This window comes from Kitasatospora purpeofusca (assembly GCF_036010405.1).
GTDB classification, from domain to species: domain Bacteria; phylum Actinomycetota; class Actinomycetes; order Streptomycetales; family Streptomycetaceae; genus Kitasatospora; species Kitasatospora purpeofusca.
In genome coordinates this window covers 8,514,956-8,572,310 of the sequence record NZ_CP108561.1, presented here as the reverse complement: position 1 = coordinate 8,572,310, position 57,355 = coordinate 8,514,956, and the positions used below count along the sequence as shown (strand labels likewise).

General features: G+C 74.7%; 48 protein-coding genes and 1 pseudogene (2 of these 49 cut by a window edge). 29 read left to right on the top strand and 20 right to left on the bottom strand.

Translation table 11 applies throughout. The features are described from left to right. Positions 1-258 carry the 3' portion of a (2Fe-2S)-binding protein gene (locus OG715_RS37290; RefSeq protein WP_266272838.1) on the top strand. Its footprint begins 213 nt before the window's first position, so only the last 258 of its 471 coding nucleotides appear in the window; its start codon lies beyond the left edge, outside the window; the stop codon is at positions 256-258. Between the two features lies 1 nt (position 259). Here the strand turns inward: OG715_RS37290 and OG715_RS37285 are convergent, their stop codons facing one another. Then, complete coding sequence (locus OG715_RS37285; protein WP_266272839.1) at positions 260-580, bottom strand: hypothetical protein; 321 nt, start codon at positions 578-580, stop codon at positions 260-262. Positions 581-721: 141 nt separating this feature from the next. Between OG715_RS37285 and OG715_RS37280 the strand changes: the two genes are divergently transcribed. Then, on the top strand, positions 722-2,245 hold the full coding sequence (locus OG715_RS37280; RefSeq protein WP_266272840.1) for an FAD-dependent oxidoreductase: 1,524 nt from the start codon (positions 722-724) through the stop codon (positions 2,243-2,245). A gap of 50 nt (positions 2,246-2,295) precedes the next feature. Here the strand turns inward: OG715_RS37280 and OG715_RS37275 are convergent, their stop codons facing one another. Then, positions 2,296-3,357: a polyprenyl synthetase family protein gene (locus OG715_RS37275; protein WP_266272841.1), complete on the bottom strand. Its 1,062-nt coding sequence runs from the start codon at positions 3,355-3,357 to the stop codon at positions 2,296-2,298. Between the two features lie 175 nt (positions 3,358-3,532). Here OG715_RS37275 and OG715_RS37270 point away from each other — a divergent pair, with 175 nt between their 5' ends. Beyond that, positions 3,533-4,726, top strand: a complete 1,194-nt coding sequence (locus tag OG715_RS37270) for an alpha/beta hydrolase (RefSeq protein WP_266272842.1) — start codon at positions 3,533-3,535, stop codon at positions 4,724-4,726. Between the two features lie 50 nt (positions 4,727-4,776). Here OG715_RS37270 and OG715_RS37265 read toward each other — a convergent pair whose 3' ends face one another. The 6 genes from OG715_RS37265 to OG715_RS37240 all read right to left on the bottom strand — a co-directional run bounded on the left by OG715_RS37265 (position 4,777) and on the right by OG715_RS37240 (position 13,158). Continuing rightward, positions 4,777-5,376 carry a TIGR03086 family metal-binding protein gene (locus tag OG715_RS37265; protein ID WP_266272843.1) on the bottom strand — a complete coding sequence of 200 codons (600 nt, stop codon included), beginning with the start codon at positions 5,374-5,376 and terminating at the stop codon, positions 4,777-4,779. Between the two features lie 260 nt (positions 5,377-5,636). Then, positions 5,637-6,395, bottom strand: coding sequence for an SDR family NAD(P)-dependent oxidoreductase (locus tag OG715_RS37260; RefSeq protein ID WP_266272844.1), 759 nt, complete (start codon positions 6,393-6,395; stop codon positions 5,637-5,639). Positions 6,396-6,641: 246 nt separating this feature from the next. Further along, positions 6,642-7,403: a transglycosylase family protein gene (locus OG715_RS37255; protein ID WP_323182203.1), complete on the bottom strand. Its 762-nt coding sequence runs from the start codon at positions 7,401-7,403 to the stop codon at positions 6,642-6,644. Between the two features lie 663 nt (positions 7,404-8,066). Next, entirely contained in the window at positions 8,067-8,735 is a 669-nt protein-coding gene (locus OG715_RS37250) for a response regulator (RefSeq protein WP_266272845.1), read from the bottom strand. 85 nt (positions 8,736-8,820) lie between these two features. Beyond that, the gene (locus tag OG715_RS37245; protein WP_266272846.1) at positions 8,821-10,566 is read right to left on the bottom strand and encodes a sensor histidine kinase; all 1,746 of its coding nucleotides are present in this window, start codon (positions 10,564-10,566) and stop codon (positions 8,821-8,823) included. Positions 10,567-10,698: 132 nt separating this feature from the next. Next, positions 10,699-13,158 (bottom strand): SpoIIE family protein phosphatase, encoded by a 2,460-nt coding sequence (locus OG715_RS37240; RefSeq protein ID WP_266272847.1) that lies wholly within the window; start codon positions 13,156-13,158, stop codon positions 10,699-10,701. 183 nt (positions 13,159-13,341) lie between these two features. Between OG715_RS37240 and OG715_RS37235 the strand changes: the two genes are divergently transcribed. The 3 genes from OG715_RS37235 to OG715_RS37225 all read left to right on the top strand — a co-directional run bounded on the left by OG715_RS37235 (position 13,342) and on the right by OG715_RS37225 (position 15,818). Beyond that, positions 13,342-13,725 (top strand): DUF4326 domain-containing protein, encoded by a 384-nt coding sequence (locus OG715_RS37235; RefSeq protein ID WP_266272848.1) that lies wholly within the window; start codon positions 13,342-13,344, stop codon positions 13,723-13,725. Positions 13,726-13,816: 91 nt separating this feature from the next. Then, positions 13,817-15,112 carry an outer membrane protein assembly factor BamB family protein gene (locus tag OG715_RS37230; RefSeq protein WP_266272849.1) on the top strand — a complete coding sequence of 432 codons (1,296 nt, stop codon included), beginning with the start codon at positions 13,817-13,819 and terminating at the stop codon, positions 15,110-15,112. A 43-nt stretch (positions 15,113-15,155) separates the two neighbouring features. After that, on the top strand, positions 15,156-15,818 hold the full coding sequence (locus OG715_RS37225; RefSeq protein ID WP_407661062.1) for a nucleoside/nucleotide kinase family protein: 663 nt from the start codon (positions 15,156-15,158) through the stop codon (positions 15,816-15,818). A 16-nt stretch (positions 15,819-15,834) separates the two neighbouring features. On the opposite strand, the gene OG715_RS37220 is transcribed toward OG715_RS37225, so the two are convergent. The 5 genes from OG715_RS37220 to OG715_RS37200 form a co-directional block, all read right to left on the bottom strand. Next, positions 15,835-16,686 carry a DNA-formamidopyrimidine glycosylase family protein gene (locus OG715_RS37220; RefSeq protein ID WP_266272851.1) on the bottom strand — a complete coding sequence of 284 codons (852 nt, stop codon included), beginning with the start codon at positions 16,684-16,686 and terminating at the stop codon, positions 15,835-15,837. Positions 16,687-16,734: 48 nt separating this feature from the next. Next, on the bottom strand, positions 16,735-17,205 hold the full coding sequence (locus OG715_RS37215; protein WP_266272852.1) for a universal stress protein: 471 nt from the start codon (positions 17,203-17,205) through the stop codon (positions 16,735-16,737). Positions 17,206-17,416: 211 nt separating this feature from the next. Next, on the bottom strand, positions 17,417-18,445 hold the full coding sequence (locus OG715_RS37210) for a zinc metalloprotease (RefSeq protein WP_266272853.1): 1,029 nt from the start codon (positions 18,443-18,445) through the stop codon (positions 17,417-17,419). A 309-nt stretch (positions 18,446-18,754) separates the two neighbouring features. After that, on the bottom strand, positions 18,755-19,468 hold the full coding sequence (locus tag OG715_RS37205; protein ID WP_266272854.1) for an AAA family ATPase: 714 nt from the start codon (positions 19,466-19,468) through the stop codon (positions 18,755-18,757). A gap of 227 nt (positions 19,469-19,695) precedes the next feature. Then, complete coding sequence (locus tag OG715_RS37200) at positions 19,696-20,622, bottom strand: LLM class F420-dependent oxidoreductase (RefSeq protein WP_266272855.1); 927 nt, start codon at positions 20,620-20,622, stop codon at positions 19,696-19,698. A 178-nt stretch (positions 20,623-20,800) separates the two neighbouring features. Between OG715_RS37200 and OG715_RS37195 the strand changes: the two genes are divergently transcribed. From OG715_RS37195 to OG715_RS37165, 7 genes are all read left to right on the top strand, one after another. Continuing rightward, positions 20,801-21,175 (top strand): DUF6401 family natural product biosynthesis protein, encoded by a 375-nt coding sequence (locus OG715_RS37195; protein WP_266272856.1) that lies wholly within the window; start codon positions 20,801-20,803, stop codon positions 21,173-21,175. A gap of 155 nt (positions 21,176-21,330) precedes the next feature. Next, entirely contained in the window at positions 21,331-22,176 is an 846-nt protein-coding gene (locus OG715_RS37190; RefSeq protein ID WP_323182204.1) for an alpha/beta hydrolase, read from the top strand. Between the two features lie 119 nt (positions 22,177-22,295). Beyond that, entirely contained in the window at positions 22,296-22,784 is a 489-nt protein-coding gene (locus OG715_RS37185; protein ID WP_266272857.1) for a CU044_2847 family protein, read from the top strand. Further along, a complete protein-coding gene (locus tag OG715_RS37180; protein ID WP_266272858.1) occupies positions 22,781-23,746 on the top strand; it encodes an effector-associated domain 2-containing protein in 966 nt (321 codons plus the stop codon). The genes OG715_RS37185 and OG715_RS37180 overlap by 4 nt, the downstream gene beginning before the upstream one ends. A gap of 4 nt (positions 23,747-23,750) precedes the next feature. After that, positions 23,751-25,253: a VMAP-C domain-containing protein gene (locus OG715_RS37175; RefSeq protein WP_266272859.1), complete on the top strand. Its 1,503-nt coding sequence runs from the start codon at positions 23,751-23,753 to the stop codon at positions 25,251-25,253. Between the two features lie 70 nt (positions 25,254-25,323). Then, complete coding sequence (locus tag OG715_RS37170; RefSeq protein ID WP_266272860.1) at positions 25,324-26,460, top strand: AAA family ATPase; 1,137 nt, start codon at positions 25,324-25,326, stop codon at positions 26,458-26,460. A gap of 6 nt (positions 26,461-26,466) precedes the next feature. Further along, a complete protein-coding gene (locus OG715_RS37165; RefSeq protein WP_266272861.1) occupies positions 26,467-31,206 on the top strand; it encodes an SAV_2336 N-terminal domain-related protein in 4,740 nt (1,579 codons plus the stop codon). Between the two features lie 55 nt (positions 31,207-31,261). On the opposite strand, the gene OG715_RS37160 is transcribed toward OG715_RS37165, so the two are convergent. Further along, entirely contained in the window at positions 31,262-31,978 is a 717-nt protein-coding gene (locus OG715_RS37160; protein WP_266272862.1) for a TNT domain-containing protein, read from the bottom strand. 368 nt (positions 31,979-32,346) lie between these two features. Between OG715_RS37160 and OG715_RS37155 the strand changes: the two genes are divergently transcribed. Then, on the top strand, positions 32,347-33,090 hold the full coding sequence (locus OG715_RS37155) for a DsbA family oxidoreductase (protein ID WP_266272863.1): 744 nt from the start codon (positions 32,347-32,349) through the stop codon (positions 33,088-33,090). Positions 33,091-33,136: 46 nt separating this feature from the next. After that, a complete protein-coding gene (locus OG715_RS37150; RefSeq protein WP_266272864.1) occupies positions 33,137-34,594 on the top strand; it encodes a phytoene desaturase family protein in 1,458 nt (485 codons plus the stop codon). Between the two features lie 77 nt (positions 34,595-34,671). On the opposite strand, the gene OG715_RS37145 is transcribed toward OG715_RS37150, so the two are convergent. Then, the gene (locus OG715_RS37145) at positions 34,672-35,631 is read right to left on the bottom strand and encodes a GlxA family transcriptional regulator (protein WP_266272865.1); all 960 of its coding nucleotides are present in this window, start codon (positions 35,629-35,631) and stop codon (positions 34,672-34,674) included. A gap of 104 nt (positions 35,632-35,735) precedes the next feature. Here OG715_RS37145 and OG715_RS37140 point away from each other — a divergent pair, with 104 nt between their 5' ends. The 10 genes and pseudogenes from OG715_RS37140 to OG715_RS37095 all read left to right on the top strand — a co-directional run bounded on the left by OG715_RS37140 (position 35,736) and on the right by OG715_RS37095 (position 47,593). Next, positions 35,736-36,419: an MBL fold metallo-hydrolase gene (locus tag OG715_RS37140; protein ID WP_266272867.1), complete on the top strand. Its 684-nt coding sequence runs from the start codon at positions 35,736-35,738 to the stop codon at positions 36,417-36,419. A gap of 162 nt (positions 36,420-36,581) precedes the next feature. Beyond that, positions 36,582-38,192, top strand: a pseudogene (locus OG715_RS37135) (AMP-binding protein); the annotation flags it as partial. 51 nt (positions 38,193-38,243) lie between these two features. Continuing rightward, positions 38,244-38,645, top strand: a complete 402-nt coding sequence (locus OG715_RS37130) for an acyl-CoA thioesterase (RefSeq protein ID WP_266274567.1) — start codon at positions 38,244-38,246, stop codon at positions 38,643-38,645. Between the two features lie 20 nt (positions 38,646-38,665). Beyond that, positions 38,666-41,140 (top strand): oxidoreductase, encoded by a 2,475-nt coding sequence (locus OG715_RS37125; protein ID WP_266272868.1) that lies wholly within the window; start codon positions 38,666-38,668, stop codon positions 41,138-41,140. Beyond that, on the top strand, positions 41,137-42,141 hold the full coding sequence (locus OG715_RS37120) for a carbon-nitrogen hydrolase family protein (protein ID WP_266272869.1): 1,005 nt from the start codon (positions 41,137-41,139) through the stop codon (positions 42,139-42,141). The genes OG715_RS37125 and OG715_RS37120 overlap by 4 nt, the downstream gene beginning before the upstream one ends. Next, positions 42,138-43,253: a cupin domain-containing protein gene (locus OG715_RS37115; RefSeq protein ID WP_266272871.1), complete on the top strand. Its 1,116-nt coding sequence runs from the start codon at positions 42,138-42,140 to the stop codon at positions 43,251-43,253. Before OG715_RS37120 ends, OG715_RS37115 begins: the two co-directional genes overlap by 4 nt. Positions 43,254-43,269: 16 nt before the next feature. Further along, entirely contained in the window at positions 43,270-44,175 is a 906-nt protein-coding gene (locus OG715_RS37110) for a fumarylacetoacetate hydrolase family protein (RefSeq protein ID WP_266272873.1), read from the top strand. A gap of 34 nt (positions 44,176-44,209) precedes the next feature. Then, a complete protein-coding gene (locus OG715_RS37105) occupies positions 44,210-44,971 on the top strand; it encodes a maleate cis-trans isomerase family protein (protein ID WP_323182205.1) in 762 nt (253 codons plus the stop codon). A gap of 115 nt (positions 44,972-45,086) precedes the next feature. Beyond that, positions 45,087-45,953, top strand: a complete 867-nt coding sequence (locus tag OG715_RS37100; protein ID WP_266272875.1) for a PaaX family transcriptional regulator — start codon at positions 45,087-45,089, stop codon at positions 45,951-45,953. Next, a complete protein-coding gene (locus OG715_RS37095; RefSeq protein ID WP_266272876.1) occupies positions 45,950-47,593 on the top strand; it encodes an amidohydrolase in 1,644 nt (547 codons plus the stop codon). The genes OG715_RS37100 and OG715_RS37095 overlap by 4 nt, the downstream gene beginning before the upstream one ends. 7 nt (positions 47,594-47,600) lie before the next feature. Here the strand turns inward: OG715_RS37095 and OG715_RS37090 are convergent, their stop codons facing one another. Then, positions 47,601-48,203, bottom strand: coding sequence for a hypothetical protein (locus OG715_RS37090; RefSeq protein WP_407661061.1), 603 nt, complete (start codon positions 48,201-48,203; stop codon positions 47,601-47,603). An 80-nt stretch (positions 48,204-48,283) separates the two neighbouring features. Then, positions 48,284-49,705, bottom strand: a complete 1,422-nt coding sequence (locus tag OG715_RS37085) for a short-chain fatty acyl-CoA regulator family protein (RefSeq protein ID WP_266272877.1) — start codon at positions 49,703-49,705, stop codon at positions 48,284-48,286. Between the two features lie 427 nt (positions 49,706-50,132). On the opposite strand from OG715_RS37085, the gene aceA reads away from it, so the two are divergent. The 3 genes from aceA to OG715_RS37070 all read left to right on the top strand — a co-directional run bounded on the left by aceA (position 50,133) and on the right by OG715_RS37070 (position 54,070). Then, positions 50,133-51,428, top strand: coding sequence for an isocitrate lyase (gene aceA / locus OG715_RS37080; protein WP_266272878.1), 1,296 nt, complete (start codon positions 50,133-50,135; stop codon positions 51,426-51,428). Between the two features lie 138 nt (positions 51,429-51,566). After that, positions 51,567-53,180: a malate synthase A gene (aceB, locus tag OG715_RS37075; protein ID WP_266272879.1), complete on the top strand. Its 1,614-nt coding sequence runs from the start codon at positions 51,567-51,569 to the stop codon at positions 53,178-53,180. A 23-nt stretch (positions 53,181-53,203) separates the two neighbouring features. Beyond that, positions 53,204-54,070 (top strand): 3-hydroxybutyryl-CoA dehydrogenase, encoded by an 867-nt coding sequence (locus OG715_RS37070; RefSeq protein WP_266272880.1) that lies wholly within the window; start codon positions 53,204-53,206, stop codon positions 54,068-54,070. Between the two features lie 42 nt (positions 54,071-54,112). On the opposite strand, the gene OG715_RS37065 is transcribed toward OG715_RS37070, so the two are convergent. The 3 genes from OG715_RS37065 to OG715_RS37055 all read right to left on the bottom strand — a co-directional run bounded on the left by OG715_RS37065 (position 54,113) and on the right by OG715_RS37055 (position 56,672). Next, positions 54,113-54,289, bottom strand: a complete 177-nt coding sequence (locus OG715_RS37065) for a hypothetical protein (protein ID WP_266272881.1) — start codon at positions 54,287-54,289, stop codon at positions 54,113-54,115. A 217-nt stretch (positions 54,290-54,506) separates the two neighbouring features. Beyond that, positions 54,507-55,067, bottom strand: a complete 561-nt coding sequence (locus tag OG715_RS37060; protein ID WP_266272882.1) for an NUDIX hydrolase — start codon at positions 55,065-55,067, stop codon at positions 54,507-54,509. A gap of 156 nt (positions 55,068-55,223) precedes the next feature. After that, positions 55,224-56,672, bottom strand: a complete 1,449-nt coding sequence (locus tag OG715_RS37055; protein ID WP_266272883.1) for a short-chain fatty acyl-CoA regulator family protein — start codon at positions 56,670-56,672, stop codon at positions 55,224-55,226. A 258-nt stretch (positions 56,673-56,930) separates the two neighbouring features. On the opposite strand from OG715_RS37055, the gene OG715_RS37050 reads away from it, so the two are divergent. Beyond that, on the top strand, positions 56,931-57,355 hold the 5' portion of the coding sequence (locus OG715_RS37050) for an MmgE/PrpD family protein (protein ID WP_266272884.1). Its footprint extends 1,087 nt past the window's final position; 425 of the gene's 1,512 nt are visible here — the first part of the coding sequence; the start codon lies at positions 56,931-56,933; its stop codon lies beyond the right edge, outside the window.

Sequence of the window (57,355 nt, the reverse complement as noted above, 5' to 3'; positions counted from 1 at the left end):
GTCACCACCATCGAGGGCCTCGCCGACGGCGACACCCTGCACCCCGTCCAGGAAGCCTGGCTGGACTGCGACGTCGCCCAGTGCGGGTTCTGCCAGCCCGGCCAGATCATGACGGCGGTCGCGCTGCTTCGCCGCAACCCCGCGCCGACGGACGCCGACATCGACCTGATCCAGAACATCTGCCGCTGCGGCAGCTACCCCCGGATCCGCGAGGCCATCAAGCGCGCCGCCGCCGCGACCGCGCCCGGCGGCAGCTGAGTCAGGACTGGTCCCAGGCCTCGACGGTCAGCAGCGCCTCCGCCGGACAGCCGGCGATCAGGTCCGGGTACAGCTCGCGCGGCCGGATCCCGGCTCCGAACACCCCGAACACGGAACCGTCCGCGAGCAGCGGCAGCACCTCGCCCGCCCGGGCCGTGTACCGGTGCGGGTAGCCGTTGAACCCCGACTGCTCCGCCCGCCCGGCCGCGACCAGCCCGGCGATCCAGTCCAGCCCGCCGATCCCGGTCTCCCACTTGGCCAGCACGACGTCCTCGCCGTCCCCCGCCGCCGGTACCGTCACCACGAACCACCAACCGAGCATCCGAGACCCCTCCCCCGCCGCGCCACCGTGATCCCCCGAGCGTACGCGCCGCCTCGCGCCTGCGGTGGTCGTTCGCCGCGCCCGCCCGGGGCATCATCGAATCGTCCGTCGGGACCGGTCGGTGAGCAGGGGGAGACGGACATGGTGAGCAGCGGCGAGCGGGTGGCCGTCCTCGGCGGCGGGGTGGCCGGGCTCACGGCGGCGACGGAACTCGCCGAGCGCGGCTACCGGGTGACGGTGGTGGAACCGACCGGCTGGGGCGGCAAGGCCCGCAGCTCCGGCGTCCCCGGCACCGGGACCGGCGGACGCCTCGACCTGCCGAGCGAGCACGGCTTCCGGTTCTTCCCCGGCTTCTACCGGAGCCTGCCGGACACCCTCCGCCGGATCCCGCTCGCCGGGCGGCCGGACGGCGTCGTCGGCAACCTCCGCGAGGCCACGCACATGCTGACGGCCCGTTCCGGCCGGGTCGGCGAACTCCTCACCGACGTCTCGCTCGCGGCCGGGGCACGCAGCCCGCTGGAGTTCCTCCGCGCCACCGGCCTGCGCCCCGGCAACGGGACCGCCCTCGGTCCCGGGCTGACCGACGAGGAACTGCTGTACTACGCGAACCGGCTGCTGGTCTACATGACCAGCAGCGACGAACGACGGCTCGGGCAGTGGGAGTCCACCTCCTGGTGGGACTTCACCCGCGCCGACGGCGCCTCGGAGGAGTACCGCCGGACGTGCGTGATCGGGAACACCCGGACGGTGGTGGCGGCCCGGGCCGAGGTGTGCAGCACCCACACCGTCGGCGGCTTCCTGGAGGCGTTCGGCTACGGCTTCCTCGGCCTCGGCGAGGTGCAGGCCGCCGACCACTACGTCTGCGCGCTGCCGGTCGACCGGATCGGCGCCCTGCTGGAACGCGGGCTGGCCGCCGCCGACCCGGAGCTGAAGAGCGTCACGGAGCTGCGGACGGACTGGATGGTGGGCATCCAGTTCTACCTGACCGAACCGGTGCCGGTGGTCCGCGGCCATGTGCTGTACCTGGATTCGCCCTGGGCGCTGACCTCGATCAGCCAGGCCCAGTTCTGGGACTGCGACTTCCGCTCGACGTACGGCGACGGCACGGTGGCCGACTGCCTGTCGGTCGACATCTCGGACTGGGACACCCCGGGCATCCGCTACGGCAAACCGGCCCGCGAGTGCACCCGGGCCGAGGTCGCCGCCGAGGTCTGGGCCCAGCTCTGCGACGGACTCAACGGCCCCGGCCGGCCGACCCTGCACCGGGGGCTGCTGCACTCCTGGCACCTGGACCCGGCGGTGCGCGGCCTGGACGGACCGGGCCCGGCCGTCAACGACGAGCCCCTGCTGATCAACACCACCGGCTCCTGGGCGGCCCGCCCGGCCGCCGCGACCGCCGCGCCCAACCTCTTCATGGCCGGCGACCACGCCCGGTGCCCGGTCAACCTGGCCACCATGGAGGGCGCCAACCAGTCGGCGCGGCTGGCGGTCAACGCGCTGCTCGCGGCCGCCGGGGACGACGCCGCGCCGGCCGAGGTGCACGAGCTCCACCGGCCCGCCGAACTGCGACGGCTGAAGGAGGTGGACGCCGAGCTCTACCGCCAGGGGCGGGCGCACATCCTGGACGGTCCGGCTCCGTGGGAGGAGGCCGGACGGGGCGTGTGACCGGGTGGCCGTGCACGAGTACGCGTGACCGGGTGTCCGGGTGTCCGGCGTCAGCGCTCCCGGTCGGTGATCTGTCCGGCCAGTGCCGCCAACTCGGCCGCGGCGGCGGGGTCCCCGGTGAGCGCGCCCAGCCGGTCGCGGGCCGAGGCCGCGTGCCGGGCGGCCCGTTCCTCGGTCCACCGGCGCCCGCCGGCCCGCTCCACCAGCAGCGCCAGCCCGGCCGGGTCCACCGGTCCACCGACGGCGGCCCGCCGGTACGCCTCGGCGAGCCGGTCGCCGTCCGCCGTGCCGGATTCGAGGGCCGCCACCACCGGCACCGAGAGCTTGCGCCGCCGCAGGTCGTTGAAGACCGGTTTGCCGGTCACCGCCGGGTCGCCCCAGATCCCCAGCAGGTCGTCCACCAGTTGGAAGGCCATCCCGAGGTCATGGCCGAACGCCGCCCACCCGGCCACCGCCTCCGGCCCGGCCCCGCCGTACAGCGCGCCCAGGCGGCAGGCGCAGGAGAACAGCGAGGCGGTCTTGGCCGCCACCATCTCCAGGCACTCGTCCGGGCCTACCCTGTCCTTCCCCTCGAAGAGGAGGTCGAGGCTCTCCCCCACGGCCAGGTCGACCAGCGTCGCCAGCAGCGCGGCCGAGGCCTCCCGGCCCACGCCGTCCTCGTCGCCGTTCTCCCCACCGTTCTGGTCACCGTCGTGGTCACCGTTCTGCTCGCCGACCACCAGCACGTCGAGGACGGTGAGCAGCAGCCCGTCCGCCGAACGCGCGGCCGCGGAGGGCCCGAACACCCGCCAGGCGGCCTCCCGGTGCCGCCGCACGGTGTCACCGTCCAGCACGTCGTCGTAGAGCAGGGAGAGGTTGTGCACCACCTCCACCGCGGCGGCGGCCGGTACCGCCCGCCGCCGGTCCCCGCCGACCGCCCCGGCGCACGCCAGCGTGAGTGCCGCGCGGACGAACTTCCCGCCCTGCCCGGGGCCGTCCCCGGACCAGCCGAACTGGTACGCCGCCACCTGCCCGGCACTCCCGCCCAACCGGTCCACCCACGACCGAAGTCGGGGCCCGCACACCTCCCCGGCCGCCCGCAGCAGCCGCTCGGCCGACACCTCTCCCGCCACAACCCCGCCCCTTCGTCCGTTCCCCGCGCCTCCACCCGCGCACTGCGACGATCTTCCCCCGCCCCCGTACGAGCGGGAGCACCGAGGCCCCGGCCGGGGTCCGATCTGGTGGCGGGGAGGCGGTCCGCCTAGGGTGAGGCGGCACCAATGTCGCCTATCCAAAGGGTGGTTGAGGATGATCCGGCGCCGATCGCTGCTGACCTTCGCGGGCGTGGGAGGTGCGGCGCTGACCCTGCCGGGTGCCGCCGCCGCGCATGCCGTCCCCTCTTTTGCTCAGGCTGCCGCCACCAGGCCGGGGCCCGGGCCGATCGACCTGCCGGGGCCGACCGTGCGACGGCCGGTGGGCACGGTGTCACTGCGGCTGGTCGACCAGGACCGGCAGGACCCGTTCGCCCCGGCGCCGGGACCGCGCGAGCTGATGGTGCAGCTCTGGTACCCCGCGACCGGGACCGCCGGACGGGCGCGCGCGGCGTACACCACGGCGCGGGTCGCGGCCGTACTGGAGCGGAGCGCGCTCCTCGACCCGGGCACGTTCGGCCGACTGCGCCCGACCGCGCGGGTGGCCGCGCCACCGGTTCCGGGGGCGCTCCCGCTGCTGCTGCTCGGGCACGGCCGCAAGGGCGGGCGCAGCAACTGCACCGCACTGGCCGAGGAGTTGGCCGCGCACGGCTACCTGGTCGCGGCGCTCGACCACACCTATGACGCGGCCGCCGTCGAGTTCCCGGACGGCCGGGTGGTGCTCAGCGCGCTGGAGGAGGAGCCCGCCGACTGGGACGCCGCCGAGCGCAAGGAGATCGGCGTCCGGGCCGCCGACCTGCGCTTTGTGGCAACGGAGTTGACCACCGGCCGGACGGTCCGGCGGCACCCCGGCCTGCCGTGCGGCGACCCGGGGCGGATCGGTGTGCTCGGCCACTCGATGGGCGGCGCGGCGGCGGCCGAGGCGGTCCGGCAGGACCGGCGGTTCGCTGCCGGACTGGACCTGGACGGCGGACTCTTCGGCTCGCCGGTGCCGGACGAGGGCCTGGACCGGCCGTTCCTGCTGCTCTCCGCCCTGGACGACCACGACACCTGGCGGCGCTGGCGCGAGCACCAGCGCGGCTGGGGGCGGCACCTGCGGCAGCGCGACTCCGGCCATCTGAGCTTCACGGACCTGCCGCACGCGGCCGGCCCGGGGCACCTGGCCGAGCACGCGCCGCCGGAGCTCTACGCCCAACTGTTCGGCACCATCGCGCCGGAGCGCGCGACCGAGCTGGCCCGGACGTATGTGCGCGTGTATTTCGACCGGTTCCTGCGCGGGCGCCCCTCACCGCTGCTGAACGCCCCCTCGCCGCGACACCCGGAGATCTCGTTCGTCTGGAGCCGCGGCTGAGGAGGGGGTTCGCCCCCGAGCGTCGCCCGGCGGGATCCGAGGGACGCGCCCTACCCGGCGGCCTCGGGGTCGCGGCCGAAGAACGCGGCGAGCCGGTCGTACACCGGCGCGTCCTCGGCGACCGCGACCTCCGGACCGAAGGCGTGCTGCTCCTCCTCGCTCCCCCGGTACTCGGGCCGCAGCGCGCCGCGCCCCCAGACCAGTGCCGCCTGCCCGACCTCGTGGTCCAGCCCGGCGGTGGACTGGCCGGTGGCCCGGGCGAGGTCCCAGCCGTGCATGGCGAACTCGGCGATCTGCTGGTCCACCGGGAAGCGGGCCGGCAGTTCCCCGAATCCGGGGATCTCGATGACGCCGCCGAGGTCGCCCGCGTCGCGCCAGGCGGCCACCAGGCGTTCCGCGCCGCTCTCGAAGCGGTGCAGCCAGTCGTCCTCGACCCGGTCGAAGGGCTCCGACCAGTCGGGCGTGCCGCCCTCCGCCCGGACGGTGAACTGCCGCAGGTCGTTCAGCAGGTGACTGATCAGCTGTCCGACGTCCCAGGACCGGCAGGGGGTCGGGTGGCCGGCGAGTTCGGTGCCGACGCCGTCGATCAGCCCGGCGGTCTGCGCGAGCGCGCGGGCGAGCAGCTCGATCGGGTCTTCCGCTCCGGTCATGACGCACCTCTCCGTCGGCGGGGCCGCTCCGGCCCCTCACGCGGGACCCGTGCGCCGGCGCGCGGCCGTTCGGACGCGCGCCCGCACACGTGGTCGGACCGGCCGATCGTAAACGCGGGCACCGACAACCGGCCCGGAGCAACACCCCCGGGCCGGTCGTCGGCGTGTCCGGCCGGTCGTCGACGGTTCGCACCGGACCGCCGACGTGTCCGGCCGGTCGTCGACGGTTCGCACCGTACCGTCGACGGGTCCGGCCCGGGTCAGCCGGCGAAGCCGCCGTCCACCGCGATCTCGGCACCTGTGATGTACCGGCCCTCCGCACCGGCCAGGTGCGCGATCATGGCGGCGATCTCGGAGGGCCGGCCGAAGCCGCCGACCGAGGTGAAGCCGGACTGGAAGTCGGCGCCCGGGCCGTCCGCCGGGTTCAGCTCGGTGTCGATCGGGCCGGGGTGGATCACGTTGACGGTGATCCCGCGCGGGCCCAGCTCACGGGCCAGCGACTTGGTGAGCCCGATCATCGCGGCCTTGCTGGTGGCGTAGAGGCTGCCGCCCCCGAAGGCGGCCCGCTTGGCCATGCAGCTGCCGATGGTGACGATCCGCCCGCCCTCGGTCAGGTGGGCCGAGGCCGCCTGGGCGAACAGGTACGGCGCCCGGACGTTGACGTCCAGCACCCGGTCGACGTCGGCCAGGGCGGTCTCCTCGATCGGGCCCATGTGGCCCACCCCGGCGTTGTTGACCAGGATGTCGAGGCGGCCGAAGCGCTCGGCCACCGCCGCCACCGCGGCGCGGACCTCCTCCGGGTCGCCGCTGTCGGCCCGGACCGCCCAACCGCGCCGGCCCATCGCGGTGATCTTGGCCGCGACGGCCTCGGCCCGCTCGGCGCTGCCCAGGTAGGTCACCACCACGTCGGCGCCGTCCTCGGCGAGCCGCAGGGCCACCGCCTCCCCGATCCCCCGGCTGCCGCCGGTCACCAGAGCCACCTTGCCGTCGAGCGCCGCGATACCGGTCGTGATCGTCATCTCGTCAGAACTCCTTGTGTCGTTCGTGGACATGACTCGATCCTCGGCCGTGGCGGCCCGGGAGTCCGGCGCTATTCGGACGTCGCGTTCAACATTCAACTACCACCGACGCACCCCGATCCGCGCGCCTCCGCACGCGCGCCGGGTCCACCCCCCGCCCCGCCCTGCCCCCGACACGCCGAACGGCCGCCCCGGGGGCAGGGCGGCCGTTCGGTCCACCGGGGTGCGGGACCCAGTGGGACGGGGTCAGAAGGACAGGGTCTGACCCGGGAAAATGAGGTTCGGGTTGGCACCGATCGCCTTGATGTTGCGGGCGTGCAGGCCGGCCGTGTCGAGGCCGAACTTGGCGGCGATGCCGCTCAGCGTGTCGCCGCTCTTCACGACGTAGCCGCCGCCGGTGAAGCCCTTCTCGGGCACGGCGGGTCCACCGGTGGACCCGGCGGCGGGCGCGGCGGGCTTCGCGGCGCCCTGCGGCGGGGTCTGCGCCGGGGCCTTGCGGGCGGGCGACTTCTGGCTCTGGGCAGGGGCCCGGTCCGCCTTGGCCGGCGGCTGCTTGGCCGGCTGCGGGGCCTTGGGCTCCTGGTCGGGCGCGTCGGCGACGACGGCGGGCGCGCCGCCGCGGCTCAGGCCCGCCCTGGCCGAGCAGACCGGCCAGGCGCCGGGGCCCTGCGAGGCGAGGACCTTCTCGGCGACGGCGATCTGCTGCGCCCTGCTCGCCTGGTGGGCCTGCGCGGCGTAGGCGGCGCCGCCGTACGCCCTCCAGGTCGAGGGGGTGAACTGCAGTCCGCCGGAGAAGCCGTTGCCGGTGCTGATGCTCCAGTTGCCGCCGCTCTCGCACTGGGCGACGGCGTCCCAGGCGGAGGTGGGGGCGGCAGCGGCCGAGGTGGCCGTGACGAGGCCGGCCACCGGCAGGGCCGCGACAGCGGCTCCCGCGACCACGGCCATCCGAACGCGGTTGCGCTTGGTGGCGGCGGCGGTGGCAGCGGCGGTCTCGTGACGGGGATTCATGGAAGTCCTTTCGGCAGAACCCGGGCAGGCATGCGGAACCAGGCCCCTGCCGGGGCCGGTTGTCGCTCCCTCACTCGATGGGCGGCCTCGCACGTGTCCGACGTGCCGTGCCGCCCCGGCCACCCTCCGCTCGCCGACGGCCCGTTGAGGCCTGTCGCGTCGACGGCCACCGCCCTGGTGCCGATGGTCGGTCGGCGGGCCGTGGGTCGGGGGTGAACCCGGGTGGTGCTCGTTGCACCGCCAAAGAAGCTACGGGCGCTACCGGGCCGCATCAAGCAATTCTTGGTCGTCCCAGGTCAGTCGACTGTTACCGGCGGTATCGATCATGAAACCGACCCGGAAACGACCGGCTTTGACCGCATTCCCCGGCCCAAACGGTCGATTTCCGTGCGCTCGCTCACATCGGGTCGGCCGAAAGTCCGGCCGCTTTGTCGACTTACCGTCACCGACGCCTGACGCGCCGTCACCTCGCGGACCGGAGTTCCCGGTTCCACCGAGCGGCAAGGTGGCGTTCGCCACTCCGACTACCGAGCGTGAGCAGAAAGTCGCTCAGCGCACGGCACACGACCCGTCCTTGTACACACCGAACGGCCCGCCGACGACGCGTCGATCGACCTGGTGACCGAATGTCGAACGTCAGGACGACGCCCCGTCAGCACGCTCTCAGCCGACGCCGCCCAGCCCCGCGTCCCGGGCCAGCAGCGCCGCCTGCACCCGGTTCTCGCACCCGAGCTTGGCCAGGATCCGGCTGACGTACGTCTTCACCGTCGCCTCGCTCATATGGATCCGGGCCCCGGCGTCCGCGTTGGACAGCCCCTCGCCCAGCAGCGCCAGCACCTCCAGCTCGCGTTCGGTCAGCACCTCCAGCCGCTGCCGGGCCCGGGCGCCGCGTGCCGCGACCGGCCCCGCCTGCCCGCCGGCCAGCGAGTCGACGATGTGCCGGGTCGCGGCGGGCGACAGGAAGGCGTGCCCGGTGGCGGCCGCCCGGACGGCCTGGATCAGCTCGGCCGGCGCGGTGTCCTTCAGCAGGAAGCCGGCGCCGCCGTCGCTCACGGCGCGCAGCACGTTGTCGCGCTCCCCGAAGGTGGTGAGGATCAGCGCCCGCGCGCCGGGGGCGACCCTCGGCAGCTCGGCGAGCGCCGACAGGCCGTCCAGCACCGGCATCTGGATGTCCAGCAGGACGACGTCCACCCGGTGCGCGCGTGCCAGTTCCAGCGCCTGCCGGCCGTCGGCGGCCTCGGCCACCACGTCGATGTCCTCGGCGGAGGACAGGATCATCCTGATCCCGGCCCGGATGAGCGGCTCGTCGTCGGCGACGAGGACTCGGATCACTGCTGGTCATCCCCCTGGTACTGGTCCGGACGGCGCGGCGGCGGACCGGCCGGTGCCCCGCGGACCATCCTGGCATCCCCCTCGCTCACTGCTTCACCCGGTAGTGCTGCTTCTCCACCAGCACCCCGTCCTTGAAGCAGAACCGGACGACGGCGTCCTCGCCCCAGGCGGTCCCCCCGTTGTCGTCGGAGAGGTAGCGGACGCAGTCCGCCCCCTCCGGCGGGGTGGGGCCGGTGCCCTCCAGGTTCCTCAGGAAGAAGTCGCTGCCCCGCGGCAGCTGCTTCCGCACCTCCGCCTCCGGGGCGCCGAGCTCCGTACTGTCGTAGACCGACCGCTTCACCGTGGACTCCTCCGCGGCCCGGACGAAGCCGGCCACGCCCCAGACCAGCAGCCCGAGCACGGCCGCCAGCACCGCCACCCCGCCGACCGCGCAGCCGATCGCCGGGCTGCGCCGCTTCGGCGGCCCGGCTGCCGCCCCGGGCACCCCGAGCGGCCAGGCGTCCGCCTCCGGGTACGCGGCCCCGGTCTCCGGGCCGGCCGCCGACCCTGCGTCGACGCCCTGGGCCGCGGCACCGTCCGCGGCCCGGTACGGAAGCACGGCGGCCAGCCGGAAGCCCGCCCCCGCGGTCGGGCCGGCGTGCACCATGCCGCCGACCAGCCGCGCCCGCTCGCGCAGCCCGGTCAGCCCCTGGCCCCCGCTGACCACCGCCGGGGCGGCGCCACCGGCGCGCACCCCCACCGGCTCGGGCGCCGCCGGGTTCACCACCTCCACCACCAGCGCGTCCGGCTCGTAGCGCAGCGCCACCGTGATCGGTGCCCCGGGGGCGTGCTTGTGCGCGTTGGTGAGCGCCTCCTGCACCACCCGGTACGCCGCGTGCCCGGCGGACGCCGCCAGCGGACGGCGCTCGCCGTCCCGGAGCAGCGAGACCGGCGTACCGGCCGCGCGGGAGGACTCGACCAGCGCCTCGATCCCGTCCACGCCCCCGCTCCCGACGCCCCCGGCCCCGGCCCCCGCCCCGACACCTACTACTGCCGCCGGCCCGGGCCCCGGGCCCGGCGGGAGCGCCGTCGACTCGTCGTGCAGCACGCCGACCACCTCGCGCAGCTCCCGCATCGCCGCGACCGCGGCCAGCCGCAGCACCCCGACCGCCTCGCGCTGCCGGTCGGTGAGCGTCCGGTCGACCTCCAGCGCCCCCGTGTGCACCGAGATCAGGGCCAGCTGGTGGCCCAGGCTGTCATGCATGTCCTGGGCGATCCGGTGCCGCTCGCGCAGCCGCGCCTGGTGCGCGATCATCGCGTGCTCGCGCACCAGCTGCTCGTTGCGCTCGCGCAGCGCGTCGGTCAGCGCCCGGCGCTGCGCCCGGTACCGGCCCCAGAGCGCGGGCAGCACGGCGAGCAGCAGGTAGCCGCCCAGCGAGAAGCCGACGATCAGCTTGGCCGGAACCTGCCCGGCGTCCTTGAACACCCCGAACAGGGTCATCAGCGCCCAGCCGGCGGCGAACGAACCGGCCAGCACCCCGACCCGGCGGATCCGGGCACCGGCCGACCAGCCGACGCAGACCAGCAGCGGCAGCGTGCCGCCACCGAGGCCGCTGGCCACCGCGGTGAGCACCAGGGCGGTCGCGGGCAGTCCTCGGCGCACCAGGAAGAGGAGGCCGGAGGCCACCGCCATCGGCAGGGCCAGCCCGGTGCCGCTGAGCACCTCGATCGGCGCGGCCAGCCCGGCGATCAGCAGCGCTCCCACCACCTCGCGGACCACCAGCCCGAACCGCCAGGGCCCGGGCAGTGCCGTTCGAACCGCCTTCGACCAGGCTCTCGCTATGACGTCCACCCGTCGAGGCTAACGAATCGCCCCTGGTCACCGCCGTCACCGTTCGTCGCCGCCGGCTCCGACGAAAGTCGTTCCCGGTCCGCCGGGGCTGCCCCCGTACTCCCCCGCCCCCGTACTCCCCAGCGCCGGGAGTCAGCGGTACCCGGTGAGCATCAGCGCGACGTCGTCGACCCGGTGCGTGGAGCCGACCTCCCGCAGCACCCGGTCGGCCAGGCCGTCCAGCCCGGCCTCCGCGATCAGCCGGCCGACCTCCGGGCCCGCCAGCGCCGCCCGCAACCGGTCCACTCCCGCGTCGATCTCCACCGCCGGGTCCTCGACCAGGCCGTCGGTGTACAGGGCCAGCACCGAGCCCGGCTCCAGCCGCAGCTCGCTGATCGGGTACACGGCGTGCTGGTCGACGCCGAGCAGCGGCCCGCCGGGCACCTCCAGCGCCTCGGCCCGCCCGTCCGGGTGGCGCAGCACCGGCGGCAGGTGGCCGGCCCGGGCGAGCAGGGCGGTGCCCTCCCCCGGGGTGAGGCGGACCAGGCAGCAGCTGGCGAGCAGCCCGGGGTCGAGGTCGAGCAGCAGCTGATTGGTCCGGGCGAGCACCTCGTCCGGCGGGTTGCCGCTGGTCGCGAAGGCCCGCACGGCGCTGCGCAGCTGGCCCATGGTGGCGGCGGCGCCGACGCTGTGGCCCTCGACGTCGCCGATGACCAGGCAGAGGTCCCGCCCGGTGACGATGGCGTCGTACCAGTCGCCGCCGATCTCCATGCCCTGGGTGCCGGGCAGGTAGCGGGCCGCGATCCGGACCCCGTCCAGGCGCGGCAGCCGGTGCGGGAGCAGCGCCTGCTGGAGGCCCCGGGCGAGGGTGAACTCGGCGTCGTACAGCCGGGCGCGTTCCAGGGCCTGGGCGATGAAGCCGGCCAGCGCGGTGAGCAGGCCGCGCTCCTCCAGGGTGAACGGGCGGGGCCGGTCGAAGCCGAGGATGCAGCTGCCGACCGGGTGGCCGGAGGCGATCAGCGGCAGGAACGCCCAGGCGCCCATGTCGTCCAGCGCCAGTCCCGGGTAGGCGGCGGCGAGCTGTCCGACGTTCTCGAAGAAGATCGGGGTGCCGGTGCTGAGGGTCTCGGCCCCGGGCACCCTGGCGCCGACCGGGGTGCCCTCGAAGCGGTCGAGGAAGCCGTCGGGGTAGCCGCTCTGCGAGACCAGGTGCAGGTGCTTCTCGCGGATCGTGTAGATGGCGAGTTCCTGTCCGCCGAGGGCCGGGAGGATCTCGTCGGCCACCGCCCGGCAGACCTCGCGGACGGTGACCGCCTCGCTCAGCGCGCTGGCCAGCTGGAGCAGGTGGTACATGACGCCGAGGCCGGTCCAGGTGCCGGGCGCGGGGGGTTCGGCGGCCGGGGCGGCGGCGTCGGGCGGCGGGTCGGCGGCGACCACCCGGCCGGTGACGCCGTGCGCGTCGGGGTAGAGCGAGAAGGCGAGCCAGTGGTCCGGCGGCCGGCGGGCGAGGAAGGCGGTGGGCTGCTGGGAGAGCAGCGCGGCCCGGTAGCGGTTCTCGTACACGGGGTCGGACAGCCAGGGCAGCACCTGCCACGGGTGGTGGCCGACCAGGTCCTCGCGGCGGGCCTGGAGCAGCAGCTCGACGCTGTGGTTGGCGTAGGTGATCCGGCCGTCCGGGTCGAGCGAGAAGACGCCCTCGCGCAGCCGCTCCACGGCGGCGGCCGCGGCGGTGCCGGTACGGGTGTCGAGCACGGCGCCGACCAGGCGCCCGCGGGCGCCGGGGCCGTCGCGGGGCACCCGGGCCCAGAGTTCGACGGGGTAGGGGTGGCCGTCCCGGTCCAGCACCCGCAGTCGCGCGGCGAGCACCCGGCCCCGGTCGAGGGCTCCGCGCACGGCGGCCCGGAACTCCGGCAGGTCGCCGGGGGCGATCCGGGCGGCCAGGCTCTCGGCGCGGCCGTCGAAGTCGCCGGGGGCGAGCCCGAAGATCTCGCAGAACTGGTCGTCGGCGGCGACCTCGCCGAGCGCCACGTCCCAGTCGAAGAGGCCGACCCGGGTGGTCGGCGCGGAGGGCGGGGTGAGTTCGACGACCGTGGTCTCGCCGTTCGGCTCCACCGGGTGGCCGGCCTCCTCCAGCTCGGCCAGTCCTGCGGCCAGCCGGGCGGCGACCCCGCGCACATGTCGGCGCGCGCCCTCGGGCACGCCGTCGTCCGAGGCCGCCCAGAGCATCCCGAGCACCCCGAAGACCTCCTCGCCCGCCCGGACCGGGACGTAGGCGGAGGCGAAGTCGTAGGGCAGGCCGACGGCGAGCTGCGGGAACCGCCGCATGGTGTCCTCGGTGTCGGCGAGCAGGACGGTGCGGCCGGTGCGGTAGGTGACGGCGATCGGCAGCGGACCGGCGGCGGCGATCCGCCGGAACGGGCCGAGCACCGAGAGCGGCACACCGGCGACCGCGCACAGCACCAGCGAGCGGCGGTCGCGGGAGCGCAGGTAGACGGTCGCGCCGTGCGCGTCGGTGCCGCCGAGCACCGTCCGGACGGCGGAGGTCAGCAGGGCCTCCCGCTCCCGCGCCGGGTCCCGGCCAGCCGGCCCCGCCGGTTCCTGGGCAGCACCCACCGCTGGGCGGCGCGGACCGGGACGCACCGCCCGGGCATCCCCGTCGCGAGGAGGCGGACCGGGCGGGTCCGCCGGAACACCCTGGCGCATCCTCTCTTGCTACGCCGGGCCCCAGGGGCTGTCAAGGCGAACCCCACCCGCCCCGGGGTGCCCACCGGCCCCGACCGCGCCACCATCGTGCCCATGACGCCCCGCGCCCCGGGCCCCGGCCCGATGCCCCGCACCCCGGCCTCCGGCCCGACCACCGTGGTCAATCTCAAGGGCCACCGCGACGACCCGGCCTTCGCCGACGTGGTCTACGTCGGCCGAGCGATGCACCGGGGCGGCTGGCATCTCACCGAGTCGCCGCTGCACTGCCCGTTCCGCCCGGGCCCCGGGCTCCCGCGCGAGGCGATGCTGCGCAAGTACCGGGCGCACCTGCTGGCCCGCCCCGAGCTGCTCGCCCTCGTCCCCGACCTGCGCGGGCACCGCCTCGCCTGCTGGTGCGCCCCGCTGCCCTGCCACGCGGACGTCCTGGCCGACCTCGCCGACCACGGCCTCACCGGTCTTCCCGGTCTCCCCGACTGAGCCGCGGGACCGCCCGGGGCCCGGCGGCTTGGGTATTCTCCGTGGACAGTGCAGCGCTACGGCTGCCCCGGGGGAAGACGAGTGGCGAAGTATGGGGAGCACACCGGCCGACCGTTCGGCGGGCGAGGCGTCCTGGCGGTGGGACGGCGAGGACGAGGGCGGGACGACCGCGCCCGCCGACGTGGTGAGCGGTGGTGAGGACGGCGGCGGCGGGCCCCGGCCGAGCCGGCGGCGGCTGCTGATCGGTGCCGGGGTGCTGGCGGCGGGCGCCGCCGTCTGGGGGGTGTCCCGGCGGATGAGCGCCGCCCCGACCGAGAAGCTGCAGCCGCGACCGCTGCCCAGCAAGCTGGTCGGGCCCGAGCCGCTCTGGGTGTACCAGGGGCCGGAGCCGATGACGCCGAACCGGCTGAACGGTCGGCTCTTCGCGCCCGCCTACGTGACGGCCAAGGGCGTGCGGATCCTCGACCCGGCGAGCGGTGCCGTGGTCGGCACCGTCGAGGAGCCGGCGCTCAGGGGCCGACCGGAGGACTCCCCGCTGATCGTCGGGGCGGGCCGGCTCTTCACCACCTCGACCGGCCATGTGGACGCCCGCGCGCTGACCGGCCCGGCGGCCGGCTGGAGCCAGCCGCTCCCGCCCGAGCTGGGCGAGCGGATCTCCCTCTTCGGCAGCGACGGCGCGCAGGTCTACGGCACGGTCGAGAGCCGGACCGACACCCGGGGCACCCTGTTCGCCGTGGACGTCACCGGCAACGGCCTGCTCTGGTCCCGCCCGTTCGCGGACCGCGGCGAGAACGCCGTCACCGTGCTGCCCATCGGCGGCCGGCTCCTCACCTGGGGCGCCGACCCGGAGGCCGGCATGTCGCTGGTGGACGGCACCACCGGGCGGCGGCTCTGGACCACCCCGGGCACCGCCCCCGCCTGGTCGATGATGGACCAGCGGCACGTCTACCTGCCGCCCCCCGGAGCCACCGGCGTCCAGGCCCTGCGCATGGAGGACGGCGCGCCGCGCTGGTCGGTCCGCCCCGGCCCGGGCGAGGAGTGGCGCGCCCTGCCGCCGCTCAGCGACGGCTACCGGGTGTACGTGCCGCGCGACAACGGGCTGATCACCGCGCACGAGGCGGGCAGCGGCGAGCAGACCTGGCAGTGCCAGCTGCCGTTCCGGCTGGACCGCCGCTGCCGGCCGCTGCTGCTCAGCTCCGCCCTGCTCGTACCGGGCCCGGCCGCCGCGGGCGTCGTCGCCGTCGAGGCGGAGAAGGGCGCGCTGTCGACGATCTTCTCCGACACCGGCCCGGGCGTCGACGTGTGGTCGGTCGCCAGCGACGGCACCCGGCTCTACGCGGGCCACGACAGCACCCTGTACTGCCTGGGCGAGCTGCCCGTCCCCTGAACGACCGTCCCCTTCGACGACGAACGCCGACCCCACCGGGGCAATGGCTCCCCGACCGCAGGATGACGCCGTGCCGATTCGCCCGATCTCGCCCGACCGCCTCGTCGAGCTGCTCGCCGACCGGATCGCCGCCCTGCCGGGGGCCGGCGACCGCCGCCTCCGGGTGGCCGTGGACGGCGCCCCGGCCGCCCGCCCCGGGGAGCTCGCGGACGCCCTGGTCGAACCGCTGCGGCTGCGCGGCCTGCCGACGCTGCGGGTCCCCGCGGCGGGCTTCCTGCGCCCGGCCTCGGTCCGGCTGGAGTACGGCAAGCAGGACGCGGACGCCTACCACGACCTGTGGCTCGACGACGGGGCGCTGCTGCGCGAGGTCCTGGACCCGCTGGAGCCGGGCGGCAGCGGCCGGGTGCTCCCGTCCCTGCGGGACCCGGCGACCGACCGCGCCACCCGCGCCCCCTGCACCGAACTGCCGCCCGGCGGGGTGCTGCTCCTGGACGGCGCGCTGCTCCTCGGCCGCTGGCTCCCACTGGAACTGACCGTCCACCTGTCCCTCTCCCCCGCCGCCCTGCGACGCCGGACCGCCCCGGAGGAGCAGTGGACCCTCCCCGCCTTCGCCCGCTACGCGGCGGAGACGGCCCCCACCGAGGCCGCCGACCTGACCGTCCGCGTCGACGACCCCCGCCACCCGGCCCTGGTGGAGCAGCCCTGACCCCCGCGGTCGGGCCTCAGCGGCGGCTGCCCCGACCGCGGGGGGCCGGGCCGCGCTGGCAGTACGGGCACCAGTAGGCGGGGCGGTCCTGCGGTGGCGTGCCGTGCTGGGCCGTCAGGACCAGGGTGCCGCAGCGGGAGCAGGGGCGGCCCGCCCGGTCGTAGACCCAGTGGCCCCGGCCGCGGCGGGTGTCGCCGGTGGTGATGTGGCCGGGGCGCAGGCGGTTGGCGTCCAGCAGTTGGTGGGCGCGGGCCGCCAGGCGGTCGAGGTCCGGGAGTTCACCCACCGGTGTCCACGGGGTGACCCCGGCGAGGTAGCAGAGCTCGTTGGCGTACACGTTGCCGATACCGGCCAGGTTCCGCTGGTCGAGCAGGGCCTCGCCGAGCGGCCGCCCGGGGTCGGCGCGGAGGCGGCGGACGGCCTCGGCCCGGTCCCAGTCGGGCCCGAGCAGGTCCGGCCCGAGGTGGCCGACCACGCGCTGCTCGTCGGCGGTGCGCAGCAGTTCGACGACGGGCAGCCGGTAGCCGACGGCGGTGCCGAGCCCGGTGCCGAGGACGACGCGGATCTGCGCGGCCGGACCGCCGGTCCAGCGCTCGCCGGGGGCGAACACCGACCAGCGGCCGTCCATCCGCAGGTGGGTGTGGAGGGTGAGGCCCGCTTCGGAGCGGCTGCCGCCTCCGGGGCCGGTGCCGCCTTCGAGGCGGGTGAGCAGGTGCTTGCCGCGCGGGACGACCTCCAGTACCCGGCGCCCGGCGAGGACGGCGGTGGCGTGGGCGGGCACGCGCAGTTCGGCGGCGGTCAGCACCTGTCCGGCGAGGACGGCGCGCAGCCGGGCCGCCACGCGGAAGACGGAGTCACCTTCGGGCACGGGTCCATCCTCCCCGGCGCGGCGGTCCGCCGCGCCACCGCCCTCCGGTCACCCGGCGTCGCCGGCCGTGCCGCCGGCCACGCCGTGGCGGACCACGACCACCGGGCAGGTGGCGTGCTCGGTGACGTGCCGGCTGACCGAGCCGAGCAGGGCGCCGGCGAATCCGCCCCGGCCGCGGCTGCCGACCACCAGCAGCGCGGCGGCGCCGGAGGCCTCCAGCAGGGCCTGGGCGGCGTTGCCCGGCACCACCGATTCGACGACGGGCACCTCGGGCCGCGCGCCGGCGATCTCGGTGACGGCCTGGGAGAGGATCCGGCCGGCGAGCTCCTCCGGGTTGAACTCGGGCGAGGGCACGCTCGCCCCGGCGAAGCCGTAGAACGCCGGGTACTCCCAGGCCGCGACGGCGTGGACGGTGCCGCCGACCAGCCGGGCGTAGTCGACCGCCCAGCGAAGGGCCTGCTGCGAGGCGGGCGAGCCGTCCACACCGACGACGATCCTGGGGTTCGCGCTGTTGGCCATGCCGCTGCTCCTTGCTCGACGGGTTCGACCGGCTCGTCCGACCTGCTCTTATCCCGCCAAACTTAGACCAACCGGTACATTCGGCCTCTCATGGCCGCGCCGGAACCGGCACCGACACTGGCCCTGCAACTGGTACTGGCGGGTGCGCGGCGCAGTCGCCACGCACCCGCCAGCGTCTCGGGGTGCGGCCCGTGCGGGCCGAGGGGGCCCGTCAGGCCCGGTAGGCAGCCCAGGAGTTGGCCATCCGGGCGACCTGGCCCGGAGTGAACTGGGTCATGCACGAGTCGTAGGTGTAGTCCATGAAGTTGTGGATCGGGTCGACACCGGTGGCCGTGCAGGTGTCCCGGCCGGCCGGGCACTGGTAGGCCGCGCTCTGCTCGGCCGGGGTGTCGGCCACGTAGTCGCCCTGGCCGGAGCAGCCGCCCTGGAAGGTGTGGTAGAGCCCGAGCCAGTGGCCGACCTCGTGGGTGGCGGTGTCGCCCTCGTTGTAGTTGGCGGAGGAGCCGCCGGGGAACGAGGAGTCGAGGATGACCACACCGTCGTCGCTCGGGTTGGAGCGGTAGGAGCTGGGGAACGTCGCCCAGCCGAGCAGGGACTGGCCGAGCTTGGCGGTGTAGAGGTTGAGGGCGTTGGCCGCGCCCTTGCGCAGCTTGGTCTTCATCGCCTTCTCGGCGCTGGAGCCCGGGCTGACGCCGTTGTACCAGCTGGAGTTGTCGGTGTAGTCGGTGGCCACCAGCTGGAACCGGAACTGGCTCGCGGTGTTGCCGGTGCCCTGGCCGCTGTAGGCGGCGTTGAGCACGTCGATCTGCTTGCCGACGGTGGCGGCCGACAGCTTGCCGGTGGTGCCCGAGTGGACCACGTGCACGTACACCGGGACGGTCGTGGTGGCGGCCAGCTCACCGGGCGCGAGCAGGGTGTTGCCCTGGGCGGAGTGCGCCAGCTGGGCCAGCCGGCCCTGGAGGTCGCTGTCCATCGCCTTGGCCTGGGCGTCGGTGAGGGCGTTGGGCTCCTGGCCGGTGGGGTGTCCGGCGGGCTTGCGGGCCGCGGAGTCCTGGGCGACGGAGCCCTGGGCCGCTTCGCCGGTGCTGCACTCGGTGGAGGTCGGGGCCTTGGCGGCCGCGCTGGCGGTGGTGAACGCGGCCGGGGCCGCGAACTGGGTGAGCCCGAGGGCGGCGGCGACGGCGGCCGCGCCGAGGAATCTGCCGGTGGCACGCGAGGGAACACGGGCGGAACGACGCATCTGCGCTCCTGAGGGGGGTGGTGGGGGGACGGCGGTTGAGGGGGGCCGCCGAGCCACAGGCTACGCAGGGTCGCGTGTACGCGTCAGATGCGTTCCGGCCTGGAACTTCTGACGGCAAATCGGACATAACCCGGAAGTTTGAGCGGTCGAACGGCACCGCACATGGAGCATTTCCCGTCGCGCGCATGCGCACAGTACCGGCCCCGGTCTGTCCGAAACGTGACACCCCGTCTGCCCCGCGGCGCGGCGCGCCACCGGCGGAACGGGACGAACGGGGTGAACCGGGCGCCCGGACCGCCTCCGGCGAGACTACGACGCCGCGAAGACGATCTCCCGCAGGGCACGCGCACCGGCCCGGTCGAGTACCACGGCCGACGCACAGCCCGTCGGCGGCCGCCCCGTCCCGGCCAGGCGGCGGCGCAGCCGGTGCGCCGCGTCCCGGTGCCGGGCGAACGCGTACGCCGAGACGGCCTGGCCCCGTGCCCGCTGACCGTCGCGGGCCTCCTCGGCACTGGCGTCCAGCAGGATCAGGTGCACCCTGCGCCCCTGCCGCTCGGCGGTCCGCGCCAGCCACTGCCGCACGTACGGCACCGCCCCGCAGTCGTGCACGGTGAGCGGCCCGCCGGCGAGCACCGCGCGCCGCAGCCGCCGGTAGTGGGCGAGGCGCACCAGCGGGCGGTACAGGGCGTACGGCAGCCAGGACGGGACACGGGACGCGTACTCCTCGCGGACCAGCTGCGAGTCCACGATCGGCGTGCGCACGCAGCGGCGCATGAGCGTGCTCTTGCCGCTGCCCGGCAATCCGGAGACCACCACCAGGTCGCCCGCCGGGTAGTGCAGGACGCTCGGCGCGGTACCGGGGCCGCGAACGGAGCGGAGGTCCCGGAGGCCGCGCGGGCGCAGCACACCGGCCGACGGCTCCGCCGCGAGCTCCCGGCAGCCGGGGCGCGGCACCGCGCGGGCCGTACGGTCGTGGGCCGCCGCCCGGTCGCGAGCCGCCCCGAAGACCTGCACGTCCGACATCGGCACTCCCCCTGCTTCCCCACCGGTCCGGGTGCTCCCGGCCCCTCCTCCCGAGGAGCTTTCCCCCTTCAAGAGAGAGTAAAGACTAATGGTCAGACCGGGTCCGGACCGAGCCTTTATCGCTCCAGGATCGTCACAGAAGCGCTCCGGGAGCGTCACAACGGCGCGGAGGGGAGCGGGGGTCGGGGCCCGGACCGGGACCGGCGGGCCCCGGCCCGGGAGCCGCGTCAGCCGAGCTGCGGGGCGATCCGGGAGGCGATCAGCTCCAGGTGGTCCAGGTCGTCCAGGTCCAGCATCTGCAGGTAGATCCGCTCGCTGCCGACGGCGGCGTAGCGGCCGATCTTCTCCACCACCTCGTCCGGGGTGCCGGCCAGGCCGTTGGCCTTCAGCTCGTCGACGTCGCGGCCGATCACGGCGGCCCGGCGGGCCACCTCGGCGTCGTCCCGGCCGACGCAGGCGACCAGGGCGTTGGAGTACACCAGGTCGTCGGCCTTGCGGCCGGCCCGCTCGACGGCCGTCCGGACCCGGCCGAACTGGGCCACCGTGTCCGCCACCGACACGAACGGCAGGTTGAACTCGTCCGCGAACCGGGCGGCCAGCGCCGGGGTGCGGGTCGGTCCGGTGCCGCCGACCAGGACCGGGATCTTCGCCTGGGCCGGCTTGGGCAGCGCGGGCGACTCGCTCAGCCGGTAGTAGGTCCCGGCGAAGTCGAAGGTCTCGCCCAGTGCGGTGCCCCAGAGACCGGTGACGATCTCCAGCTGCTCCTCCAGCCGCCCGAACTTCTCCTTCGGGAACGGGATGCCGTAGGCGGTGTGCTCCTCCTCGTACCAGCCCGCGCCGAGGCCGAACTCGACCCGTCCGCCGCTCATCGCGTCGACCTGGGCGACCTGGATCGCCAGCACGCCGGGGAGGCGGAAGGTGGCGGCGGTCATCAGGGTGCCGAGGCGGATCGTGCTGGTCTCGCGGGCCAGGCCGGCCAGGGTGATCCAGGCATCGGTCGGGCCGGGCAGGCCGCTGGCGCCGCCCATCCTGAGGTAGTGGTCGGAGCGGAAGAAGGCGCTGAAGGCCCCCAGCTCCTCGGCGGTCCTGGCCACCCGGAGCAGGGTGTCGTAGCTCGCGCCCTGCTGGGGTTCGGTGAAGATTCGAAGATCCATACCGGCCATTCTGGTACAGACCACCCCGTGCCCACGCCCGAACCGGGGAAGCGGGGCCGTCGGCGGGGGTGTCGGGCGGGGTGCCGGGCGGGGTGCCGGGCGGGGCCGCGCCCCGGGGTGGCCAAGGTCTCCTCCCCGGGCCGCCTGCCCCGGCACCGTGCTCGCCTACCGTGGACGGATGTCCGCCACGCCCGACGAGTCGCCCCGGCGCCTCCCCTCAGACTCCGCCGCCCCGCCGCACCGGCCGGACGGCTGCCCGCTGCCCGGGATCGTCGCCGACTTCAGCCCCCGGCTGGCCGAGCTCGCCTTCGAGCCCTGCCTCGTCGCGGCGGTCGACCAGCACGCCGCCGAGCTGCGCGAGCTGCTGTACGCGCAGGGGCCGGAGCTGCAGCCGCGGTGGCTGAACCGTGCGGAGCTGTCCGACTACGCGCGAGGCTTCCTGGACCGGCTCGCCGAGATCGGCTGGCGCGAGCCGGTCGGGTACGACTTCGCGGTGCACCGGCTGACCGCGATCTGCTGGCTGGTCCGGCAGAACGGCCTGCTCGCGGTCTGACCGCCCCGCCCCGCGGTACCACCCGCGCCTGCGGCCCGGGCGGAATATGGAGAACGGATGGAAACATCCCGGCACCCCGTGCATACAGTGGCGGTCCACACGGTACGGACGGCCGTCCGCGGCACGGCCCGGACGGCGGGCGGGAACGGGACAGCGTGAGCGGGATCAGGACGGGCGGCAACGGCCGGAGCACCACCTCCGGCAACAGCGCCGGAAGGAGCACCGGCAACAGCTCCGGCGCCGGCGGGCACCGTGCGCTGGTCTGGCGCGGGCTGCCCGAGCGGCCCGACGCCGCGGTGCTGGTCCTGCACGGCGGCCAGGAGCACGGCCTCTCCCGCCCGGGCCCGGTCAACCTGGCCGGCCTGCGGATGGCCGGCTTCGTGCACGCGCTGCGCCGGGAGACCGAGGGCGCCGGGGTCGCCGTCGGCACCGTCCGCTACCGCCACCGGGGCTGGAACGGCGAGCGGGCCGACGCCGCCAAGGACGCGATCGCCGCCCTCGACGACCTCGCCGAGGAGCTGGGCCCGGTCCCGACCGTCCTGGTCGGCCACTCCATGGGCGGCCGCGCCGCCCTCCGGGCCGCCGGCCACCCCGTCGTCACCGGCGTCGTCGCCCTCGCCCCGTGGTGCCCGGCCGAGGACCCGTGCGAGCAGCTCGCCGACCGCGACGTCCTGATGCTGCACGGCGACCTCGACCGGATCACCTCCCCCGCCGGCACCCGCGCCTTCGCCGCCCGCGGCCGCGCCGCCGGGGCCAGGGTCTGCGGCTACACCGTCCTCGGCACCGGCCACACCCTGATGCGGCGGATCAACGACTGGCACCGCGCCACCGCCCGGCTGTCCGCCGGCCTCCTCGGCCTGCGCGACCTCCCGCCGGAGGTCGCGACCGCCTTCGCCCTCCCCTCCCACTCCACCGCCGCCCTCGACCTGCCCCTCCCCCGCTACCCCCGCACCGCCCCACCGGCCGGCCGCCCGGCCCGGCCACTCCCCACCGACGCCTGACCGCCCTCGCCCGACTCCCCTACCAACGGGCCGACTTGGTCATCACAGCCACACGGTGCGAGGACGCCGGTATGGTGAGGGACCGTCGGGGGGCGGGATCTCCAAGGGGGCGGACACGCATGGCCGAAACGGTGACGATCGATCTCGGGGACGGCACGACCGTCCGGGCCGAGGTCATCGGCGAGGTGAACTTCCAGCAGCCGGAGACCCCTTCGGACGTCTGGGCGGACTCCGGCGACGCCGGCTGGGGCGGGGGCCGACGGGCCGCCTCGCAGCTCGGTTCGGCCGTGGCACTGACGCTGGACCAGGTGCGCAGCACCGTCCAGGGCGTCGGCCGCTGGGCGGCGGAGAGCATCGCCCAGGGGGAGGCCGGCTCCCCCGACACCTTCGAGGTCGAGTTCGGACTCAAACTGGCCGTCAAGTCCGGCCAGTTGCTCGGCGTCATCGCCGAGGCCGGCAGCGAGGCCGGGCTCACCGTCCGCCTCTCCTGGGACCTCGCCGAGCGCCGCCGGCAGCAGGAGGCCGCAGCGGCCGATGCGGCTCCGGCCACGCGGAACGCCTCCGACAGCGCTGACGCCCCGGCCCCCAGAGCGGCCGACGCCGAGTGACCGTCCCCGCGCGGCCCGACCTCGCCACGACCGAGGCGCTGCGCCGCAGCACCGTCGTGATCACCGTCGCGGGCGGCTTCCGCGGCAGCGGCTTCCTGGTGGCGCCGGGTCTCGCCGTCACCGCCGCGCACGTGGTCGCACGGGCGGCGCGCGCGGCGGAGCCGGTGGGCGTCCGGCACGAGTCCGGCGAGCACGCCGTCCCGCCCGACCGGATCCGGCTCGCCCCGGAGACGGGCGAGGGCAACGGAAGCGGAAACGGCAGCGGCTTCTACCCCTTCCCCGACCTCGCCCTGCTCGGCGTCCCCGACTGGGCCGGCCACCCGGTGGTCCGGCTCGCGGCCGCCGAGGCCGAACCGGACACCGTCCTGACCGCCCTCGGCTACTCCACCCACACCCCGAGCCCCGGCGTCCGGCCCGACACCCTGCGGCTGCGGGTCGTCGGCCTCGCCGACCGGTACCTCGGTGTGCGCGGCGACGGAATCCGCGACGGCCACAGCGGCAGCATGCTGGTCGACGGGGACGGCCTGGTGCGGGGTGTACTCAAGGGCAGCCGCTCCTTCCAGCGGGACGAGGGCGGCTGGTACACCCCGGTGGGCGCGCTGACCGCGTTACTGGGTACGGCGGGCGTCGCCCCGCCCGGACCACTGGCACCACCCGGGAACGGCGAACTGGTCGACGCCCTGATGGCCTTCGAGCTGCTGCGCCGCGCCGACGGCCGCTACGACCTGCTCTACACCATGGGTGCGCACCTCGGCCTGACGCACTCCTTCGAGGCCGAGGAACGCCCCGACCGCCGTACCCACCTGCACCAGATCGTGCGCGCCTGCCGCAGCTTCCGCGACGGCCGGTCGGCCCTGCGGGCCCTGCGGACCGCGATGGCCGAACTCGCCCCGGACGACGGCGCACTCGACGCGCTCGACGCCGTGGTAGGCCGCGCCCTCGGCGAGCGGGAGGACGGCTAGCCCGATGCACACGACACCGTTCCCGCCCCCGGTCGGCCGGGGGCCGTGGCCGGAAGGGGCCGAGGATGTTCTCCTGAAGATCATTTTCTTCTTCGACCAGATGTATGAGTTCACCTTCCGCCAGGACGTCCTCGGGATCATGAACGCGTCGCCGAAGAGCCTCGGCATCAAGGCAGGCATCCGCGCGGACTACATCCCGAATTCGCACGTCCGGGAGATCCTCCGGGCGATCCGTACCTCCCGCAATCCGCGGACCGCGCTGGACTCCCTCGCCGAGGCACTGGAGGAGCTGGCTCCGAAGAGGCGCGCAGGGGAATGGCTGAAGCTCGTCCTGAAGGTCCTGAAGAGCGGCGACGACCTTCCATGCGGCGAACTGCTCCAGGTGATATTTGAGTTGAGCGTCATCGAGGATCCGACGGCGCCGGCCAGTCACCTGCCGGAGGACATCCCGGGGGTACAGGAGCGCGACACGGCGAGGATGAACCTGCCCGAAATCCTGGACCTCCTCGTCAGCCGGATCGACGACAACCTGCTCGGCCCGCTGGTCGTCTTCCTCCGCGCGCTCGGCGACCATCTCGAAGCCACTCGGAAACAACCGCTCCCGGCCCTGCGCCGGTTCCTCGCCGCCCATGCCGACCGAGCGCCCGCCCCGGCGGCGGGCCCCCGCCAGCGGCTGATCGTCCAGATTCGACTCGACGAGGAGAGCTCGCCGGACACCGGCGACCCGCTGTACCGCCTGATCGTCGCCTACTACCGGCAGCCGCTGGCCGGCGGGCAGTTCTGGCGGGTCGGCCGCCACCGCGACGAGGGGAAGTTCACCAGGAGCGAGCTGTTCGCCTCCGGTGGCGGGCGACTGACCGCCTGGGAGCAACTGCGACTGGCGCTCCTCGATCCGACCGCGCCGGTCCGGATCGAGTTCCTGCTACCGCGTTCCCTCCTCGGGTACGCCGCCGAACTCTGGTCCACCGGAACCGCCGACCGACACTTGGGCCAGCAGCACCCGGTGGTGGTCCGACAGCTCGAACGGTACCTCGACTACAACCTCGACCGGAGTGAGTGGCGGAAACGCTGGAAGTACCTCGGGACCCACGGAGCCGATCCGACCGAGGTCCTCGAACGAATCGGCTGGCCGCCGCTCGGCCCGGCCGACGCAGAAGGTCTGGCGGACTGGATCTTTGATCAACACGAGCTCTCCTGCATGGGCCTCGATGTCCCGTACGAGCAGCTCGACCCCGCGATGCAACGCGCGGTGGACGACGCTATGTACCTCGACGGTGTGCCCGTGCTGCTCTGGCGGCGGGTCGCCGGAGGCAAGGAGACCCTCCTGAAGGACCTCCGGAAGCACGAACCCACCCGGCTGGCCGAACTGCCCTACACCGTCCTCAAGCACCGAAAAAGGGTGCGGGACCCGACTCCGGCCCCGGACCGAACGCTCACGCTGCTCTGGGACGATCCCGACTGCGTCGACCCGGACCAGGACTACCCCTACGAGGGGATGGCCGAATGAGCGCGAACGCCGTACCGCGAACCCCCGCCCTGCGGAACCCGGAGCGACACGAAGCAAGCCAGGAGCGCCCATGACCGAGGACTGGTGGATCTACCGGGGCATCGGCGTCCCGCACGGCGGGATCGCCGGGCTCCCGCCCGCACCCGCGTGGCGTGCCTTCGGTGACTCGGACGGCGATCCTGCGCTCCTGCCGGCACCGCCCCCGGAGGACTCGGCGGCCGGTTCCACGGCCCGCCGGCTCGGCCGGGTCCGGCAGGCGGCGGCGTACCAGGCGGACGAGCGGGAAGTCCGGCTGGTCAACCTCGCCCTGCACCTGCGCCGCCCCCTCCTGATCACCGGCAAGCCCGGTGTCGGCAAGTCGACCCTCGCCTACGCGGTCGCCCACGAGCTGCGCCTCGGCCCGGTGCTGCGCTGGTCGATCAGCAGCCGCTCCAGCCTGCGTGACGGCCTGTACAGCTACGACGCGATCGGGCGGCTGCACGAGGCCGGACTCACCCGGAACGGCCGTCACCCGGACGCTCCGGAGCCCCGCCTGCACGGGGACGACCGGACCGTGAGCCTGGCCCTGCGGCGGGGCGGGCCCGAGGAGGACTTCCTGATCGCTCCCCCACCGGAGGAACGCGCGGCCCCCGCCATCGGCAGGTTCCTGCGGCTGGGCCCGCTCGGGACGGCGTTGCTGCCCTGGCGGACGCCGCGGGTGCTGCTGATCGACGAGATCGACAAGAGCGACATCGACCTGCCCAACGACCTGCTGAACGTCTTCGAGGAGGGCGAGTTCGAGATCCCCGAACTGCTGCGGCTCGGCCCGGACCCGCAGGAGGTCGGCACGGCCGACCACGGCCGGACGGCGGTGGTGCGCGGCGGTGTGGTGCGCTGCGCGCAGTTCCCGCTGGTCGTCCTCACCAGCAACGGCGAGCGGGACTTCCCGAGCGCACTGCTGCGGCGCTGCGTCCGGCTGGAGATCCGGGCGCCGGACGAGCAGCGACTGGCCGCGATGGTCGCCGCCCACCTGGGCGAGGAAACGGCCGCCGCAGCCGCGACCACCGATCTGATCGCCAAGTTCCTCCGTCGCCAGCAGGACGGGGCGGAACTGGCCAACGACCAGCTCCTGAACGCCCTGCTGATGGCCGGACGTGTGCTCAGGGCCGACCAGCAGGGGCGGGACGCGGTACGTGACGCCCTGCTCCGTCCGCTCAACGAGAGCTGAGCGGCGATGGGTTCGGCATCACCGGGCGGGCCGGCGGAGGGGCTGACGGACGCGCTCGCCGGGCTGCTCCGGCAGGCGGACGGCGGGCCGCAGCCGCAGGACCTCGCGGACGTCCTGTGGATCGCCGGGCTGGCCGGATTGCTGGAGCCGCCGCCGCCGCCCGCGCCGCCGTCGCCTCCGTCCCCGCCGACCCCACCACTAGCGATGCCCTCCGTACCTCGACCGTCCGCAGCGCCGCGGCCCGCACGGGCCCGGCCGAAGTCGACCGTCGTACCGTGGCAGTCCTCGCCGCCCCTGCCCGCCGGACGGACCCCGATCGGTCCGGCACCCGTCGTCGTCCTACCGCCCCCACCGCCCCCGCCACCACCGCCCGTACGCCCGCCCACCGGACCGCACGTCGCGCTGCACCACCGCTCCGGGAGCCAGGGTCGCCCCGCGAACCCCGGAGCCGACGAGCCCGGCAACACGGACCGGGCCGGCGGCCACGTCATCCGGGTCACCCAGCCCGCCGCCCTGGACGGCGGCCTCGCCCTGGCCCGGGCCCTGCGCCCGTTGCGCCGCGCGGTCGACGCCCCCGGCCGGGCCACCCTCGACGAGGAGGCGACGGCCGAGGCCACCGCCGAGACCGGCATCCTGCTCCCCGTCTGGCGACCCGCCCAGCAGCCGCGCTTCTCGGTCGACCTGCTGGTGGACACCGGCGCCACGATGGCCGTCTGGCACCGGCTGGCCGGAGAGCTGAGCACCCTACTGGAGCGGCACGGCGCCTTCGCCGACGTGCGGTGCTGGGCGCTCGACACCGATCGGAAGGTCCCGACGCTCGCGCCGTTCCACCGGCGCCGCCCGGGAGCACCCGCCGCCGCCAGGGCCGACTGGTCCCGGCCGCTCCACGACCCCACCGACCGGCGGATCCTGCTCGTCCTCACCGACGGCGTCGGCCCGGCCTGGTACGGGAAGGAACTGCCGAAGTTCCTGGCCGGCGTCGCCGCGGCCCGGCCCACGGCGGCGCTCCAGGTGCTGCCCCGGCGGCTCTGGCACCGGACGGCGCTGCGCACGGCCCTCGTTGCCGCACGGGCCTCCGTGGCGGGCCGACCCGTCCCGGCCTTCCGCTCGGACGCGGCCCTGCCCGGCATCCCGCCCGGCAGCCGGGGCGCCGAGGTCAGAGCGGGTATCCGCTGGCTGCCGGTGCTGGAGGTCGACGCCGACTGGATCACCCCGTGGGCCGACCTGACCGCGGGCCGCACGTCCGGGTGGACGCCGATGCTCGCCGCACCGATCGCGGGAATGCCCGAGCGGCAGCGTCCGACCCGTCCCGCCGGCACCCCGGCCACGCCCGCCGAACGCGTCGCCCGGTTCCGGGCCGGCAGCTCGCCCGCCGCGTACCGGCTGGCCTGCCACCTGGCGGCGGCGCCGCTCAGCCTGCCGGTGATGCGGCTGGTCCAGCGGGCCGCCGTGCCGGAGTCCGGGCAGACCGATCTCGCCGAGCTGTTCCTCTCCGGGCTGATCGCACCCCGGGGCGGCGCGGCCACCGACCCGGACGAGCAGGTCTACGACTTCCGGGACGGCGTACGGAAGGAACTGCTCGCCGAGCTGACCCGCACCGAGGCCGTCCAGGTGCTGGAGCACGTGCTCACCAAGGTGTCCGGCCGTGTCGCGGCGACCTTCGGCGGCACCCGCGACTTCCGCGCCGTCGCCAGGCTCGTCGGCGCGGGCGGCGACGGCGAGGGGGACGGCGGTGAGGTGCGGCTGTCGGCGCGGAGCCTGCCGTTCGCCGAGGTCGCGGTGACGGTGCTCGCGAGCGCGGGCGGCCAGCACGCCGCGCTGGCCGCGCGGCTGGCCGAGGCGGTGACACGGACGGCGCGCGGGGCGGGGGCCACCCGAATGCCCCGGCCGGACCCGCCACTGCTCCGGCCCGATCGGCTGTCCCCGGTCCGGCCGGTACTGAGCCCGCCGGAACCGGTGAGGATGATCGGCCGGAAACGCGAACTCGCCGCCCTGGCAGCCGCCTTCGACCCCGACCGGGCGGCGTCCGGACCGCCCGAGCAGCCTGCCGTGGTCGTCGTCGTCGGCGACGCCGGTACGGGGCGACGCCGGTTGGTCCAGGAGTACGTCCAGGCGTACGGCGGGCGCCACAGCTTCACCCACTGGATCGACGCGCACTCGCCCGGTTCCCTGGAACGCGGGCTCGGTCAGCTCTGGTCCGCCCTCTCCCCTGCCGACGAACCCTACATCGCGTCCTCCCCGGCCGCCCTGCGCGATCGGCTGGAACGGCACCGGGACTGGCTCGTCGTTCTCGACAGCTTCCCCCGGGACGGCTGGCCCGCCCAGCCCGGGTACAGGTTCTCCTTCGAGCCCCTCGGGCGGGGTTGCGTGCTCGTCACGACGGGCGACCCCCAACTCCGGCCGACGGGCGCCACGATCGTCGAACTCCGGAGCCTCGGCACCGCCGATGTACTGGACGAGCTGGTGGCGCGGCTGGGCCCCGCGTACGACCCGGACGACTCCGGCCAGGCCACGGCCCTGCGACGGTTGGCGCAGCGCCTGCCGCACATACCGGACGTCCTCGCCGAGACGGACCTCGACGCGGAACTGGCGCGCGCCCTGCCCGCACCCGATCCGTCGCCGCCCCGGACGCGCAGCAACGAAGCTGCCGTCCACGTCACGGTCCAGGGCCGACCAGTGACGCTGCGTCTGCCGGCTCCGATCTCCCGGGCGCGGTCCGGCCTCCCCGTGCCGGCCCCCGCGTTCACCGGCCGCGCTGAGGCTCTCGCCGCGCTGCTGTCGTTCCTGGCACCCGTCGAACCCGGGCAGCTCCCGACCCGCACCGCTGTGATCACCGGCCCCCCCGGGGTGGGGAAGTCCGAGCTGGTCCTCCGGGCCGCCACCACGGTTCTGCAGCGCGGCTGGTACCCCGGCGGAGCGCTCTACCTCGACCTGCGCAAGCATCCGAACAGCTCCGTGCCGTCCGGCCCGCACACCCCGGCCGCCCTCCTGTACGCGCTGGATGTACCGGGAGAGATCGTGCCGCCGGACCCCCGTGATCAGGCCGAGCTCTTCCGAACGGTTATCACCGGACTCGCCGGATCGGCCGGACCGATCCTGCTCGTACTCGACAATGTGCCACCGTCCATCGACCTCGATCCGTTCCTCCCGGTCGACGGCCCGCTCACCGTCCTCGTCACCTCCCGCCATTCGCAGCCGATCGCCGCCACCCGGTTCGACCTCCGGGTGATGACCTTGGAGGATTCCGTCCAGCTTCTCCGGAACCGCCTCCAGCTGGTCCTGCCCGACGACACTCGCCTCATGGACGCTCCCCGGCAGGCTGCGGCCCTGGCCGAGCTGTGCGACGGCCTACCGCTCGCACTGGCGATCTGTGCCGCGCGTCTGGCCGGTCATCCGGCCCGCCCAGTGACGACCCTGGTCCAGGAGCTGAGCGACCCCCGCCGTCGGCTCGACGCGATCAGTTATCACGATCGGAGTCTGAAGGCGGCGTTCACCGAGTCGTACGTGGAGCTGTCGAGCAGCGCGGGTCGGCTGTTCCGGCTGCTCTCCGTGTACCCGTACCCCGAGCTTTCCACCGACGTCGCCGCCGGAGTCGCCAACCTCGACATCCTGGTGGCGGAGCAGCTCATGGTGGAGTTGGCCCAGGCTCACCTGGTCGAGCCCGCAGCGACCCAGGAACATTGGTACTTCCACCCGCTGCTCCGGCTCTACGCGCTCAGCCTGGGCGAGGACCTTGCCGGCCCCGACGACCGGGAGAACGCGCTCACAAGGCTACTGACGCACTACCAGGTCTCGGCGGAGGCCGCCTCCGTGCCCGGCAGCCCGTACTCCACCGTCCGCTTCCGCGATCGTGCGCGGGCCCGCGCCTGGCTGGACACCGAGCAGCCGATCATGCTCGCGCTGGTCGCGTTCGCCTCCGAACACGTCGACACCGACGGCGCCTCCACGTTCGCCCACCTCGTAGTACGACTCCTCCTGGCCGACCGCCGCTTCGACGCTCTCGGCGCCCTGGTCGAGCGCATGCGGGCCGCCGACCTCCACCGGGGCGACAGCGCGGGTGCGGAGTGGCTCCTGCGCGCCCTCTTCCAAGGCCTGTCGCAGGCGCGGATCCGGTCCGAGGACCTGCCGGTCGAACACCGGGCCGCGCTCGACCGGCTGTTCCGGGTCATCTCCCAGGAGGCACCGACAGATCACCTGTACCTGGCCGTTCAGACAGGCACCGGCGAGGAAGAGGCCGTGCTCCTTCTGGACCGGATCCTCTCCGAGGTGATGGGCTCCTCCAGTGTCGACAGCAGACTGGTCCGTCCGTCGCCCGGCTTCGGCGCCGACCTCCTGCTCACGATCGTCGAGCCCGCCGATCCACTGGCCACCGCCGGACGCGTCGTCCTGGACCTCTGCGACCGGCTCAAGCGGCTTGCCCCCGACGGCGGCCCGCGCACAGCCATCGCCGTCTCCGTCCTCCAGGGCCCTCCCCCCGAGCGGCTGCCGGGTGCCGCGCAGCTGCGCAGGCGCCTCAGAGGTCGGCCGTTCCGCCGGACCGAGCCGATCGCGGCCCTCACCGTCTCCCGATCGGTGTTCAACATCCTCGCCGAACGGTTCGGCGCCGACATGACCATGTTCGACCTGGTCCTTCCCGGCGCCGCGGAGCCGGAGAGCTCGGACGCCACCTATCGGTACGTCGGTGACCCGCAGCTCCTGGGCCTGATCCTCGCCAACCCCTCGGCGGGCCGGATCATCGAGTCATGAGCCCGCCCGCCCCACCGGTGGCGGTGGGGCGGGCGGGCCCGTGGCTGCGCGGGCGTCAGGCGAGGCAGGCGGCGTCGGGCAGCGCCTCCAGGTACTTCCGGTCCAGCAGGGTCTTGACGTTGTAGGAGTCGGTGCCGAACTCGACGGGCTTCAGCTTCTCGTTCAGGTACTGCTGGATGCCCTTGCCGGGCTGGGCGAAGCCGGAGGCGATGCCGCCCTGTTCGACCTTGAAGGGCAGCTTCACGCCGTAGCAGTGGTAGCTGTCGACCTCCTTGCCCTCCTCGACCACCGGGTTGAGGCTGTCCGGCGGGAGCGCGCGCTCGGGGAAGGACGTGCCGGTCTTCGACAGGTAGCGGCCGTAGTAGAGCCCGAAGCGGTCGAGCTTGGTGCCGGCGGGGATCTCGACGGTGGTCCGGTCGATGGTGCCGTTGACGTCGCGGAAGCCGTCCTCGGCCGGGTACTTCCAGTCGAGGCCGTCGCGGTACCAGGAGAGGAACTGCTGGGGCGTGAGGCCGCCGAAGCGGTCGTAGTTCTTCAGCAGCTTCGCGACCCCGGTGGTGGGCAGGTTCCGGGGGCCGAGCTCCTTGAAGCCGCAGTAGAAGTTCTTCTTGTCCTCGGCGGTCGGCCGGTACTGCTCGCTGGGGCAGTCGGTCGGGTCCGCCTGGGTCTCGGTGACCGGGAGCGTGGTGGCGGCGGCGCTCTGGGTGGCGGCGGTGCCGGTCACCAGCAGGGCTGCCGCCAGGGACAGGGCGGCGAGATGGCGGGAACGCATGGGGGCGGGTCCTCCGGGAGGGGTGGCAGGGGTCCGCGCCGGGCGCGCAGGGGAGCGTCCGGTGGCACGGAAGGGATTGATCGACAACGGGTCGATCGGCACCGGAAGCTACACGCCGCCACCGCGTTGATTCGTGGGCGAAACGCCGACCCCGGCCCCATTCACCCGATCGGCGGGAGTCCGGCGCGACCGGCACCAATTCGACGGGCGGGAAGGGGCCTTGGCCCGGGCCGGGTCGATGCCGGCCCGACGGGCGGCCGAATGGAGCAGGGAATGGTTCATGGGGAGAAATATCTACTTCCTCACGGATGTTCTCCCCGGAGTGTGCGCGGGAAGGACCCGCCACCAGGCGAGGACAGGAGCGACCCGTGCGCGTCGAGATCTGGAGCGACATCAACTGCCCGTGGTGCTACATCGGCAAGGCGCGGTTCGAGCGGGCGTTGGAGCGCTTCCCGCACAGGGAGGCCGTGGAGGTCGTCCACCGGTCGTTCGAGCTCGACCCCCGGGCGCCGCAGGAGGCCCGGCCGGTGGTGCCGCTGATCGCCGCCAAGTACGGGCTCGGGCTGGAGCAGGCCGAGGCGGCGGAGCAGCGGATCGCCGACAACGCCGAGGCCGAGGGGCTGGCGTACCTGCGCTCGGGGCGTGATGCCGCGAACTCCTTCGACATGCACCGGCTGCTCCACTTCGCGGCCGGGCACGGGCGGCAGGCGGAGCTGCTGGACGCCCTCTACCGGGCCAACTTCGCCGAGGAGCGGTCCGCGTTCGCGCCCGGGCGGCTCGCCGAGCTGGCGGTCGAGGCCGGTCTCGACGGGGCGGAGGCGGCCCGGGTGCTGGCCGATCCGGACGCCTACGCGGAGGCGGTGCGCGAGGACGAGGCGACGGCGAGCGCGATGGGTGCCACCGGGGTGCCGTTCTTCGTCCTCGACCGGCGGCTCGGGGTCTCGGGCGCGCAGCCGACCGAGACCTTCACGGCGGCGCTGGAGCAGGCCTGGGAGAGCCGGACGGTCGTGCCGCTCGTCACCGTCGGCGGGGACACCGTCGGCGGGAACAGCGGCGGCGCGGACACCGGCGGGGCCTGCGGCCCGGAGGGCTGCGAGGTGCCGCAGCGCTGACGGCACTGACGGCGCCGACGGCCGGCCGGTACGGGATGCTGGCCGCATGACTACCGCGGTAGTGGTGGGCGGCGGGCCCAACGGGCTCGCCGCCGCCGTCCGGCTGGCCCTGGCGGGTGTGCGGGTGACCGTGCTGGAGGCCGCCGGGGAGATCGGCGGCGGGGCGCGCAGCGGGGAGGCGATCGTGCCCGGGCTGCTGCACGACCACTGCTCCGCCGTCCACCCGATGACCATCGGCTCGCCCTTCCTGCGCGGCCTCGGCCTGGAGCGGTTCGGACTGGAGTTCCGGCTGCCGGAGATCGACTGCGCGCACCCGCTGGCGGACGGCACGGCCGGGGTACTGCACCGCTCGGTCGCCGCGACGGCCGCCGGACTCGGGGGCGCCGACGGCCGGCGCTGGCGGCAGCTGTTCGAGGGGCCGGTCGCGGGGTACGACCGGCTCGCCGACGACCTCATGGGCCCGCTGCTGCGGGTCCCGCGCCACCCGTTGCGGCTCGCCCGCTTCGGTGCTCCCGCCCTGCTCCCGGCCACCGCCGTCGCCCGGGCGTTCGGCGGGGAGCGGGCCCGGGCGCTGTTCGGCGGGGCCGCCGCGCACGCCTTCCAGCCGCTGGACCGGCCGCTCAGCGCCGCCGTGGGCCTCGGGCTGCTGACGGCCGGGCACCGGTACGGCTGGGCCGTCGCCGTCGGCGGCTCGGGGGCGATCACCCGGGCGCTCGCCGCGCTGCTCACCGAACTGGGCGGGGTCGTCGAGACCGGTGTGCCGGTCCGTTCGGCGGACCGGCTGCCGCCCGCCGACCTCGTCCTGTACGACCTCGCGCCCGGCGCCGTCGCGGCGGTCCTCGGCGACCGGCTGCCGCCCCGGACCGCCCGCGCCTACCGCCGGTTCCGGCACGGGCCTGGCGCGTTCAAGGTGGACTTCGCGGTGGCGGGCGGGGTGCCGTGGACGGCCGAGCCGGCCCGCCGCGCCGGGACCGTCCACCTCGGCGGCAGCTTCGCCGAGGTGGCCGCCGCCGAGCGCGCCGTCACCGCCGGGCGGATGCCGGAGCGGCCGTTCGTGCTGGTCGGCCAGCAGTACCTGGCCGACCCCGGTCGCTCGGCGGGCGACGTCCACCCGCTGTGGACGTACGCCCATGTGCCGCACGGCTGGACCGGGGACGCCACCGAGGCGGTGATCGCCCGGATCGAGGGCTTCGCGCCCGGCTTCCGCGAGCGCGTGCTCGGATGGGCGGTCCGCAGCCCGGCCGCCTTCGAGGCCGACAACCCGAACTTCGTCGGCGGCGACATCATGACCGGCGCCAAGGACGTCCGTCAGCTGGTCCTCGGCCCCCGGGCCACCCTGCACCCCTACGCCACCGGGCTGCCCGGCCATTTCCTCTGCTCCGCGGCGACCCCGCCCGGGCCCGGCGTGCACGGGATGTGCGGGGCCAACGCCGCGGAGGCGGCCCTGCGGTGGCTGCGCGGGCGGCCTGCGGACGGGCGGGGGCGGGGCGCGGCACGCGGCTGACCGCGGGGACGGCCGACGGCCCGCGGCAGCCGCTCAGGCCGGGGCCCGGCCTCGGCCCCGGTCACCCCGTCACCCCGTCACCCCGTCACCCGGGAGAACGAGCGGCGGTAGACCCGGGGCGGGACGCCGCGGCGGCGGACGAAGCGCTCCCGCAGGACCGCCGCGCCGCTGTAGCCGACCCGGCGGGCGATCTCCTCCACCGGCAGGTCGGTGGTCTCCAGGAGTTCCTCGGCGGCGGTCAGCCGCAGCTCGCCGAGCCAGGCGTGCGGGGTGGTGCCGGTGGCGGCGGTGAAGCGGCGCAGGAAGGAGCGCTTGCTCATCACGGCGCGGCGGGCCAGTTCGGCGACCGGCAGTGGCCGGTGGAGGTTGGCGCGGGCCCAGCCGAGCAGTTCGGCCAGTCGCTCGTCCTCGCCGTCCTCGGGCACCGGTGCGGCGAGGTACTGGGCCTGGCCGCCGTCGCGGTGGGAGGGCAGCACCATGTCCCGGGCGATGTGGTTGGCGACGGCGGCGCCGTGCTCGCGCCGGATCAGGTGCAGGCAGAGGTCGAAGCCCGCGGCGGCGCCCGCACCGGTGGTGATCCGGCCGTCGTCCAGGTAGAGCGCCTCGGGTTCGACGGTGACGCCCGGGTGGCTGCGGGCCAGCAGTCCGGCGAAGCGCCAGTGGGTGGTGGCGCGGCGGCCGTCGAGCAGGCCGGCGGCGGCGAGCGCGAAGGTGCCGACGCAGTGGGCGGCGACCAGGGCACCGCGGTCGTGGGCCGCCACCAGGGCGTCCAGGACGACGGGCGGGGGCGGGGTCCGGAAGCCGGCCCCGGGGAGGGCGAGCACGAGGTCGGCGGCGGCGAGCCGGTCCAGGCCGTGGGCGATCGCCAGCGGCACGCCCAGGTCGGTGTCGACGCTGCCGGGGCGGTCGGCGCAGAGGGCGAAGTCGAAGCCCGGCAGTTCCGCCCCGTGCGGGCCGAAGACCTCGGCGACGATGCCGACGGCGAGCATGCCGGCACCGGGCGGGACGTAGGCGGCGACGGTGGTGAAGGGGGCCATCCGCGGAGTGTGGCACAGTGGGCGGCGGGAGACTGGCATCTTTCCTGCGATCGCTGGCATCTGTGCCACTCGTCGGGGGCGCGGGCGTTCGACAGGATCGACGCATGACGAACGCACCGATCGCAAACGCCCCGCTGACCGACGCTCTCCTCACCGACGCTTCCCTGACCGACGCCCCGCTGACCGACGCTCTCCTCACCGACGCTCCGCTCGGCCGCAGCGCCGCCTTCCACGTCCTGACCACCGGCTACGTGGGCTCCACCGGCCCCGGGGTCGCCGCCACCGTCTCCTACGTCACGGACGCCGCACGGCACGTGATCTTCGACCCGGGCATGGTGGCGAGCCAGGACGACATCCTCGGCCCGCTGGCCGCCCTGGGCCTCGCCCCCGAGGACATCACCGATGTGGTGCTCAGCCACCACCACCCCGACAACACCATGAACGTGGGCCTCTTCGGCCGGGCCCGGGTGCACGACCACCGGGTCGAGTACCGGGGCCACCAGTGGACGAACCGGGACGCCGAGGGGTACGAGCTGACCCCGTCCCTGCGGCTGATCCGCACTCCCGGGCACAGCGCCGAGGACATCACGCTGCTGGCCGGGACGGCGGAGGGCGTGGTCGCGTTCGCCGGCGACCTGTGGTGGCACGCGGCCGGACCGGCGGAGGACCCGGTGGCTCCGGACCGCGAGCTGCTGCGGGCCTCCCGGCTCCGGGTGCTGGCCGTCGCGGACCTCATCGTGCCCGGTCACGGCGCTCCCTTCCGCGGCGACGGGTCCACCCCGCGGTAGCGCGGGCCGCGCGGTGGCAGCGCGGTGGCAGCCCGACGGCGGGCGGGGACCGGGCGGGGACCGGGCGGGGACTGGGCCGAATGTATGTATCGCTCTCTTGACTGGCGTCACCGAAGCGCGATACTTGCCTCACTCCCGCTCGCCCGATGAGGTGGCCCACCCATGGAGCTCTCGCCCTCCGCGCACGTGGACACGTTCTGTCGCGACAACCTGCCACCCTTCGAGGAGTGGCCCGAATTCCTCTTCGACCTACCGGAGTTGTCCTATCCGGACCGATTGAACTGCGCACACGAGCTGCTCGACGCGACGATCGAGCGGTTCGGCCCGGACCGGCGCTGCCTGGTCACGCCGGACGGCGAGTGGTCGTACGGCGAACTGCGCGGGCACGCCGACGCGGTCGCCCGGCTGCTGACCGGGCCGCTGGGCCTGGTACCCGGCAACAGGGTCCTCCTGCGGGGGCCCAACGCGCCCTGGCTGGTGGCCTGTTGGCTCGGAGTGCTGAAAGCCGGCGGGGTGGTGGTGACCACCATGCCGCTGCTGCGGGCGGCCGAGCTGACCGCCCTGCACGAGGTCGCCGCGCCCGTACTCGCCCTCTGCGACCACCGCTTCCTCGCCGAGCTGGAGCAGGCCACGACCCCCGGGCTGACCGTGGTGCCGTACGGCGGCCCCGGGCCCGAGGACCTCACCGCGCGCTGCGCCGCGACGGCCGACCCGTTCACCGCCGTCCCGACCGCCGCCGACGACGTCGCGCTGATCGCCTTCACCTCCGGCACCACCGGACGGCCCAAGGCCACCCTGCACTTCCACCGCGACGTGCTCGCCAACGCCGACACCTTCTCGCGCCACCTGCTGCGCCCCACCGCCGACGACCTGTTCGCCGGCACCCCGCCGCTCGCCTTCACCTTCGGGCTCGGCGGCCTGGTGGTCTTCCCGCTGCGCGCCGGCGCGGCCACCCTGCTGCTGGAGCAGGCCACGCCCGAGCAACTGGCCGAGCACGTCCACCGGCACGGGGTCGACGTACTGTTCACCGCGCCGACGGCCTACCGGGCGATCCTCGCCGCCGGGCTGGCCGACCGGCTCGCCGGGGTGCGGCGGTGCGTCTCGGCCGGCGAGCACCTGCCGGCCGCCGTCTGGGAGGCGTTCCGCGAGGCCACCGGGCAGCGGCTGATCGACGGCATCGGGGCCACCGAGTTGCTGCACGTGTTCATCTCCGCCGCCGACGACGACATCCGCCCCGGCTCGACCGGCCGTCCCGTCCCCGGCTACCGGGCGGCGATACTGGACGAGCAGGGCCGGCCGGTACCGGACGGACAGCCCGGGCGGCTCGCCATCAAGGGCCCCACCGGCTGCCGCTACCTGCGCGACGACCGCCAGCACGAGTACGTGCGCGGCGGCTGGAACCTCACCGGGGACACCTATGTGCGCGACCCCGACGGGTACTTCTGGTACCGGGCGCGCAATGACGACATGATCGTCTCCTCCGGCTACAACATCGCCGGGCCCGAGGTGGAGCAGGTGCTCGCCGACCACCCCGACGTCGCCGACTGCGCCGTGGTCGGCGCGCCGGACGAGCGGCGCGGCACCGTGGTCAAGGCCTATGTGGTGCTGCGCGCCGGCGTCGCCGCCGGTCCTGACACCGTCCGGGCGCTCCAGGAGCACGTCAAACAGGCCATCGCGCCCTACAAGTACCCGCGCGCGGTCGAGTTCGTCGACGCGCTGCCGCGCACCGCGACCGGCAAGCTGGCCCGGGCCGAGCTGCGCCGCCGGGCCGCGCCGGATCCGGCGCCCGCAACGGCGGCGGCAGCCGGTCCGCAACCCGCCAGCGTGACCGTCGAGCGGCGGGTCGAGTGGTCGGACACCGACGCCGCCGGGCACTACCACTTCTCGGCCGTCCAGCGCTGGGCCGAGGCCGCCGAGGCGACCCTGCTGCGCCGGCTGGGCCTGGACGGGCTGTTCGGCCGGATCCCCCGGGTGCACTTCGAGGCCGACTACCGCGAACGGCTGTGGTTCGGCGACCTGGTCCGGGTCGAACTGCGGGTCGAGCGGATCGGCGGCTCCTCGCTGCACTACGCCTTCGAGGTGCACGGCCCGAACGGCCCGGCCGCCGGCGGGCGGATGTCGGTGGTGCACGCCGCGCCGCAGGCCAAGGGCACCGAGCCCTGGCCGGAACCGGTGCGCCGGGCGCTGTCCGGCGCCGGACGGCAGGAACCGGAGGCGATCCGGTGACCGGGAGCGGGAGTGGGCCCGTGACCGGGAGAAGTGGAAGTGCTCCCGCGGCCGGAACGGCCCGCCGGGTCGCGGTGATCGGCGGCGGTCCGGGCGGGCTCTACTTCGCCGCGCTGGCCCGGCAGCTGGCACCGGAGCGGGAGATCACCGTCTTCGAACGGGACGGCCGCGAGGACGAGTTCGGCTTCGGAGTGGTGTTCTCCGACGAGACACTGGACGGCATCGCCCAGGCCGACCCGGCCGTGTTCGCCGCACTGGGCGCCGAGTTCGCGCGCTGGAGCGACATCGACGTCCGGTACGCCGGGCAGGTGCGCACCAGCGGCGGCCACGGCTTCGCGGCGCTGGACCGCAACCGGCTGCGCGCGATCCTGCAACGGCGCTGCGACGAGCTGGCGGTGGACGTCCGCTACCGCACGCCCGCGCCGCCGGTCGGGCAACTCGCCGAGGAGTACGACCTGGTGGTCGCCGCCGACGGCATCCACTCGGCGACCCGCGCCGCGTACGCCGACATCTTCCGGCCGGAGCTGGACGAGCGGCACGCCCGCTACATGTGGCTCGCCACCGACAAGGTCTTCGACGCCTTCACCTTCCTCGTCGAGCGCTTCGACTTCGGGGTGCTCCAGGTGCACGCCTACCCGTACAGCGCGGAACGGTCGACGTTCATCGTCGAGATCGCCGAGGACGCCTGGCGCCGGGGCGGCTTCGAGGCCCTGGCCGACCGGGAGTTCGCGCGCGGCGAGAGCGACGGGGAGAGCGTGCGGCGCTGCGCGGAACTGCTGGCCCCGCACCTGGAGGGGTACCGGCTGATCCCGAACGCCTCCCGCTGGATCCGCTTCACCACGGTGCGCAACGCCACCTGGCGGCACCGGAACGTGGTGCTGCTCGGCGACGCCGCGCACTCGGCGCACTTCTCGATCGGCTCGGGCACCAAGCTCGCCCTGGAGGACGCCCTCGCCCTGGCCGCGAGCCTGGACGAACAGCCCACGGTGGAGCAGGCGTTGGCGGCGTACGAGGCGGAGCGGCGGCCGGTGGTGGAGTCCACCCAGCGGGCGGCGCAGGCCAGTCTGGAGTGGTTCGAGACGATCGACCGGCGGACCGGGCAGGACGCCGACCGGTTCGCGTTCAATCTGCTCACCCGCAGCCGCCGGGTCACCTACGGGAACCTCCGGGCCCGCGACCCCGGGTTCGTCGCGGCGGTGGAGGCGGCGTTCGCGGGCGGCGCCGATCCGGCCGGGGCGGCGGCGGTGCCGCCCATGTTCCGGCCGCTGAAGCTGGCCGCGCTGGAGCTGCGCAACCGGGTGGTGGTGCCGCCGCTGGCCACCTTCACCTCCCCCGAGGCGCTGCCCAGTGCCTTCGACCGGGCCCAGCTGACCGCCCACGCGCTCGGCGGCGCCGGGCTGGTGATCGCCGGGATGACGGCGGTCACGCCGGAGGGCCGGGCCACCGACCACTGCCCCGGCCTGTGGAACGACCGGCAGGAGGCGGCCTGGCGCGAACTCGTCGCCGACATCAGGGCGGTGAGCGACACCCCGCTCGGGATCCAGCTCACGCACGCCGGGCGGCGGGCCGCCACCTCGGTGCCGGGACCGGACGGGATCGGCCGGTCCCTGGGCGCGGACGGCTGGCCGCTGCTGGCCGCCTCGCCGCTGCCCTGGGACGCCGACAGCCCTCGGCCGCACGAGGCCAACCAGATCGAACTGGCCGCTGTGGTCGCGGACTTCGCGGCCGCCACCGAACGCGCGGCCCGGATCGGCTTCGAGGTGCTGGAGCTCCAGTTCGGCCACGGCCACCTGCTCTCCGGCTTCCTGTCGCCGCTCACCAACCGGCGCACCGACCGCTACGGCGGCCCGCTCGCCCAGCGCTTGCGGCTGCCGCTGGAGGTGCTGGCGGCGGTCCGCGAGGTCTGGCCGGCCGGACGGCCGCTGCTGGTGCGGATCTCGGCGAGCGACTGGGCGCCGGGCGGTACCGGTGAGGCGTCGGCCGTCGCCATCTGCCGGGCCCTCGGGGACGGCGGGGCGGACGCGGTGGACGTCTCCACCGGCGAGGTGGTGGCGCACCAGCGGCCGCCGTACGGGCGCGGCTACCAGACGCCGTTCGCCGAGCTGGTGCGCGCGGCCACCGGTCTGCCCACCGTTGCGGTCGGCGCGATCTCCGGGCACGACGACGCCAACTCGGTGCTGCTGGCCGGGCGGGCCGACCTGGTCGCGGTCGGCCGGGCCCAGTTGCACGACCCGCTGTGGACCCTGCATGCCGCCGCCGAGCAGGGGTACACCGGTCCTGGCGCCCGCTGGCCCGGGCCGTGGGCGGCGGGCAGCCGGCGCCCGCCCGGGCCGGGCTCCGACCGGGTGGCGCCGAGGCTGCGGCTGGTGCGCGAACCCGAGCCGCCGGTGCACCGCCGCTGGCGGCCGGGCGGCGCCGAAGGCACCCATGACACCTCCCGCACCGCCCGCACCGCCCGCGCCGTCGGCACCGCCCGCACCGAGGAGGAACGATGACCGAGCCGATCGCCGCCGCGCTGCGGCGACCGCGCTTCACCGCGGCCGCCGTACAGGCCTCGCCCGTCTTCCTGGACCCCGCCGCCACCGTGGCCAAGGCGGTCGCCCTGATCCACGAGGCCGCCGAGCACGGGGCCACCCTCGTGGTCTTCCCCGAGGTGTTCGTCCCCGGCTACCCGTACTGGAACTGGACCATGAACCCGGTCCAGGGCTCACCCTGGTACGAGCGTCTCTACCGCGCCTCGGTGGACGTGCCCGGCCCGTACGTCGACGCGCTGCGCGCCGCCGCCCGCCGGGCCGGCGTGGTATTGGTGATCGGCATCAACGAGCGCGGCCGGCACAGCCTCGGGGTGCTCTACAACACGGTGCTGGTCATCGACGCCGACGGCGAACTGCTGAGCGTGCACCGCAAACTGGTCCCCACCTGGGCCGAGAAACTGACCTGGACCCCGGGCGACGGCAGCACGCTGCGGGTCCACGACACCGCCGTCGGCCCGCTCGGCGCACTGGCCTGCGGCGAGAACACCAACCCGCTGGCCCGGTTCACCCTCCTCGCCCAGGGCGAACTCGTCCACGCGGCCTGCTACATCGCGCTGCCGGTCGCCCCAGAGGACTACGACATGGCGGAGGCGATCGCCCTGCGCGCCGCCGCACACTGCTTCGAGGGCAAGGTCTTCACCGTCGTCTCCTGCTCCACGATCTCGCCGGAGATCGTCGACGCCATCGCCGGCGAGGACCAGCAGCTCCGCAAGCAACTCTCCCGCCCGCGCAGCGCGTTGTCCGGGATCTTCGGGCCCGACGGCCGCGCGGTGACCGAGCCGCTGGTCGACGAGGAGGGGATCGTGTACGCCGAGATCGACCTCGGCGACTGCGTCCGGCCCAAGCAGATGCACGACATCGTCGGCCACTACAACCGCTTCGACGTCTTCCGGCTGCACGTCGACAACCGCCCGCTGCAGCCGCTGACCTTTCCCGAACCGCCCCCGAAGGAGGAGGAATGACCGACTACGACGACGACCGGATCGGCCGCGCCCGGGTCGCCGACAGTGCCGAACTCGCCGCCTACTACGAAGAGCTGGCCAAGGTCGACGCGGGCGCGCTGTGGACCGTGGCGAACGAGATCGAGCCCTGGTACCCGCAGCCGAAGTCGGTGCCGGTGCTCTGGCGCTACGCCGACCTGCGCCCGCTGGTCCGCAAGGCGCTGCCCCTGGTCAGGGCCGACGACGCCGGCCGCCGGGTGGTCATGCTGGTCAACCCGGGCCGCCGCGAACTCAGCGCCGCCGTCGGCCTGCTGTACACCGGCCTGCAGATCATGGGCCCCGGCGAGGCGATGACCGCGCACCGCCACCAGGCCTCCGCGCTGCGCTTCGTGCACGAGGGCACCGGCGCCTGGACGATCGTCGACGGCCAGAAGCTCAAGGTCGGCCCGCGGGACTTCGCGATCACGCCCAACGGCGCCTGGCACGAGCACGGGAACGAGTCCGAGGACGCCCCGGTGATCTGGCAGGACGGCCTGGACATCCCGCTGGTCAACATGCTCGACGCCAACTTCTACGAGGTGCACCCCGAGCTGTACCAGCGGCCCGGACCGGTGGCCAACTCCTCGCTGCTCAGCTACAGCGGCAACCTGCTGCCGTACGGCGTCGAGAAGTGGACCCGGCCGTACTCGCCGCTGCTCGGCTGGCCCTGGGAGCCCAGCTACCACGCGCTCACCCGGCTCGCCCGCGCCACCGAGGGCTCGCCCTGGGACGGGGTGATCATGGAGTACACCAACCCGGTCACCGGCGGCTCGGTGATGCCCACCATGGGCGCCCACCTCCAGCTGCTGCGCCCCGGCCAGGCCACCCGGGCCCACCGGCACACCGGTTCGGTAATCTACACCGCCGCCAAGGGGCGGGGCGTCTCGGTGGTCGCCGGGCACCGCTTCACCTGGCAGCAGGGCGACATCTTCGTGGTGCCGTCCTGGGCCTGGCACGAGCACGCGAACCTCGACCCCGGCGAGGACGCCTGCCTGTTCTCCTTCAACGACTTCCCGGTGATGCACTCGCTCGGCCTGTACCGCGAGGAGCCCTACCCGGAGCACGACGGGCACCAGCCCACCACCACCCCGTGACCAGGAGCGCGCACCCATGCGGCTGTTGACCTACTGCACCCCCGGCGACGACACCCCCCGCCCCGGCGCCCTGCTCGCCGGGGACCGGGTCGCCGACCTGTCCGCCCTCGCCGCCGTTTCCGGCGTCCGGCTGCCGTCCGACCTGCTGGGCCTGGTCGCGGCCGGCGAACCGACCCTCGCCTCCGTCCGCGAACTGCTCACCGACGCACCGGGCGAGGGGCCCCTGGTACGCCGGCTCGCCGAGGTGGTGCTGCGCGCGCCGCTGCGGCCCGGCAAGATCGTCGGCGTCGGGCTCAACTACGTCGAGCACGTCGCCGAGTCGCACCGCACCCTCGACACCGAACGCGAACTGCCCGACCGGCCGGTGCTGTTCAGCAAGCCCTCGACCGCCGTCACCGGCCCCGGCCAGCCGATCCTGCACAACGCCGAGCTCACCGAGCAGCTCGACTGGGAGTGCGAACTCGCCGTCGTCATCGGCACTCCCGCCCACCGGGTCACCGAGGCCGACGCCCTGCGGCACGTCTTCGGCTACAGCATCGTCAACGACATCAGCGCCCGCGACCAGCGCCGCTCCGGCCAGTGGTTCTTCTCCAAGGGCCAGGACAGCTACGCGCCGTTCGGCCCGGTCGTGGTGACCGCCGACGAGATCCCCGACCCGCAGCGGCTCGACCTGTCCCTGCGGGTCAACGGCGAACTGCGGCAGGACTCCAACACCCGCCACATGCTGTTCGGCATCGCCCGGCTGATCGCCGACATCTCCTCCGGCGTCACCCTGGAACCCGGCGACGTCATCGCCACCGGCTCGCCGTCCGGCGTCGGCGCCGGGATGGTGCCCCCGCAGTTCCTCCGGCCCGGCGACCTGGTCGAGGCCACCATCGAGGGCATCGGCACCCTCGCCAACCCCGTGGTCGACGCCCGCTGACCGGCCGCCCACCCCCGCAGAGGAGCCCGCCCCGATGACCACCAGCTACCGGATAGGCCAGATCGTCCCGAGCTCCAACGTCACCATGGAGACCGAGGTCCCCGCCCTGCTGCGGGCCCGCGAACGGGTCGCGCCCGAGCGCTTCACCTTCCACTCCAGCCGGATGCGGATGACCCGGGTCACCCCCGAGCAACTGCGCGCCATGGACGCCGAGTCCGACCGGTGCGCCGCCGAACTCTCGGACGCCCGGGTCGATGTGCTCGGCTACGCCTGCCTGGTCGCCGTGATGGCCACCGGTCCCGGCTACCACCGGGAGGCCGAGCAGCGGCTGCACCGGCGCACGGTGGAGAACGGCGCGGCCGCGCCCGTGGTCACCAGCGCCGGCGCGCTGGTGACCGGGCTGCACACGCTCGGCGCCCGCAAGGTCGCCGTCGTCACCCCCTATCTGCGCCCGCTGGCCCGCACGGTGGTCGACTACCTCGGCCACGAGGGCATCGAGGTGGTGGACTTCGCGGCCCTGGAGATCGCCGACAACCTCGATGTCGCCGCCCACGACCCGGCGAAGCTGCCGGACATCGCGGCCGGCCTCGCACACAGCCGGGCCGACGCGGTGGTGCTGTCCGCCTGCGTGCAGATGCCCTCGCTGTCGGCGATCGAGGAGGCCGAGCAGCGGCTCGACAAACCGGTCGTCTCGGCGGCCGTCTGCACCGCCCACCAGTTGCTGCGCGCCCTCGGCCTGCCGGCCTTCGCCCCCGGCGCCGGCCACCTGCTCTCCGGCGCGTTCGCGGAGTCCTGAGCCCGACCCGGGCCCGAACCGGCGCCGGGCCCGGACCGCCTCGGCCGGAGCCGGGAACCCGCCCCTGCCGGGTGCCACCGCTATGATCACCACGAGCCGTCGGGAGGAGATCCGGATGACCGAGAGCACGCCCCGGCCGAGCTCGCTGATCCACACCGTCTACGGCGAGTTCGTCCGCCGTCTCGGCGGCTGGATATCCATCGCCGACCTGATCGCCCTGATGGCCGAGCTGGACGTCGACGCACCCGCCGTCCGCTCGGCCATCTCCCGTCTCAAGAAGGCCGGGACCCTGCTCCAGGAACGCGGTGACGGGTCCGGCACCGGCTACCGCCTCTCCCCCGCGATGGGCCCGGTGTTCGAGGAGGGGGACCGCCGGATCTTCCGCAGCCTGGAACCCGCCGAACTCTCCGACGGCTGGGTGGTGGCCGTCTTCTCCGTCCCCGAGTCCGAACGCGCCCACCGCCACACCCTGCGCTCCCGGCTCAGCTGGCTCGGCTTCGGCAACGCCGCCCCCGGCGTCTGGCTGGCGCCCGCCCGGGTCCTGCCCGACGCCCGGCGCCTGCTCGAACGCCTCGGCCTGGACGCGTACGTCCACCTCTTCCTCTCCGCCGAGTACGCCGGATTCACCGATCTGCGCACCGCCGTCGCCGCCTGGTGGGACTTCCCCGCCATCGAGGGCCAGTACGCCGCGTTCACCGACACCTGGCGGCCCGTGCTCGCCGCCTGCGGGAGCGACCCCGACTCCGGCCCCGACCCGGCCGAGGCGTTCCGCGACTACGTCCCGATGCTCACCCAGTGGCGGCGGCTGCCCTACCTGGACCCCGGACTGCCCGCCCCGCTGCTGCCGCCCGACTGGAACGCCGTCGCGGCCCGGGCCGTCTTCACCGGACTCCACACGCTGCTCGCCGGACCGAGCCTGCGCCATGTCGAAGAGGTCACCGGGCTGGTGACCGCCGCCCACCACCGCCAGGAGCCGTGTTGACCCAGCAGCCCGACCGGCCCCAGCCCCACCGGCCCCCCGCCGACCTGCTGGTGCGCGCGGCCGCCGTGCACACCCTCGTCCCCGGCGAGCCGCCTCGGCGCGCCGTCGCCGTCACCGGCGACCGGATCACCGCCCTGTCCGCCGACCCGCACGGCCTGGACGGGCTGATCGGCCCCGCCACCGAGGTCGTCGACGCGCCCGGGGCGACCGTGCTGCCGGCCTTCGACGACACCCACACCCATCTGATCCTCGCCGGACACAGCGTGCACGGCGTGCCCGTCCACCGGGCCACCGACCTGGCCGGGTTCCTCGCCCTGGTCCGCGAACGCGCCGCCACCACCCCCGCCGGGGACTGGATCACCACCACCGTCAACTGGCAGGAGCTCAACCTCGCCGAGCAGCGGATGCCCACCGCCGCGGAGTTGGACACCGCCACCGACCGCCACCCGGTCCTGGTCCGCCGCGGCGCCTACAACATGGTGCTCAACTCGGCCGCGCTGCGGCTCGCCGGCATCACCGCCGCCACCCCCGAGCCGCCCGGCGGCGTCATCGAGCGCGACGCCGAGGGCCGCCCCACTGGTCGCCTGATCAACAAGGCGATCGAGCTCGCCGAACGTGTCCTGCCCCGGCCCGGCCTCGCCGAGCGGATCGACGGACTGCGCGCCGCCTCCGCCGCCTACGCCGCCACCGGGATCGGCACCGTCCGCGACTGCCTGGTCCCGGTCGAGGACCTCGACGTGCTGCGCGCCGCCCGTGCCGAGGGCGCCCTCGCCGTCCGGGTGCGGGCGCTGGTCTCCGGCTTCGCCGTCCGCACCCCCGAGGAGGTCGACGCCCTGCTCGACCGCGTCGACGCCTGGCGGGCCGCCGGTCACGAGGACGACCGGCTCTCGGTCTGGGGAGTCAAGTTCGGCATCGACGGCGGCTTCGAGGCGGGCGCCCTGGAGGAGCCGTACCAGGGGCAGCCCTGCTACCACGGTCGACTCCTGTGGGAGCCCAAGGAGCTGGCCGACGCCGTGGACCGGGTGGTCGGGCGCGGACTGCGGGTCGGCGTGCACGCCTGGGGCGACCGCGGCCTGCGCACCCTGCTCGACGTCTTCGAGGAGGTGCTCGCACGCCGCCCCGGACTGCCCGCCGGCACCCTGGTCGTGGAGCACGGCGGCCTCGCCCGCGCCGAGCAGCGGGCCAGGGCCGTCGCCCTGCGCATCCCGGTGACCGTGCAGCACCCGCTGCTGCACGACGGCGCCCCCACCCAGCAGCGGGCCTGGGGCGAGGAGCGCACCCGTGCGCTGTTCCCGCTGCGCGAATGGCTCGACGAGGGCGCGCTGCTGGCCGCCGGTTCGGACTTCCCGGTCGGCCCGTACGGCGCGATGCTGTCCGTCTGGGGCATGACCACCCGCCGCACCGTGGCCGGGGTGGTCGGGCCCGAGCACGCGATCGAGCGGTCCGAGGCGATCGCCCTGCACACCTCGGCGGCGGCCCGGCTGACCGGGGAGAGCGCCGACCGGGGCGCCCTGCGGCCCGGCGCGTTCGCCGATCTCACCCTGTGGCCGACCGACCCGCTGAGCTGCCCGGTCGAGGAGCTGCGGGAGCTGCTGCCCGACCGCACGGTGGTCGGCGGGCGCACGGTGCACCGGAGCTGAGGCTTCGTCAGTCCTGATCCGGACGAGTGGGGTTGTCGAGCGGCCGCACCTCCTGGAGCAGGCCCCAGGTGAAGTCCGCCGTGAGGGCCTGCCTCCGGCCGTCGGCGTCCGGGGCGGAGAAGTCCAGCCGGAAGCGGTTCGGCGCGCTGCCCTCGCGCGGTACGGCGGGCGGGAACGCCGCGCCCAGATCGGCCACCGTGCAGCTCCACGGCCGCAGGTCGGCGAGCGTACGGAGGACCGGCGGCGGGGTGTCCGCCGCCCGCACCAGCCAGGCGTTCAGCACCGGCGCGCCCGCCCCGGCGGGACCGGCCAGGACCTCGAACCGCAACCCGGGCCAGAGCGGCAGCGGCCACTGCCGGGCGGAGCAGGCGAGGTCCCCGATGCGGCGTTCCACCACCGCCTCCGGTGGCCCGAGCACGGCGGTGTACCGCCGTCCGCCGCCCGGGAAGCCCGGCGCCCTGAGCATTGCCTGCCAGCGCTTGTTGGCCTCCCGCATCCCCGCCCGGGTCTCCCCGAGCCTGCGGACCGCGTCCTCGACCAACTCCGGCCGGAAATCCGCCATCCGCCGCAGCAGGACCAACTGGAACTCCGTCACCCCGAACCCGTGCACCCCGGCAGGCTACCGGGCGGGCTCCCCCGGACCGGCCGGACACGACCGTCGGTCGGCCGGTGTCGTTGCCCGGCCACCGGTCAGCCGGTGTCGCCGCCGGTCGGGTACGGCGCGAAGGTGCTGCTGTGCTCGTCCACGGCGAGCGGGCGGCCGATCGGCGGGGCGGAGCGCTGCGGGCAGGCCGTCCGTTCACAGACCTTGCAGCCGAGGCCGATCGGTGTGGCCGCGGCCTCGTCGGTGAGATCGAGACCGGCCGAGTACACCAGCCGTGAGGCGTGCCGCAGTTCGCAGCCGAGACCGAGGGCGAAGGTCTTGCCGGGTCGCCCCCAGCCGCCGGGCGAACGGGTGACGGCGCGGGCGGTCCACAGGTAGCGGCGACCGTCCGGCATCGCGGCCACCTGGACGTGCACCCGGCCCGGGGCGGCGAAGGTCTCGTAGACGTTCCACAGCGGGCAGGTGCCGCCGGTGCGGGAGAAGTGGAAGTCGGTGGCGGACTGCCGTTTGGAAACGTTGCCCGCCCGGTCGACCCGGACGAAGGAGAACGGCACCCCGCGCAGTCCCGGCCGCTGCAGGGTGCTGAGCCGGTGGCACACCGTCTCGTGGCCGACCGAGAAGTGGTCGGCGAGGTGCTCCAGGTCGTAGCGGGACGTCTCCGCCTCGCCGTGGAACACCCGGTAGGGCAGCACCAGCGCGGCGGCGAAGTAGTTCGCCAGCCCGATCCGGGTGAGCGCGTGCGCCGGGGCGCCCTCCGGGCCGTCCTGCCCGGCGAGTTCGGTGAGCAGCGCGTCGTGTTCGAGGTAGCCGAGCTGGGTGGCGAGCCGGAAGGCCTGCTGGCCCGGCCGCAGCCGGGGCGAGAGATGGAGGGTGCGGCCGACCGGGTCGAAGTGGTGCAGCCGGTCGTCCTTCCCGCCCGTCCCGGTGCTGACCCGGACGGAGTGCGCCTCGGCCAGCCGGTCGGTCAGCGCGGTCCGCACCCGGCCCCGGCGGACCCCGATGCGCGCCGCCAACTCCTCTGCCGCACGGTCGAGTTCGTCGACGTAGTTGGCCCGCCGGTAGAAGTACTCGCGGACCTGCTCGTGCGGATTGCGGGCTTCGGTGAGGCCCGCGGCCGGGCCCCGGTCCTCGGCCAGGACGGCGAGTTGCTCGGCGGCGGTGCGGCGGCGGCGGTCCACGTCGAGCAGCAGGGCGGCCACGGCGGGCAGCCGTTGGGCCAGTTCGGCGAGGTCCCCGGCGGTGATCCGCCCGGCGGCGACCTCCTCGCCCAGGGAGTCGCGCAGTTCGGCGGTGAGCCGGGCGGTGTCGGGCGGGGCGAAGTAGCCGGCCTCCACGCCGAACGCCTCCGTGAGCCGCAGCAGCACCGGGACGGTCAGCGGGCGGGCGTCGTGCTCCAGCTGGTTGAGGTAGCTGGGCGAGAGGTCGAGCAGCCGGGCGAGCGCGGCCTGGCTGAGGCCGCGCTCCTCGCGCAGCCGGCGCAGCCGCGCCCCGGCGAAGGTCCTGCCCATGTGCCCCGGCCTCCCTGGTCGACGGGCGCCCACCCTAGCCGTTCGGGCCCGCCCCGGCCTTCGCAGCCTTCGCCGATTCGCCGTTCCGGCTTCGCAGAACTTGGCACCCGTCCAGCGGTGACGGCACCCCCGTCCGCCTGCCAGAGTCGAACCGCGGCCGGGATCCGAACCCGGACGGCGCCAACCACCGGCCGGACGTCGGGTGCTGGAGCCCGTCCCCGGCGGATCCACGTCCTGCGGTGTCGCACCGCCCGCCCGGCACCCCGGCCGCGCCCGCCCGTCCGGTGGCGGGCGTCACATCCTTCGCAGCGCATCCCTTCGCAGCGCATCCCTTCACAGCACGTCTTTGCAGCGCATCCCTTCGCAGCACGTCTTTCACAGCACATCCCTTCGCAGCACACGGCAACGAGCCCGGGAGCGGATCACCATGACCCAGTCGGTACGGCAGCAGCAGGAGCGGCACGCGGCGGAACTGGCCGCCCGGTGGGCGTCCGACCCTCGCTGGGCGGGCATCGAGCGCAGCTACACGGCGGCGGACGTCGTCCGCCTGGCCGGTTCGGTCCGCGAGGAGCACACCCTCGCCCGGCGCGGCGCCGAGCGCCTGTGGCAGCAGTTGCACGAGCAGGACTACGTCCACGCCCTCGGCGCGCTCACCGGCGGCCAGGCCGTCCAGATGGTGAAGGCCGGACTGCGGGCGATCTACCTGTCCGGCTGGCAGGTCGCCGCCGACGCCAACCAGGCCGGGCAGACCTACCCCGACCAGAGCCTCTACCCCGCCAACTCGGTCCCGCAGGTGGTCCGCCGGATCAACAACGCGCTGCTGCGCGCCGACCAGATCGACGCCGCCGAGGGCACCGACGGCGGGCCGGACTGGCTGGTGCCGATCGTCGCCGACGCGGAGGCCGGCTTCGGCGGCCCGCTGAACGCCTTCGAGCTGACCAAGGGCATGATCGCGGCCGGTGCGGCGGGCATCCACTACGAGGACCAGCTGGCCTCCGAGAAGAAGTGCGGCCACCTGGGCGGCAAGGTGCTCGTCCCGACCGCGCAGCACATCCGCACCCTCAACTCCGCCCGGCTCGCGGCCGACATCGCCGACGTGCCCACCCTGATCGTCGCCCGCACCGACGCGCTGGCGGCCAACCTGCTCACCACCGACGTGGACGAGCGCGACGCCCGCTTCTGCACCGGCGAGCGCACCGCCGAGGGCTTCTACCGGGTCGAGCCGGGCATGGCCCCGGTGATCTCCCGCGGCCTCGCCTTCGCCCCGTACGCGGACCTGATCTGGGTGGAGACCGGTACCCCGGACCTCACCCAGGCCCGGGAGTTCGCCGAGGCGATCAAGGCCGAGCACCCGGACAAGATGCTCGCCTACAACTGCTCGCCCTCCTTCAACTGGAAGGCCGCGCTGGACGACGACCAGATCGCCAAGTTCCAGCGGGAGTTGGGGGCGATGGGCTACCGGTTCCAGTTCATCACCCTGGCCGGCTTCCACGCGCTCAACCACTCGATGTTCCAGCTGGCGCGCGGCTACGCCGAGCACGGCATGACCGCCTACGTCGACCTCCAGGAGGCCGAGTTCGCGGCCGTGCCGGACGGCTACACCGCCGTCAAGCACCAGCGCGAGGTCGGCACCGGCTACTTCGACCAGGTCAGCACCGCGCTCAACCCCCACGCGGAGACGCTCGCCCTGACCGGCTCCACCGAGGCCGAGCAGTTCCACTGAGACCGGGCACTCCCCCGGTCCGTCCCACTGAGCCACACCGGCGGCCCCGTCGGGGACGAGCCGCCTCCACCCCACCGCCCGGGGCCCCCGTTGAGGGACGGGGCCCCGGGCGCCCCCGACCGCCTCCAGGAGAACCGGATGAGCCTGCCCACCCGTATCGAGGTCCTCGGCGCCCCCGAGGACCGCTTCGAGGAGGTCCTCACCCCCGAGGCCCTCGCGTTCGTCGCCCGCCTGCACCTCCCCTTCGCGGCCCGCCGCACCGCGCTGCTCGCCGAGCGGCGGCGCCGGGCCGACGCCCTCGCCGCCGGCGGCACCCTGGACTTCCTGCCCGAGACCCGCGCCGTCCGGGAGGACGACAGCTGGCGGGTGGCCGGGGCCGGACCGGGCCTGCACGACCGGCGGGTGGAGATCACCGGCCCCCCGGAACGCCGGATGGCCGTCAACGCGCTCAACTCCGGTGCCAAGGTGTGGCTGGCCGACTTCGAGGACGCCACCTCCCCCACCTGGCACAACCTCGTTTCCGGCCAGCTCAACCTGATCGACGCGATCGAGCGCCGGATCGACGACACCACGGCCGAGGGCAAGCGGTACTTCATCGGCAACGACCCGGCCACCATCGTCGTCCGCCCCCGCGGCTGGCACCTCGACGAGCACCACCTGCTGATCGACGGCCGCCCGGCGATCGGCGCCCTCGTCGACTTCGGGCTCTACCTGTTCCACTGCGGACGGCCGCAGATCGAGGCCGGCTCCGGCCCCTACTTCTACCTCCCCAAGCTGGAGAACCACCTCGAAGCCCGGCTCTGGAACGACGTCTTCACCGTCGCCCAGGCCGAGTTGGGCATCCCGCACGGCACGATCCGCGCCACCGTCCTGATCGAGACCATCACCGCCGCCTTCGAGATGGACGAGATCCTGCACGAGCTGCGCGAGCACGCCGCCGGCCTAAACGCCGGCCGCTGGGACTACCTGTTCAGCCTGATCAAGAACTTCGCCCAGCACGGGCCGCGATTCGTCCTGCCGGACCGCGCCTCCCTCACCATGACCCAGCCGTTCATGCGCGCCTACACCGACCTGCTGGTGCGCGCCTGCCACCGGCGCGGCGCCCACGCCATCGGCGGCATGGCCGCGGCGATCCCGCAGCGCGACCCGGACGCCAACGAAGCGGCGCTCACCCGGGTCCGCGCCGACAAGGAACGCGAGGCCGGGGACGGCTTCGACGGCTCCTGGGTCGCGCACCCGGGACTCGTCGGCACCTGCCGCACCGCCTTCGACGCCGTGCTCGGCGACCGGCCGCACCAGCTCGACCGGGGCCGGGAGGACGTCGAGGTCACCGCCGCCGACCTGCTCGGCGTCCACCGGCTCTCCGTCGGCCTGCCCACCGAACAGGGGCTGCGCGCCAACGTCGCCGTCGCCCTGCGCTACCTCACCGCCTGGCTCGGCGGCACCGGCGCGGTCGCCGTGTTCGGCCTGATGGAGGACGTCGCCACCGCCGAGATCGCCCGCTGCCAGCTCTGGCAGTGGCAGCACCACTGCACCCGGCTCACCGGCGGCTCGCTCGCCACCCCGGACCTCGTCCGGCGGCTGATCGACCGGGAACGGGCCGCCCTGCTCGCCCAGGGCACCGACCCGACGCTGCTGGACGACGCGGCCCGGATCCTGGTCGACACCGCCCTCGGCGCCGAACTCCCCGCCTTCCTCACCACCGAGGCCTACGCCCGCCACCTCGTCCGCACCACCGCACCGGCCCTGTGACACCGCCCCCGGAAAGGCACGCCATGAACGACATCCGACGGGTCGCCGTCGTCGGCGCCGGGCAGATGGGCGCCGGCATCGCCGAGGTCTTCGCCCGCGCCGGCCTGGACACCATCGTCTGCGAGCACGGCTCCGCCGCCCTGCGCGCCGCCCGCGCCCGCATCGACCGCTCCCTGCACCGCGCCGTCGACCGTGGCCGCCTCAGCGAACAGCAGCGCACCGACGCCTGGGCGCACCTGCTGTTCGCCGACGACCTCGAAGCCCTCGCCGACCGCCAACTCGTGGTCGAGGCCGTCGTCGAGGACGAACGCGTCAAGAGCGACGTGCTCGGCGCCCTGGACAAGGTGCTCGCCGCCGACGACGCCGTCCTCGCCACCAACACCTCCGCCATCCCCGTCACCCGCCTCGGCACCGCCACCGGCCGGGCGGCCAACCTCCTCGGCCTGCACTTCTTCAACCCCGCCCCGGTCATGCCGCTGGTCGAACTCGTCTCCTCCCTGCACACCGACCCGACCGTCCTCTACCGCGTGCACACCTTCGCCGAGGAGGTGCTCGGCAAGCAGGTCATCCGCTCCCGCGACCGCGCCGGCTTCGTCGTCAACGCCCTCCTGATCCCCTACCTGCTCTCCGCGATCCGCCTCGCCGAGGCCGGCCACGCCACCGCCCAGGACATCGACACCGGCATGGTCCACGGCTGCGCCCACCCCATGGGCCCGCTCCAACTCGCCGACCTCATCGGCCTCGACACCGTCCAGGCCATCGCGAAGTCCATGTACGAGGAGTACAAGGAGCCGCTGTACGCCGCCCCGCCGCTGCTCACCCGCATGGTCGAAGCAGGCCTCCTGGGCCGCAAGACCGGCCGGGGCTTCCACCCGCACCGGTCGAGCTGACGGCTCCTCGCCCGTCGGGGCGAGGAGCGGTCTCAGCCGGTCTCAGCCGATCGGACGGAACGGCAATACCGCGGTACTGCCGCCGAAAAGGACCCGCCCGTACCTGTCCGCGCCGTCGAGCGAGCGATAGCGGAGCACCGGATCACCGGCCCGCACGAGCGCGGTCGCACACCCGAGACACCAGGGCCGCGGCGGCTGCTCGTCCAGATCCTCGATCACCGCGGGCATCCCGCACTGCGCACAGTCCGCCATCAGGGCCTCCCGAGGCTGGTCAGGACCAGGTCGACCCGCACCGGGTGCAACCCCACCGGCTGCAATGGTCCGGCAGATGCCCGTCGATCCGCAAACCGGACCGACGCGGGCACTCCGTCGGACGGTGTCCTCACTCACCGGGTTGACCGATCTGCTCCTCGGCGGGCAGTAGGCGTACTGCCGGTCAGCGGCGGCCCGCACCGGCTAGCCGGTGCGGGCCGAGGTAGTAGGAGAGTGCCGCGTGCGAGGGGCCGTCCGGGATCCCGCCCGTGACCAGGAGCCCGACCACCTCGGCCTCCGACAGCCACTCCACCCGGGCCGCCTCGGAGATGTCCTGCGGCTCGCCGATCCGGGTGCAGCCGGTCACGTGGTACGCCCGGAAGTGGGCGTCGCTGATGCCGGACATGGCGTCGTACTCGGTCAGCGGCTCGACCCGGCCGGGCCGCCAGCCGGTCTCCTCCTCGACCTCGCGGGCGATCGCCCCGGCGGGCTCCTCCCCCGGGTCCGCCCAGCCGGCCGGCACCTCCCAGCCCCAGCGGCCGGTGATGAAGCGGTGCCGGTGGATGAGCAGGAAGCGGCCGTCGTCATCGGTGACGACGGCCGTGGTGGAGGCCCGCGGCATCCGGACGACGTGGTGCTCGATCCGCCCGGTCCCGGGTATGTCGACCTCGTCGAGCCACAGCTCCACCCACGACGACCCGTAGACCTGCCGCCGACCGTGGACCGGCCACTCCGCTCCCGCCACCGGGTACTCCTCACGCACGTACGATCCGACGGCCCGACCCTCTCATGCGCGCTGCGAGCCGCGCGTCCGCGGCGCCAGAGCCGCCGGGGACGGAGCCGTGGACGCGGACCGGGACGGCTGGGTGTGATCCTCCCGGCCGGGTCACCGGGAGTGCCGTCACGGGTGGGCGGGCAGCACCGGGTAGGGGATGCGGGTGCGGTGGTTGGGGTCCACTGTGAGGGGGTTGGTGGCCGGGGGGCGGGCGCGTTGGGCGCAGTCGGTGCGTTCGCAGATGCGGCAGCCGAGGCCGATGGGGGTGGCGGCGCGGGGGTCGTCGAGGGCGGTGCCTTCGGCGTAGACCAGGCGGTGGGCGTGGCGGAGTTCGCAGCCGAGGGCGACGGCGAAGCCGGCGCGGGCGGCGCGTTGGCCGTGGCCGCCGTGGGTGACCGTCCGGGCGATCCAGAAGTACCTTTTGCCGTCCGGCATTTCGGCGACCTGGGTGAGGATGCGGTCGGGTGCGGAGAAGGCTTCGTAGACGGTCCAGAGCGGGCAGGTGCCGCCCAGGCGGGAGAAGTGGAAGCCGGTGGCGGACTGGCGTTTGGAGATGTTGCCCGCCCGGTCGGCGCGCAGGAAGGAGAACGGGACGCCGCGGCGGCCGGCGCGCTGGAGGGTGCTGAGCCGGTGGCAGACGGTCTCGAAGCCGACGCCGAAGCGGGCCTGGAGCAGCTCGATGTCGTACCGGAGCTCCTCGGCGGCCGCGTGCACGGCGGTGTAGGGCATCAGCACGGCCCCGGCGTAGTAGTTGGCGAGACCGATCCGGGCCAGCGACTCGGCCTGCGGGGAGGTGAGGCCGGCCTCGGCGACCAGTTCGTCCAGCAGCTCCCGCTGCTCCAGCAGGGCCAGTTGGGTGGCGAGTTGGAAGGCCCGCTGGCCGTCCGTGAGCCAGGGTGACAGGCGCAGCACGCCGGTGGCCGGGTCGTAGCGGCGCAGGTCGGCCGTGTCCCGGTGGTCGGTCTCCGTCACCCGGACGCCGTGCCGGTCGGACAGCAGTGCGGCGAGGGCGGGTGCCGACCGGCCGCCGGGCGGTGCGGCGAGCGCGTCGGCGAGGGTCTCGGCGGCCCGGTCGAGGGGGTCGATGTGGTTGTGGTGGGTGTAGAAGAAGTCCCGTACCTCGTCGTGGGGTTCGGCAGCCGGGCGAACGGCGGGCGGCCGGGTGACGGCGGGGTCGGTTCCGGCGGGCCCGGCGACGTGGTCGACGGCCTCCCGGTAGCGGCGGTGCAGGGCGACCATGGCGCGGGCCAGTTCGGGGTGGTCCCGGCTGACCTCGGTGATCTCCTCGGGCGGGACCGCGCCGCCGCAGGCCTCGTCGGCAAGGGCGGTGCGCAGGTCGGTGGCGAGGCGTTCCTCGTCCGTGTCGGAGAAGAACTCCGGTTCGACGCCGAGGACTTCGGCGATCCGCAGCAGGACGGGCGCGGTCAGCGGGCGCTGGCTGTGCTCGATCTGGTTGAGGTAGCTGGTGGAGATGCCGAGTTCGCGGGCCAGCTCGACCTGGTTGAGGCCGTGGGCGCGGCGCAGTCGGCGGAGCTTGGCGTGCGCGTAGATCTTCCGTGCGGCCGGGCGTGTCATGGGACCGGTGGTACTCCTCACAACGGAACGACGGAACTGCGGAACAACGGAGCTGCGGAACAACGGAGCTGCGGAACGGGCGGCGTCCTCGCCCGGCTTGCGAAAAGTACCACTGCCGCCCGTCGTCCGGATCCGCAGAATTCGCAGTTCCGCCGCTCCGACGTGGCCCGATTCCGCAGTGTGGCTTCCTCGCCACGGGCGCCGTCGTGGGAAAGGCTCGTGGTGCGTCCGTTCCGCCGAAGCCCGCGAGGAGCCCCCGTGATCGAGTACCACGTCCGCGTCCACCCGAGTGCCGACCGGTTGCCGCGCGAGGAGCAGCTCGCCTGGCGGCTCGCCGCCGTCGCCGCCGGCACCGAGGAACTGGACCCCGACAGCGCCGCGACGGCCGTCGACCGGGTGGTCGACAACGCCGCCGTGGCCACCGCCTCGCTGCTGCGCCGCCCGGTGGCGGTGGCCCGCGCCCAGGCGCACGCCCGCGCCCACCACGCCGCGCCGGGCGCCCGGGTGTTCGGCAGCCTGGTCCGGGTCTCGCCCGAGTGGGCGGCCTGGGCCAACGGGACGGCCGTGCGCGAGCTGGACTTCCACGACACCTACCTCGCCGCCGACTACTCCCACCCGGGCGACAACATCCCGCCATTGCTCGCCGTCGCCCAGCACACCGGCCGCACCGGCGCCGACCTGCT

What these genes read in the sequence shown, in the direction of transcription:
- OG715_RS37260 (WP_266272844.1), bottom strand. Translation starts at nt 6,395, where the DNA reads ATGACGATCACGACCGGTATCGCGGCGCTCGACGGCAAGGTGGCTCTG.
- OG715_RS37255 (WP_323182203.1), bottom strand. Translation starts at nt 7,403, where the DNA reads ATGAATCCCCGTCACGAGACCGCCGCTGCCACCGCCGCCGCCACCAAG.
- OG715_RS37235 (WP_266272848.1), top strand. Translation starts at nt 13,342, where the DNA reads ATGACGCCCCGCGCCCCGGGCCCCGGCCCGATGCCCCGCACCCCGGCC.
- OG715_RS37175 (WP_266272859.1), top strand. Translation starts at nt 23,751, where the DNA reads ATGCACACGACACCGTTCCCGCCCCCGGTCGGCCGGGGGCCGTGGCCG.
- OG715_RS37150 (WP_266272864.1), top strand. Translation starts at nt 33,137, where the DNA reads ATGACTACCGCGGTAGTGGTGGGCGGCGGGCCCAACGGGCTCGCCGCC.
- OG715_RS37140 (WP_266272867.1), top strand. Translation starts at nt 35,736, where the DNA reads ATGACGAACGCACCGATCGCAAACGCCCCGCTGACCGACGCTCTCCTC.
- OG715_RS37070 (WP_266272880.1), top strand. Translation starts at nt 53,204, where the DNA reads ATGAACGACATCCGACGGGTCGCCGTCGTCGGCGCCGGGCAGATGGGC.
- OG715_RS37055 (WP_266272883.1), bottom strand. Translation starts at nt 56,672, where the DNA reads ATGACACGCCCGGCCGCACGGAAGATCTACGCGCACGCCAAGCTCCGC.
- OG715_RS37185 (WP_266272857.1), top strand. Translation starts at nt 22,296, where the DNA reads ATGGCCGAAACGGTGACGATCGATCTCGGGGACGGCACGACCGTCCGG.
- OG715_RS37210 (WP_266272853.1), bottom strand. Translation starts at nt 18,445, where the DNA reads ATGCGTCGTTCCGCCCGTGTTCCCTCGCGTGCCACCGGCAGATTCCTC.
- OG715_RS37205 (WP_266272854.1), bottom strand. Translation starts at nt 19,468, where the DNA reads ATGTCGGACGTGCAGGTCTTCGGGGCGGCTCGCGACCGGGCGGCGGCC.
- OG715_RS37225 (WP_407661062.1), top strand. Translation starts at nt 15,156, where the DNA reads ATGGCTCCCCGACCGCAGGATGACGCCGTGCCGATTCGCCCGATCTCG.
- OG715_RS37160 (WP_266272862.1), bottom strand. Translation starts at nt 31,978, where the DNA reads ATGCGTTCCCGCCATCTCGCCGCCCTGTCCCTGGCGGCAGCCCTGCTG.
- OG715_RS37270 (WP_266272842.1), top strand. Translation starts at nt 3,533, where the DNA reads ATGATCCGGCGCCGATCGCTGCTGACCTTCGCGGGCGTGGGAGGTGCG.
- OG715_RS37105 (WP_323182205.1), top strand. Translation starts at nt 44,210, where the DNA reads ATGACCACCAGCTACCGGATAGGCCAGATCGTCCCGAGCTCCAACGTC.
- OG715_RS37145 (WP_266272865.1), bottom strand. Translation starts at nt 35,631, where the DNA reads ATGGCCCCCTTCACCACCGTCGCCGCCTACGTCCCGCCCGGTGCCGGC.
- OG715_RS37195 (WP_266272856.1), top strand. Translation starts at nt 20,801, where the DNA reads ATGTCCGCCACGCCCGACGAGTCGCCCCGGCGCCTCCCCTCAGACTCC.
- OG715_RS37170 (WP_266272860.1), top strand. Translation starts at nt 25,324, where the DNA reads ATGACCGAGGACTGGTGGATCTACCGGGGCATCGGCGTCCCGCACGGC.
- aceA (WP_266272878.1), top strand. Translation starts at nt 50,133, where the DNA reads ATGACCCAGTCGGTACGGCAGCAGCAGGAGCGGCACGCGGCGGAACTG.
- OG715_RS37230 (WP_266272849.1), top strand. Translation starts at nt 13,817, where the DNA reads ATGGGGAGCACACCGGCCGACCGTTCGGCGGGCGAGGCGTCCTGGCGG.
- OG715_RS37085 (WP_266272877.1), bottom strand. Translation starts at nt 49,705, where the DNA reads ATGGGCAGGACCTTCGCCGGGGCGCGGCTGCGCCGGCTGCGCGAGGAG.
- OG715_RS37200 (WP_266272855.1), bottom strand. Translation starts at nt 20,622, where the DNA reads ATGGATCTTCGAATCTTCACCGAACCCCAGCAGGGCGCGAGCTACGAC.
- OG715_RS37165 (WP_266272861.1), top strand. Translation starts at nt 26,467, where the DNA reads ATGGGTTCGGCATCACCGGGCGGGCCGGCGGAGGGGCTGACGGACGCG.
- OG715_RS37280 (WP_266272840.1), top strand. Translation starts at nt 722, where the DNA reads ATGGTGAGCAGCGGCGAGCGGGTGGCCGTCCTCGGCGGCGGGGTGGCC.
- OG715_RS37110 (WP_266272873.1), top strand. Translation starts at nt 43,270, where the DNA reads ATGCGGCTGTTGACCTACTGCACCCCCGGCGACGACACCCCCCGCCCC.
- OG715_RS37285 (WP_266272839.1), bottom strand. Translation starts at nt 580, where the DNA reads ATGCTCGGTTGGTGGTTCGTGGTGACGGTACCGGCGGCGGGGGACGGC.
- OG715_RS37120 (WP_266272869.1), top strand. Translation starts at nt 41,137, where the DNA reads ATGACCGAGCCGATCGCCGCCGCGCTGCGGCGACCGCGCTTCACCGCG.
- OG715_RS37115 (WP_266272871.1), top strand. Translation starts at nt 42,138, where the DNA reads ATGACCGACTACGACGACGACCGGATCGGCCGCGCCCGGGTCGCCGAC.
- OG715_RS37215 (WP_266272852.1), bottom strand. Translation starts at nt 17,205, where the DNA reads ATGGCCAACAGCGCGAACCCCAGGATCGTCGTCGGTGTGGACGGCTCG.
- aceB (WP_266272879.1), top strand. Translation starts at nt 51,567, where the DNA reads ATGAGCCTGCCCACCCGTATCGAGGTCCTCGGCGCCCCCGAGGACCGC.
- OG715_RS37100 (WP_266272875.1), top strand. Translation starts at nt 45,087, where the DNA reads ATGACCGAGAGCACGCCCCGGCCGAGCTCGCTGATCCACACCGTCTAC.
- OG715_RS37265 (WP_266272843.1), bottom strand. Translation starts at nt 5,376, where the DNA reads ATGACCGGAGCGGAAGACCCGATCGAGCTGCTCGCCCGCGCGCTCGCG.